Source organism: Noviherbaspirillum galbum (assembly GCF_010974945.1).
GTDB classification, from domain to species: Bacteria; Pseudomonadota; Gammaproteobacteria; order Burkholderiales; family Burkholderiaceae_D; genus Noviherbaspirillum; species Noviherbaspirillum galbum.
This window is the reverse complement of record NZ_JAAIVB010000003.1, coordinates 1-57,179: the sequence shown is the minus strand read 5'-3', so window position 1 is coordinate 57,179 and position 57,179 is coordinate 1. Positions and strand designations below refer to the sequence as shown.

At 64.3% G+C, this 57,179-nt stretch carries 49 protein-coding genes, 1 pseudogene and 1 riboswitch; of the genes and pseudogenes, 26 read left to right on the top strand and 24 right to left on the bottom strand.

Annotation, left to right across the window (positions count from 1 at the left end):
• Window positions 1-213: 213 nt before the first annotated feature.
• Window positions 214-951: a lytic transglycosylase domain-containing protein gene (locus G3574_RS00260; RefSeq protein WP_163959708.1), complete on the top strand. Its 738-nt coding sequence runs from the start codon at window positions 214-216 to the stop codon at window positions 949-951.
• A gap of 30 nt (window positions 952-981) precedes the next feature.
• Here the strand turns inward: G3574_RS00260 and G3574_RS00255 are convergent, their stop codons facing one another.
• On the bottom strand, window positions 982-1,230 hold the full coding sequence (locus tag G3574_RS00255; protein ID WP_205609600.1) for an MbcA/ParS/Xre antitoxin family protein: 249 nt from the start codon (window positions 1,228-1,230) through the stop codon (window positions 982-984).
• Window positions 1,231-1,400: 170 nt separating this feature from the next.
• On the opposite strand from G3574_RS00255, the gene G3574_RS00250 reads away from it, so the two are divergent.
• Together G3574_RS00250 and G3574_RS00245 are read left to right on the top strand one after the other, a co-directional pair.
• A complete protein-coding gene (locus tag G3574_RS00250; protein ID WP_163959614.1) occupies window positions 1,401-1,748 on the top strand; it encodes a DUF5710 domain-containing protein in 348 nt (115 codons plus the stop codon).
• Between the two features lie 483 nt (window positions 1,749-2,231).
• Window positions 2,232-3,578, top strand: a complete 1,347-nt coding sequence (locus G3574_RS00245) for a hypothetical protein (RefSeq protein ID WP_163959706.1) — start codon at window positions 2,232-2,234, stop codon at window positions 3,576-3,578.
• A gap of 37 nt (window positions 3,579-3,615) precedes the next feature.
• On the opposite strand, the gene G3574_RS00240 is transcribed toward G3574_RS00245, so the two are convergent.
• A complete protein-coding gene (locus G3574_RS00240; protein ID WP_163959704.1) occupies window positions 3,616-4,062 on the bottom strand; it encodes an SRPBCC family protein in 447 nt (148 codons plus the stop codon).
• 223 nt (window positions 4,063-4,285) lie between these two features.
• On the opposite strand from G3574_RS00240, the gene G3574_RS00235 reads away from it, so the two are divergent.
• On the top strand, window positions 4,286-4,537 hold the full coding sequence (locus G3574_RS00235; RefSeq protein ID WP_163959703.1) for a hypothetical protein: 252 nt from the start codon (window positions 4,286-4,288) through the stop codon (window positions 4,535-4,537).
• Window positions 4,538-4,622: 85 nt separating this feature from the next.
• Here the strand turns inward: G3574_RS00235 and G3574_RS00230 are convergent, their stop codons facing one another.
• Complete coding sequence (locus G3574_RS00230; protein WP_163959701.1) at window positions 4,623-5,462, bottom strand: alpha/beta fold hydrolase; 840 nt, start codon at window positions 5,460-5,462, stop codon at window positions 4,623-4,625.
• A gap of 318 nt (window positions 5,463-5,780) precedes the next feature.
• The gene (katG, locus tag G3574_RS00225) at window positions 5,781-7,979 is read right to left on the bottom strand and encodes a catalase/peroxidase HPI (RefSeq protein ID WP_163959699.1); all 2,199 of its coding nucleotides are present in this window, start codon (window positions 7,977-7,979) and stop codon (window positions 5,781-5,783) included.
• Window positions 7,980-8,304: 325 nt separating this feature from the next.
• Between katG and G3574_RS00220 the strand changes: the two genes are divergently transcribed.
• Genes G3574_RS00220 through G3574_RS00210 form a run of 3 tightly spaced genes read left to right on the top strand, consistent with a single transcriptional unit; the run spans window position 8,305 to window position 12,539 of the window.
• Window positions 8,305-9,561, top strand: coding sequence for a porin (locus G3574_RS00220; protein ID WP_163959696.1), 1,257 nt, complete (start codon window positions 8,305-8,307; stop codon window positions 9,559-9,561).
• A 10-nt stretch (window positions 9,562-9,571) separates the two neighbouring features.
• On the top strand, window positions 9,572-10,012 hold the full coding sequence (locus G3574_RS00215) for a phosphate ABC transporter substrate-binding protein (RefSeq protein WP_163959694.1): 441 nt from the start codon (window positions 9,572-9,574) through the stop codon (window positions 10,010-10,012).
• A gap of 40 nt (window positions 10,013-10,052) precedes the next feature.
• The gene (locus G3574_RS00210) at window positions 10,053-12,539 is read left to right on the top strand and encodes a bifunctional diguanylate cyclase/phosphodiesterase (RefSeq protein WP_163959692.1); all 2,487 of its coding nucleotides are present in this window, start codon (window positions 10,053-10,055) and stop codon (window positions 12,537-12,539) included.
• Here G3574_RS00210 and G3574_RS00205 read toward each other — a convergent pair.
• From G3574_RS00205 to G3574_RS00175, 7 genes are all read right to left on the bottom strand, one after another.
• Window positions 12,503-12,844 (bottom strand): cupredoxin domain-containing protein, encoded by a 342-nt coding sequence (locus G3574_RS00205; protein WP_235952840.1) that lies wholly within the window; start codon window positions 12,842-12,844, stop codon window positions 12,503-12,505. The genes G3574_RS00210 and G3574_RS00205 overlap by 37 nt on opposite strands.
• Before the next feature lie 44 nt (window positions 12,845-12,888).
• Window positions 12,889-13,410 (bottom strand): DUF4142 domain-containing protein, encoded by a 522-nt coding sequence (locus G3574_RS00200; protein WP_163959682.1) that lies wholly within the window; start codon window positions 13,408-13,410, stop codon window positions 12,889-12,891.
• 85 nt (window positions 13,411-13,495) lie between these two features.
• Window positions 13,496-14,197 (bottom strand): RNA polymerase sigma factor, encoded by a 702-nt coding sequence (locus G3574_RS00195; RefSeq protein WP_163959681.1) that lies wholly within the window; start codon window positions 14,195-14,197, stop codon window positions 13,496-13,498.
• 73 nt (window positions 14,198-14,270) lie between these two features.
• Window positions 14,271-14,846 carry a TMEM165/GDT1 family protein gene (locus tag G3574_RS00190; RefSeq protein WP_163959679.1) on the bottom strand — a complete coding sequence of 192 codons (576 nt, stop codon included), beginning with the start codon at window positions 14,844-14,846 and terminating at the stop codon, window positions 14,271-14,273.
• Window positions 14,847-14,857: 11 nt separating this feature from the next.
• Window positions 14,858-15,029, bottom strand: a riboswitch (yybP-ykoY riboswitch).
• Between the two features lie 43 nt (window positions 15,030-15,072).
• A complete protein-coding gene (locus tag G3574_RS00185; RefSeq protein WP_163959677.1) occupies window positions 15,073-15,510 on the bottom strand; it encodes a hypothetical protein in 438 nt (145 codons plus the stop codon).
• Between the two features lie 294 nt (window positions 15,511-15,804).
• Window positions 15,805-16,176, bottom strand: a complete 372-nt coding sequence (locus tag G3574_RS00180; protein WP_163959675.1) for a helix-turn-helix domain-containing protein — start codon at window positions 16,174-16,176, stop codon at window positions 15,805-15,807.
• A 36-nt stretch (window positions 16,177-16,212) separates the two neighbouring features.
• Entirely contained in the window at window positions 16,213-16,599 is a 387-nt protein-coding gene (locus G3574_RS00175) for a hypothetical protein (protein ID WP_163959673.1), read from the bottom strand.
• A gap of 319 nt (window positions 16,600-16,918) precedes the next feature.
• Here G3574_RS00175 and G3574_RS00170 point away from each other — a divergent pair, with 319 nt between their 5' ends.
• Window positions 16,919-17,068, top strand: a complete 150-nt coding sequence (locus G3574_RS00170; RefSeq protein ID WP_163959671.1) for a hypothetical protein — start codon at window positions 16,919-16,921, stop codon at window positions 17,066-17,068.
• A 105-nt stretch (window positions 17,069-17,173) separates the two neighbouring features.
• Here G3574_RS00170 and G3574_RS00165 read toward each other — a convergent pair whose 3' ends face one another.
• From G3574_RS00165 to G3574_RS00155, 3 genes are all read right to left on the bottom strand, one after another.
• Entirely contained in the window at window positions 17,174-18,508 is a 1,335-nt protein-coding gene (locus G3574_RS00165) for a sigma-54-dependent transcriptional regulator (RefSeq protein ID WP_163959669.1), read from the bottom strand.
• Window positions 18,508-20,367, bottom strand: a complete 1,860-nt coding sequence (locus tag G3574_RS00160) for a sensor histidine kinase (RefSeq protein ID WP_235952839.1) — start codon at window positions 20,365-20,367, stop codon at window positions 18,508-18,510. Before G3574_RS00160 ends, G3574_RS00165 begins: the two co-directional genes overlap by 1 nt.
• 111 nt (window positions 20,368-20,478) lie before the next feature.
• Window positions 20,479-20,937, bottom strand: a complete 459-nt coding sequence (locus tag G3574_RS00155) for a cache domain-containing protein (protein WP_163959667.1) — start codon at window positions 20,935-20,937, stop codon at window positions 20,479-20,481.
• 425 nt (window positions 20,938-21,362) lie between these two features.
• On the opposite strand from G3574_RS00155, the gene G3574_RS00150 reads away from it, so the two are divergent.
• From G3574_RS00150 to G3574_RS00130, 5 genes are all read left to right on the top strand, one after another.
• Window positions 21,363-22,676 (top strand): MFS transporter, encoded by a 1,314-nt coding sequence (locus G3574_RS00150; RefSeq protein ID WP_407941585.1) that lies wholly within the window; start codon window positions 21,363-21,365, stop codon window positions 22,674-22,676.
• Between the two features lie 316 nt (window positions 22,677-22,992).
• On the top strand, window positions 22,993-24,213 hold the full coding sequence (locus tag G3574_RS00145; RefSeq protein WP_163959663.1) for a diguanylate cyclase domain-containing protein: 1,221 nt from the start codon (window positions 22,993-22,995) through the stop codon (window positions 24,211-24,213).
• Between the two features lie 166 nt (window positions 24,214-24,379).
• Window positions 24,380-27,004, top strand: a complete 2,625-nt coding sequence (locus G3574_RS00140; protein WP_163959653.1) for a sensor domain-containing protein — start codon at window positions 24,380-24,382, stop codon at window positions 27,002-27,004.
• 169 nt (window positions 27,005-27,173) lie between these two features.
• Entirely contained in the window at window positions 27,174-28,403 is a 1,230-nt protein-coding gene (locus G3574_RS00135; RefSeq protein WP_163959651.1) for a branched-chain amino acid ABC transporter substrate-binding protein, read from the top strand.
• Between the two features lie 34 nt (window positions 28,404-28,437).
• Complete coding sequence (locus tag G3574_RS00130; RefSeq protein WP_163959650.1) at window positions 28,438-29,586, top strand: acyl-CoA dehydrogenase family protein; 1,149 nt, start codon at window positions 28,438-28,440, stop codon at window positions 29,584-29,586.
• Window positions 29,587-29,722: 136 nt separating this feature from the next.
• Here the strand turns inward: G3574_RS00130 and G3574_RS00125 are convergent, their stop codons facing one another.
• A complete protein-coding gene (locus G3574_RS00125; protein ID WP_163959648.1) occupies window positions 29,723-32,440 on the bottom strand; it encodes a LuxR C-terminal-related transcriptional regulator in 2,718 nt (905 codons plus the stop codon).
• A 298-nt stretch (window positions 32,441-32,738) separates the two neighbouring features.
• On the opposite strand from G3574_RS00125, the gene G3574_RS00120 reads away from it, so the two are divergent.
• From G3574_RS00120 to G3574_RS00100, 5 genes are all read left to right on the top strand, one after another.
• Complete coding sequence (locus G3574_RS00120) at window positions 32,739-33,521, top strand: SDR family NAD(P)-dependent oxidoreductase (protein ID WP_163959646.1); 783 nt, start codon at window positions 32,739-32,741, stop codon at window positions 33,519-33,521.
• A 38-nt stretch (window positions 33,522-33,559) separates the two neighbouring features.
• Window positions 33,560-34,705: a CaiB/BaiF CoA transferase family protein gene (locus G3574_RS00115; RefSeq protein ID WP_163959644.1), complete on the top strand. Its 1,146-nt coding sequence runs from the start codon at window positions 33,560-33,562 to the stop codon at window positions 34,703-34,705.
• A gap of 130 nt (window positions 34,706-34,835) precedes the next feature.
• Entirely contained in the window at window positions 34,836-36,011 is a 1,176-nt protein-coding gene (locus G3574_RS00110; protein ID WP_163959642.1) for an acetyl-CoA C-acetyltransferase, read from the top strand.
• Between the two features lie 150 nt (window positions 36,012-36,161).
• Window positions 36,162-37,799 carry a 3-(methylthio)propionyl-CoA ligase gene (locus G3574_RS00105; RefSeq protein ID WP_163959640.1) on the top strand — a complete coding sequence of 546 codons (1,638 nt, stop codon included), beginning with the start codon at window positions 36,162-36,164 and terminating at the stop codon, window positions 37,797-37,799.
• 19 nt (window positions 37,800-37,818) lie between these two features.
• On the top strand, window positions 37,819-38,625 hold the full coding sequence (locus G3574_RS00100; RefSeq protein ID WP_163959639.1) for an enoyl-CoA hydratase/isomerase family protein: 807 nt from the start codon (window positions 37,819-37,821) through the stop codon (window positions 38,623-38,625).
• 462 nt (window positions 38,626-39,087) lie between these two features.
• Here the strand turns inward: G3574_RS00100 and G3574_RS00095 are convergent, their stop codons facing one another.
• From G3574_RS00095 to G3574_RS00085, 3 genes are all read right to left on the bottom strand, one after another.
• Window positions 39,088-39,471 (bottom strand): cupin domain-containing protein, encoded by a 384-nt coding sequence (locus G3574_RS00095; RefSeq protein WP_163959637.1) that lies wholly within the window; start codon window positions 39,469-39,471, stop codon window positions 39,088-39,090.
• Window positions 39,472-39,689: 218 nt separating this feature from the next.
• On the bottom strand, window positions 39,690-41,624 hold the full coding sequence (locus G3574_RS00090; RefSeq protein ID WP_163959634.1) for a YhgE/Pip domain-containing protein: 1,935 nt from the start codon (window positions 41,622-41,624) through the stop codon (window positions 39,690-39,692).
• A 152-nt stretch (window positions 41,625-41,776) separates the two neighbouring features.
• Window positions 41,777-42,718, bottom strand: a complete 942-nt coding sequence (locus tag G3574_RS00085; RefSeq protein ID WP_163959632.1) for a fatty acid desaturase family protein — start codon at window positions 42,716-42,718, stop codon at window positions 41,777-41,779.
• 139 nt (window positions 42,719-42,857) lie between these two features.
• On the opposite strand from G3574_RS00085, the gene G3574_RS00080 reads away from it, so the two are divergent.
• Window positions 42,858-43,661, top strand: a complete 804-nt coding sequence (locus G3574_RS00080; protein WP_163959631.1) for a PaaX family transcriptional regulator — start codon at window positions 42,858-42,860, stop codon at window positions 43,659-43,661.
• A 37-nt stretch (window positions 43,662-43,698) separates the two neighbouring features.
• Here G3574_RS00080 and G3574_RS00075 read toward each other — a convergent pair whose 3' ends face one another.
• Window positions 43,699-45,852 carry a DEAD/DEAH box helicase gene (locus G3574_RS00075; protein WP_163959629.1) on the bottom strand — a complete coding sequence of 718 codons (2,154 nt, stop codon included), beginning with the start codon at window positions 45,850-45,852 and terminating at the stop codon, window positions 43,699-43,701.
• 156 nt (window positions 45,853-46,008) lie between these two features.
• Window positions 46,009-47,004 carry a cellulase family glycosylhydrolase gene (locus G3574_RS00070; RefSeq protein ID WP_163959627.1) on the bottom strand — a complete coding sequence of 332 codons (996 nt, stop codon included), beginning with the start codon at window positions 47,002-47,004 and terminating at the stop codon, window positions 46,009-46,011.
• Between G3574_RS00070 and G3574_RS00065 the strand changes: the two genes are divergently transcribed.
• The 7 genes from G3574_RS00065 to G3574_RS00035 all read left to right on the top strand — a co-directional run bounded on the left by G3574_RS00065 (window position 47,003) and on the right by G3574_RS00035 (window position 54,219).
• Entirely contained in the window at window positions 47,003-47,785 is a 783-nt protein-coding gene (locus G3574_RS00065) for a hypothetical protein (RefSeq protein ID WP_163959625.1), read from the top strand. The genes G3574_RS00070 and G3574_RS00065 overlap by 2 nt on opposite strands.
• Window positions 47,786-48,096: 311 nt before the next feature.
• Window positions 48,097-48,948: an STAS domain-containing protein gene (locus tag G3574_RS00060; protein WP_163959624.1), complete on the top strand. Its 852-nt coding sequence runs from the start codon at window positions 48,097-48,099 to the stop codon at window positions 48,946-48,948.
• A 19-nt stretch (window positions 48,949-48,967) separates the two neighbouring features.
• Window positions 48,968-49,321 (top strand): STAS domain-containing protein, encoded by a 354-nt coding sequence (locus G3574_RS00055; protein WP_163959846.1) that lies wholly within the window; start codon window positions 48,968-48,970, stop codon window positions 49,319-49,321.
• A gap of 56 nt (window positions 49,322-49,377) precedes the next feature.
• A complete protein-coding gene (locus G3574_RS00050) occupies window positions 49,378-49,779 on the top strand; it encodes an anti-sigma regulatory factor (RefSeq protein ID WP_163959844.1) in 402 nt (133 codons plus the stop codon).
• Window positions 49,764-50,789 (top strand): ATP-binding protein, encoded by a 1,026-nt coding sequence (locus G3574_RS00045; protein WP_163959621.1) that lies wholly within the window; start codon window positions 49,764-49,766, stop codon window positions 50,787-50,789. The genes G3574_RS00050 and G3574_RS00045 overlap by 16 nt, the downstream gene beginning before the upstream one ends.
• Window positions 50,790-50,802: 13 nt before the next feature.
• On the top strand, window positions 50,803-52,614 hold the full coding sequence (locus G3574_RS00040; RefSeq protein WP_163959620.1) for an ATP-binding protein: 1,812 nt from the start codon (window positions 50,803-50,805) through the stop codon (window positions 52,612-52,614).
• A 78-nt stretch (window positions 52,615-52,692) separates the two neighbouring features.
• On the top strand, window positions 52,693-54,219 hold the full coding sequence (locus G3574_RS00035; protein WP_163959618.1) for an ATP-binding response regulator: 1,527 nt from the start codon (window positions 52,693-52,695) through the stop codon (window positions 54,217-54,219).
• 168 nt (window positions 54,220-54,387) lie between these two features.
• On the opposite strand, the gene G3574_RS00030 is transcribed toward G3574_RS00035, so the two are convergent.
• From G3574_RS00030 to G3574_RS00015, 4 genes and pseudogenes are all read right to left on the bottom strand, one after another.
• Window positions 54,388-55,089, bottom strand: coding sequence for an ABC transporter ATP-binding protein (locus G3574_RS00030; protein ID WP_163959842.1), 702 nt, complete (start codon window positions 55,087-55,089; stop codon window positions 54,388-54,390).
• A 25-nt stretch (window positions 55,090-55,114) separates the two neighbouring features.
• Entirely contained in the window at window positions 55,115-55,876 is a 762-nt protein-coding gene (locus tag G3574_RS00025) for an ABC transporter ATP-binding protein (RefSeq protein ID WP_163959616.1), read from the bottom strand.
• A complete protein-coding gene (locus G3574_RS00020) occupies window positions 55,873-56,886 on the bottom strand; it encodes a branched-chain amino acid ABC transporter permease (protein ID WP_163959840.1) in 1,014 nt (337 codons plus the stop codon). The genes G3574_RS00025 and G3574_RS00020 overlap by 4 nt, the downstream gene beginning before the upstream one ends.
• A gap of 57 nt (window positions 56,887-56,943) precedes the next feature.
• Window positions 56,944-57,179 (bottom strand): annotated as a pseudogene (locus tag G3574_RS00015) (branched-chain amino acid ABC transporter permease); the annotation flags it as partial.

Genomic DNA, 57,179 nt, shown 5'->3' with positions numbered 1-57,179 from the left:
GGAACGTTCGCCTCCATGGCACGGACACGGCGGCCAACCTTCATCTTTGTGTAACTTCCGTAAAGATCCCACACGGAAATTCCCGTTCGGCAACCCGGACGCTATCCTGCCCATGTAGTCATTCCATCTTTCAATGTTCCGGCCGCAGTTCCTGCGGAAGGCGGGCATGCGTCGCGTTTTTCCGCGCGTGCCGAAGCGAGAAGAGTCGAAGTCATGGTTGGAATTTCTGCGGGCTGGCAACGATCAGCCTTGGGGCGGCAGGTAGCGGGCGGCGTGTCGGTCGCCGTCATGGCGCTGCTCCTGAATGCATGCGGCGCGCTGCCCGGCGCGCAGCCGGGACAGGCCCCCGATGCCGCCAATGGCGCACAGACCGCGGACAAGCGCGGCCGGAGCGTCGAACGGCCCGGGGCATCCTGGCCCGGCGTGAAAGGGGAGCGCTTCACGGCGCGGCCGAGAAAGGGCGTGCGGCCCTCTCCCCTGGACGATCTGCTGGACGAGCCGGATTATGCCCTGAGCGTGCGGCAGATCATGGCGAATGCCGCCTGCCGCGGCTGCGACGAACTGCCCTATCACGAGATGGTGGTGAACGCCTCGAACCGCCACGGCGTGCCGACAAGCCTGATCCATGCGGTGATCCAGAAGGAGTCGGCCTACAATCCGGCGGCCACCTCGGGCCGGCGTGCCCGCGGACTGATGCAGGTCACGCCCGAGGCCGCCCGCTCCGTCGGCTTCGGCAATGCGCGCCAGCTCTATGACCCGCAGACGAACATCTATGCGGGTACGGCTTACCTGAAATACCTGCTCGGCAGCCACGCCACCGTGGATGAAGCGCTGGCCGCGTACAACTCCGGGCCCGGCAACGTGCGCAAGTATCGCGGCGTCCCGCCGTTCAAGGAGACGCGCAGGTACGTGCGGGACGTCAAGCGCGCGTATTTCGACACTGCCAGGTGAAGCGCGGCTTAGCTAGCAGTCAGCAAAGCATCAGCGAAGCGTATGGATGTGCCCGAGCACTTCGTCCACGCGGCCTTCGGCGATGAGTTGCGCTGGCGTCCTGCCGTCGAACGCGGCCAGCGGATGTTCCATCCAGGCGCTCGCCGCCTCGTCGCTTCCCGAGATGGCGCGCATTTCATGCATGACGCTGTAGTAGGCCTGGGCCTTGCGGGATTGCTGTTCGAAGCGCGCGCGCAGGGCGTCGATTCCCTGGAGCGGCGATGGGCTGTCTTTGGTCATGTTGTGTCCTGCGGGGAAGCGGCGCTGAGCAAGACGCCGGGGCGCCGGAGCGCGGCGAAAGCCGGTAGCTTATCAACTTCGCCAGCCGCGCGCAGTGTTTTTCACTGCCGGGCAGCCATGCACGGCTGCGGCCTGCCATAATGCCGGATGTCGAACGAAGCCGCTGCATCATGGAATTTCCGCCTTTTGATCCGCCTTATTTTTCCGTCGAAAGAACCGAGCTTGGCGTGCAAGTGATCAGCACCCATGCCGATGGCCGCCAGGTGACCCGGATGGCCGCGCCGGGCGATGCCGAAGCGGCGCTCTGCGAGTTTCCCGGGGTCGTGCAAGCCTCCGCCGCTCCGAAGAAACCGCCGCGCGCTTCCGCTGCCATGCCGGCCGGTTCGCGCCTGCTCGCGGTGCCGTTTGCCGAGAAGGACGCCGCGAAGAAGCTTGGCGCACGCTGGAACCCCGATCAGAAATCGTGGTACGTGCCGCCGGGCCTTGATCTTGCGCCGTTTGAACGCTGGATGCGCTGATTTTCCGGCCCGCCAATGAAAAACGCCCTGATCCGAGATCCCGGTCCGCTTTTCAGGCTGTCGACTTGATCTGCTCGATAGGGCGTTTGCCTGATGCCATGCATATCGGTTGCATGTGCCTCAGATGCACGCATCATAATAAAAAAACATGACGAGGTAATGACGCGGAGCAAGAACTTGGTGTTTAATAGCACCTTTTCCAGCTTCCGGATGTGGCTTTGCTTTTGAATTCGGAAGATGAGGCGGATCAAGTTCGATACGCTTTCTTCAAGTCGGTATTCCTGGCGCTCAATTAAGCGCGTTCAGGCGCGGTATAGTCTGCACTCGGCATCAACGGGCGAACGCTGGACAGGATGCATTAACGCATGCCAGCCAGGCCGGTTACGAGAATGCGGGCAAGAAGCCGTGCCGTCGCCACCAGCCCGCGATATCGGTGCATTCAATCATTCAGTTCATCACAGTATTTGTATGGAGACTCCTGTTATGCCTTCCAAGCGTGAGCAAGGCGCGTCCGCGACCGTCATCAAGTGGACCGAAGAGGAATGGCGCCTGATCGCTGCGCGGCTCGTCGAGATGAAAGGCCGCGCGCTGCTGGCATCGCCGCAGCTGGAAGAAGTCAAGGCGCGCGACATCTTCGAGGCGCAAGACGTCCTGCCCGCCGACCGCCATCGCAAGCTTATCTCGATCTCGCAGGGCGTGAAGGCAACCCGGCAGCATGTGCAGAAGATCCTGTCGGGAGAAGGCGCTTCCCAGGCCGAACTGCTCGACGACGATGCCTTGTCCGGAGAGGACGATCTGCCGCAGGAGGCTAACGAAACAGAGGCATCGGCGGCTCCTTCGGCTAGCTCGGCTCCCGTGACTTCCAGGGCGCCGGTCGCAGCAGGCGCGGACGACGAGGCCTCGGCCGGTGAAGAGGAGGAGCAGGACGATGCCGGCGCGCCGGCGATGAATGCGCAGGCCGCGCGCCCCGCGGCGCCTGTCGCGCACGATACGCGCCCGGCAGTCGCCAGCGCCCCGGCCGGCGCGGACGCCAGGCCGCAGCACCGGCAAGCCAGGGCCGCGGAGGCCGCCTCCCGTTCCGCCGCCGCCGAGAGCCTGGTCGAACTCGCCCGGCCGTTCGTCGCGATGGTGTGCGAGGAACTCGCCAGCGCCCTGGTCAAGGCCATGGCAAACAAGGATAACGCCGCGCAGATCGGCGCCTTCCTGCAAGCCGCGAATATCCAGTCCGGCCGGCCGGCAGGCAACCAGCGCGACGAGCAACGCGGATGGACCCGCGAGCCCGCGCAGGCCCCCGCGCCCAAGCCCCAGAAGCGCGCCGAGCCGGATGACATGCCTTTCGCCGCGCATGGCGTCGACGAAGAAGACCCGCACCTGGGCGAGACCGACGTGCAGCCCCTGTTCGATCCCAAGCTGCCGCCATCGGCCAACAGCGCCTACAAGCCGATCATTGCCTTGATCGGGATCAGCGCGGCGGATGCGGACGACCTGCGCCGCCGTTATCCGCAGTTCGAGTTGAAGGTGGTCGGGCTCGAGGACCTCCGCACCGAGCCCTCGCTGCGCAATTGCCAGAGGATGGTCGGACTGCGTGAAACCGTCCCCGCGCCGGCGGACGAATTCCTTCGCAAGACTTTCCGCCACCGGTATGTGCGCGTGACCGGCGGCATCGGCCAGTTGCACCAGCAGCTCAATGGCTGGCTCACCAATCCGGTATCCATGAATACCGGGCCGTCGCGGCCGCCGAAACCCCAGAACGGCAAGGGACAGGGCGGCGGCGGAGGAGGAGGCTACGCCAAGAAGCGCCAGTTCCGCCGTTCCAAGCCCACTCCCTGACCAAGGCCTGCCTTGCCGGCGACCCGCGCCGGCAAGCTCAATCGGGAATCACCGGCTCGACCAGCTGCGCGAGCTGCAGCAAAGATTCCTGCCAGCCGAGATAGCACATCTCCACGGGGATGGCCGCCGGTATTCCCTCCTGCACGATCCGGATATCCGTCCCGCACGAGACCGGGTTCAATGTAATCGTGGTCTTCATCTCGCCCGGCAGGTTGGGATCGTCGAAGCGGTCGGTGTAGCGGATGCGTTCGTTCGGAACGAGGTCGAGGTACTCGCCGCTGAAGCCATGGCCATGTCCGGTCGAAAAGTTCGAGAACGCCATCGCGTGCCGTCCGCCGACGCGGGCGTCGAGCTCCAAGACCTGGCAGGTGAAGCCGAAGGGCGGCAGCCATTTTGCCACGGCGGCCGGTTCCAGGAAGGCGCGGAAGATGCGTTCGGGGCTTGCCCGCAAGACACGATGCAGCGTCACGGTACCGGTATTCATGGCAACTCATCCTTTCGAAAATACGTGTCGTTGAAGGCGAATATTCCGGCCTTTACTGTATGCGCATACAGTATAATGGAGGCCTGATTCACCGCTATCCGGCCCCGCCGGTTGACGTCAACGCCCGGCGACAGCGCGATGTCCAGCATACCGCGTTTTCAATCCCGCACCGTCCGTGCGGTGCCTGGCCTGTTAACCGTCGGCGCCTTCACAAGGAGTTAACATGGAAACAGAAATCAGCGTTGAAGAGCTGCAAGAATTGCATGAAGCACGCGAACTGCAGTTGCCCCTCCGGTCTGAACACGACGTGGAGCACCTGATTGATTTGCTCACCCTCGCCAGCGCCACCTTGCGCCTGAAGAAGTACCACAAGCTTCCCGACAGGGAAGAAATGCTGAGGACGGCCGCGCACGCGCTCGCCGTGCTCATGCTCGAATCGCCACGGCATTGCCTGATGGCCCCCGCTGTGCACTAAGTCCGCGCCGCGTTTTTCCAAGCCTCATCCAGGCAAAGCCAGGCCCTGCCAGATCGATCTTCTGGCGGGGCCTGATTCCAAAAAATCAGCCTGACGCGGACCCGGACTCCAGGAAACCACTTACCATCGCAAGCACCTCGTCGCCGCGTTCCCGGTGAGGCACATGATGGGTCTGGTCCATCACTGCCGCGCGCGCAGGCCCGCCGGCAAGGCTTGCGATCATTTCCGGATGCCGGGTCGAGCCGTATTCGTCGAAAATACCGTGGATCGCCAGCACCGGGCATCTCACGCCGGGCAGCACGCCAGCAAGCGTCCAATCGGCGAATGCGGGATTGAGCCAGGTTTCCGTCCAGGCATCGACCACCCATTGCGCCTTTTCGCCATGGTATTTCCGCAAGCGGCCTATCTGCTGCGGGTCCTTGAACTGTTCCTTCGCCAATGTGATGCCCTGTATCGTCCTGTCTTCGAGGAAGGTCTGTGCCGCTTCCGTGACGAGCGCCTCGCAATCGTCCGGAAAGCGTGCCGCGCAGTGGATCGCCATGCCGCCGCCTACGCTGTGGCCGAAGGCGACGAAGCGCCGCAGGCCAAGCTGTTCGCGCAGCAGCGGAAAGACGGTGACGGCTTCGTCGGCGATGAAGCCAATCCCCGGGATGCCCTTGCGCGGTCCGGACCTGCCGAAGCCAAGCCGGTCATAGGCAAGCACCTCGCGACCCGTCGCCGCGCTCAGCCGTGCCGGAAAATCGCGCCATAGCGAGACGCAGCCAAGGGAATCATGGAAGAGCACGATAGGCGCCGGCCGGGGAGGGTGGCTACCGTCGCCTTGTGTCTGCTCGTCCGGCGTCCAGCGCTGGACGAAGATCCGACCGTCCGGGTGGTCCACCCAGATTTCGGTCGATACGATGTCATTCAAGTCTGTATTGATCATCAAATTCATTGTTTTAGCCCGGCACAATGCCGCGCGATCCGTTCGGGGAAGCCATGTCCGTTCCGCCGCCGCCTTCATCTTCAACGCAAGAGGAACAGCAGAGAAGCAGTGAGAGAAGCAAAGAGGCATGGGTGCAGACCATCCATTGTCCCAATATTCCCGCAAAGGCGCTGGAACCGCATGATCCAGTGGGTCGCGCTGGCCATCCGGACTCCGTCCGGCCAAGACGAACAACGCCCCGGCGATCGTTATCCGATCGCCGGGGCGTTGCCGAATGATGTCAGCCAACCACCCGGCATGCATCGCCGGGCGTTCGCGTCAGGCCAGTTCGAAGCGGTCGAGGTTCATCACCTTGTTCCAGGCGGCGACGAAGTCTTGCACGAACTTCTTCTGGGCGTCGCTGCAGGCATAGACTTCCGCGAGCGCGCGCAGCTGCGAATTGGAGCCGAACACGAGGTCGGCCACCGTGCCCGTCCACTTCAACGCGCCGGTCTTGCGGTCGCGTCCCTCGAGCACGTTCGCGTCCGACTCGGAACGTGCCCAGCGGGTGTCCATGTCGAGCAGATTGACGAAGAAGTCGTTGCTCAGCGTGCCAGGGCGGCTGGTGAACACGCCGTGCCGGCTCTGGCCGACGTTGGTATCGAGGACGCGCAGGCCGCCAACGAGCACCGTCATTTCCGGCGCGGACAGCGTGAGCTTTTGCGCCTTGTCGATCAGCAGTTCCGCTGCGCCTTCGACACCCTTGCGCAAGTAGTTGCGGAAGCCATCGGCTACGGGCTCCAGCGGCGCAAAGGAATGGACGTCGGTCTGTTCCTGCGACGCGTCGGTACGGCCCGGCGTGAATGGAACCTTGATTTCGACGTCGGCGTTGCGCGCAGCCGCTTCGATCGCCGCATTGCCGCCGAGGACGATCAGGTCGGCCAGCGAAACCTGCTTGCCGCCGCGCTGGCCGGCGTTGAATTCCTGCTGGATCGCTTCCAGCGCGGCGATCACCTTGCCGAGCTGCGCCGGCTGGTTGGCTTCCCAATCCTTCTGCGGGGCGAGGCGGATGCGCGCGCCGTTGGCGCCGCCGCGCTTGTCGCCGCCGCGGAAGGTCGAGGCCGAAGCCCAGGCCGCCGATACCAGCTCGGAAGTGCTCAGTCCGGAAGACAGTATCTTCGCCTTGAGCGCGGCGATGTCATCGTCGTCGACCAGCGCATGGTCGACCGCCGGCACCGGGTCCTGCCAGATCAGGACTTCCTGCGGCACGAGGGCGCCGAGGTAGCGGGCGCGCGGTCCCATGTCGCGGTGGGTAAGCTTGAACCAGGCGCGGGCGAAAGCGTCGGCGAACTGGTCGGGGTTTTCGAGGAAGCGGCGGGAAATCTTTTCGTAGGCCGGATCGAAGCGCAGCGCGAGGTCCGCAGTGGACATCATCGGCGCATGGCGTTTGTCCGGATCGTGGGCGTCGACGACGGTGTCGGCGCCAGCGCCATCCTTCGGCGTCCACTGGTGCGCGCCGGCCGGGCTCTTGGTCAGTTCCCACTCGTAGCCGAACAGGGTCTCGAAGTAACCGTTGTCCCAGGTGGTCGGGTTGGGCTTCCAGGCGCCTTCCAGGCCGCTGGTGATGGCGTGCGCGCCCTTGCCGCTGCCGAAGCTGCTGGTCCAGCCGAAGCCTTGCGCCTCGATGCCGGCGCCTTCCGGCTCCGCGCCGACATGGGCCGGATCGCCGGCGCCGTGGGCCTTGCCGAAGGTGTGTCCGCCAGCCACCAGCGCCACGGTTTCCTCGTCATCCATCGCCATGCGGGCGAAGGTCTCGCGGATGTCGCGGGCCGAGGCGACCGGATCGGGATTGCCGTTCGGGCCTTCCGGGTTTACGTAGATCAGGCCCATCTGCACCGCGGCCAGAGGATTGGCGAGGTCGCGCTCGCCGCTGTAGCGCTCGTCGGCCAGCCACTTGCCCTCCGAACCCCAGTAGATGTCGTCTTCCGGCTCATAGGTGTCGGCGCGTCCGCCGGCAAAGCCGAAGGTCTTGAAGCCCATGGATTCGAGCGCGACGTTGCCGGTGAGGATGAACAGGTCGGCCCAGGAGAGCGCGCGGCCATACTTCTGCTTGATCGGCCAGAGCAGGCGACGTGCCTTGTCGAGGTTTCCGTTGTCGGGCCAGCTGTTGAGCGGCGCGAAGCGCTGCGCGCCCATGCCGGCCCCGCCGCGGCCGTCGGCGATGCGGTAGGTCCCCGCAGCGTGCCACGCCATGCGGATGAACAGCGGCCCGTAATGGCCGTAGTCGGCGGGCCACCATTCCTGGGAATCCGTCATCAGCGCGTGCAGGTCCTTGACCACCGCGTCGAGGTCGAGCTGCTTGAATTCGGCGGCGTAATCGAAGTCTTCGCCCATCGGATTCGCACGGGCCGAATGCTGGTGCAGGATGCCGAGATTGAGCTGGTTCGGCCACCAATCCTTGTTGCCCGTGCCCTTGCTGCGGGCAACGGTCGTCTTGCGGTTAGCGCCCGAAAAGGGGCATGCTGCTTCGTTGGTCATGGATATCTCCTTCGGCTTGGGATGATGTTGGTGTTGGCTGACGAATGCAGTGTAAGCCGGCAAGATGCTTAGCCAAAGACAATTGATTCAATGGAATGAATAGAATATTTAAATAAGGAAGAAAGAGCGGGTTTGAACCTTGTTATAACCTTTGCGTTTTCCAACCGTTGGTCAGATGCATCTGACAATAACGCACGTCACATTTCCACAACAACAGGCGGAATCGTTTCTTAATGGAAATAAAATCCGCGATAATCGAGGCCCGACGCAATTTCGTCAAAAAACTTTCCGGTTTTCCCCGGCCGGAACGCATCTGAGAACACCCATGCAGTACAACTCGCGCCTGATCGGCGCCATCGCGCTGATGGCGACTTCCGCCATGGCGGCGGAACCCGGCGCGCCCAACATCTCCGAGCGGCCCGTCTTTACCTTCAGCGGCTTCGGCACGCTCGGCGCGGTGCATTCCAGCGAGCGCGACGCGGACTTCACCACCCATGTGTTCAAGCCGAACGGCGCAGGCGCCAGCCATGACTGGAGTTTCGCGCCGGACAGCCTGCTCGGCGGCCAGGTCAATGCGCGCTTCGGGCCGCGGCTGTCGGCGGTGCTGCAGGTCGTGGCCGAACAGCGCTATGACAAGACGTGGCGGCCGCAGGCGGAGTGGGCCAACCTCAAGTACCAGTTCACCCCCAGCTTCAGCGCCCGCATCGGCCGCATCGCCTTGCCGGGCTTTCTGGCGGCGGATTACCGGAAAGTGGGCTATGCGATTCCCTGGGTGCGCGCGCCGCGCGACGTCTACCTGCTCGGCCCGGTCACGAGCAATGACGGCATCGACGCGAGCCATACCATCGCGGTCGGCGAAGGCAACAATACCCTGCAGGCCTATTACGGCCGGAAAGACATCCGCAGCACCTACCAGGATGGCGACCCCATCCTGGCGCGCGATTCCTTCGGCATCGTCGATACCCTGGAAGTCGGCCCGCTGACCCTGCGCGCCGGCTACCAGACTGGCAGGATGAGCATGGGCAGCTCGAAGGATTTCTTCGACCGGGTAAGGCAATTCGGCAGCGCCGGCGGCCAGCTTGCCGATCGCTACGATCTCTGGGACAAGACCTACCGCTTGATGTCCTTCGGCGGCAACATCGACCAGGGGAGATGGTTCCTGACCACCGAATGGGCGCAGCTCAAGACCAATTCATGGGCCGGCGACGGCCAGGCATGGTACGCGGGCGCGGGATATCGCATCGGCCACGTCACGCCCTTCGCCAGCGTGTCGCGCGTGCGCCTGACCTCGCCCGCCAGCGATCCCGGGTTGCCGGTGGCGTCGCTGCCCGCCTTTCTCAGGCCGGCCACGCAGCAGGCCAACGGCGTGCTCGACTCCCTGCTCGGCGCCATCATTCCCGACCAGCGCACTTTGTCGGCAGGCATGCGCTGGGACGCCGCCAAAAACACCGCAGTCAAGGTCCAGGTCGACCACATGGATCTCAGCACCGGATCGGGGGGCGCGCTCAAGAATTTGCTGCCCGGGTTTTCGCCCGGCGGACAGGTGAACCTGTTCACCGTCAGCGTGGACTTCGTGTTCTGAAGGATGCGCCATGGCTAACGCATCCCGCATCATGATCACCGCAGCCACCCTGGTCGCATTGTCTGGCCTGGCACCGTCACGAGCACAGGCGCAGACGGTGGTGGTGGTGGCTGCCGCCAGCCCGGTCAACGTCCTGAGCGCCGCGCAGGTGGCGAACGTGTTTCTCGGCAAGCGCGTCGCGCTGCCCGGCGGCGTGGAACTGGTGCCGCTGGACCAGCCCGAAGACTCGGCTATCCGCCATGATTTCTACCTGAAGGTCGTCGGCCGTTCGCCGGAATTGATGAAGGCGCACTGGTCCAGGCTGCTTTTCACCGGCAAGGGCGAACCGCCGCGCGAGCTGCCGAACGGCGCAGGCGTCCGGCGCGCGATCGCGGCCGATCCGCGTTATGTCGGCTATCTCGACAAGTCGGCGGTGGATGCCGGCGTGAAGATCGTTTTCGCGGTGGACTGACGGACATGATGAACAATATGGCGACCACCGGGAGACCCTGATGGCAAGCATGCGGCTGCTGCGCGTGCGCCTCGCACGCCTTTTCCTGCGGACCGCCGATCCGCGCCTGCTTTTCCCGGGCATCGGCCTGCTGCTTCTCGCGGCGGTCTGGACCATCGCCTTCTCGATGCTGCACATGGCAAGGGATAGCGCGGAACAGGCGGCCATCGGCTCCAGCGGCGAACTCATCGAAACCTACGAGGCGCAGATGGCGCGCAACGTCGGCGCAATCAACCAGGCGCTCGACATCATCAACTACGGCCTCCAGCTGCGCCAGGGCGGCCGCGGCAGGTCGGGGCAGGGCAGGGACGTGCTCGCCGAGCTGGCGGAGCGGGCATTGCTGCCACCGGCCCTGTTCTTCCAGGCGCGAATCGTCGACCGGGACGGGGTACTCAGGGAAGCCACCCATGCGGGCACCTGGCCCGACATCCCGGCACAGGCTTTCTTCCACAGGCACCGCGACCAGGCGGGCACCGACACCTTCGTCAGTCCGCCATCGCAAGTGGGCGGGAAATGGCAGATGCATTTCAGCAAGCGCCTGGCGACCGCGCAGGGCGCCTTCGCCGGGGTAGCCATCATCTCGGTCGAACCGTCCTACTTCACCAGCGGTTACGATCCGGCGCGTCTGGGCGACCGCGGCGTGCTGGGCCTGTTGAACGGCGAAGGCGTCTTCCTGGTCAGCCGCACGGGGCAGATGGTCGGCTGGGGCCAGCGCTCGGGCATCGTTGCCGACGAGTCTGCCGGCGACCGCGAGGCACCCCCGTCGCTCCTCGCGCTGAACCGCTGGGACGGCGTGCGGCGCTATACCCTCGCGCGCCAGCTGCACGGCGTGCCGCTGGCGGTCGTGATCGGCCTCGCGGAAGACGAACAGCTTGCGAAATACGCCGCCGCGCGGCACGACATCCTGTGGAAGGCGACACTGGCCAGCCTGCTGCTGATCACGGTGGTCGCGGCCATCGGGCGCCTGTCCTGGCAGCTTGGAAACAGCCGGCGGCATGTGCGCAAGGCGCAGGAAACCTATTACGCCGCGTCCAACGCGAGCCATGATGCCTTCTTCATCCTGCGCACCGTCACCGGCAAGGACGGCACGATCCAGGATTTCGTTCTCGACGACACCAACCGGCGCGGTGCAGCCCTTTTCCGCCGCGACAAATCCGCAATGATCGGCCTGACGCTGCGCGGCCTGTTCCCGGAAACCCCCATCAGCGGACTGTTCGACGACTTCGTCAGCGTGGCGCAGCACCGTACCGTCGACGAGAAGGAGTGGATGAACACCAGTCCGCTCGTGAAGGCGGAATGGCTGCAGCGCCAGCTGGTATGGGTGGAAGGAGGCGTGGTCGCGATCGTGCGCGACATCACGCAGCGCAAGCGCGCGGAAGCCTTCCTGCTCGAGCAGTCGCAGGCGCTGGAAATGATCGCCACCGGAATGCCGGTGGCCGACGTCCTGCACAAGCTGATGCAGATGGTGGCCGCGCGGCTGCCGGATGCGGCGGGCGTCATCCGGCTCATGGACGATGACGGCAAGCGCATGGCCGGCGCGGCGAGCCACGGCATGCCGCCGGGCTGGGATGATGCTTCGGATGACCGCGGTGACGAGGCTTCCGGTGGTCCTTGCGGCGAGGCCGTGAGGCGGGGCGAGGAAGTCGTCGTTGCCGACCTCGCCGCGGAAGGCCCGCGGCCGGAGGGCTTCAGTACAGCCTTGGCACATGGATTGCGCGCATGCTGTTCCCTGCCGATCTTCGCCGGGAAAGACCGGGTTGCTGGCAGCGTGACGATGTATTTCCGCGAGGCGCGCGCGCCGACCCGGCACGAGCGCGACGTGGTGCGGGCGGCGACGCGCCTCGCCGGCATCGCAATCGAACGCAAGCAGGCGGAACGGCATATCTGGCACATGGCCCACCATGATCCCTTGACCGGCTTGCCGAATCGCAGCCTGCTCGACGACCGCTTGCGGCAGGCCATCCTGCGCGCGCAGCGCACCCGCAGCGGGGCGATCGTGGCCTTCATCGACCTCGACAACTTCAAGCTGGTCAACGACAGCCTCGGCCACGATGCAGGCGATGACCTGCTGAAGACCGCTGCCAGCCGCATGGTGGCGGCGGTGCGCGCCTCCGATACCGTGATTCGCCTAGGCGGCGACGAATTCGTCATCATCCTCCACGAGCAGGGGGAAGATGCCGACCTGTCGCCGCTGCAGGAGATTCATGCCGCGGTGGCGCGGCCGATGATGCTGGCCGGCCGCGAGGTGCAGGTCACCTGCAGCATGGGCGCGGCCTGCTATCCGAAGGATGGCGCGGATCCGCAGACCTTGCTGATGAATGCCGATGCCGCGATGTACCGCGCGAAGGAACTGGGACGCAACAACGTCCAGGCCTATGGGGCCGAGATGCACCGCCAGATGCGGGAGCGGCTGGCATTACAGCTTGGTCCAGCCTTGCAGGCGCCGCATCCTCATTTCACTTCCAGCGTGCCCTTCATCGTCGGGTGAAAGGCGCAAAAGTAGGCGAAACGGCCAGTCGTGTTCGCGATGAATTTCCAGCTTTTGCCCGCGTCGATACTGCCCGATTCGAATACCTTCCCGGCGGCGCTCGCCGTATGCGGGAAGGGATCCTTGTTTTGCCAGACCACGGTATCGCCTTTCCGGACCTCCAGCGTGGCCGGCGTGTACTGCATGCCCTCGATGACCACGACATGGACGCGCGCCTCCGGCGCGGCGAGCGACTCGCCTGAGGCCAGCGCGCCGGCGCCGAGCAGCGCCGCCATGAAATAGGACAGGGAGAAATGATTCATCATGACGGCCTCCATGCTTCCCGGGTTGAATGGCGTGATGCCCGCTTTTACTTGAGGGCAGCCTGGAGATGCTTGGCATGTTCGAGATGCGCCACGAAGGCGGGCCGCACCTTCACGAGGGTGTCCTTGAGTTCGGCGTTTTTCGCATTCGGCACCAGCGTCTTGTCGAGGGCGTCGATGACGGCCTGGTGATAGACAACCTCGTTGTCGATGTACGCCTTGTCGAATTCCTTGCCCTTGAGTCCCTTGAGCTTGCCGATGTTGGCATCGCCGCCTTCCTTCAGGCTCTTGCTGGTATCGCTGTCTTCCGGCGTGACCTTGAGTTTTTTCACCAGCGCCGTCGCCTGCTTGTTGACGCCGGTGTGGTCGGTGACCATCTGCTTGGCAAAGGCCTTGACTTCCTTGTTGCCCGACATTTTCTCGGCGAGCTTGCCGGCGTCGATGTCGACCGTGTTGGCGGTCACCACGATGCCGGCGATCTGGGCATCGTTCGGGGCGGACTGTGCGAGCACATTGGAAGAGGCGGCGGCGATGAGGCTGGCGGCAACGATGACGTGCAAGGTTTTCATGGCGATTCTCCTTGGCGGTGACGGGACTGGCGATGCAGAACGAGGATAGGCCGCGGCGGGGGACATCTGCGCCGCGGGCCGGGGATCAGGGAACAGGCGCGCCGGCAAGCCGTTCAAGCGTACCCGCGACGATGCGGTCGCAACGTGCGCCATCGAAGTTGAAGGCGTCTTCCAGCACATGATCAAATTCGCGCGACAGGGACTCCCTGAGCATGCTTCTCGCACGGAAATGGCGCGAGCGCACGGTCGCTTCCGGAATGCCGAGGGCCGCGCCGACTTCCTCGACCGACATGTCTTCCACGACGCGCAGGACGAACACCGTGCGGAACGCTTCGGGCAGCTGGTCGATCTTCCGCTCCAGCAGCTGGCGCGCTTCGGCGCGCATGACGCTGGCCTCGGGATTGTCGGGGTAATCGATTTCCATGGCGGTTCCCGGTTCGGCGGACACGTCGTCCACGCTGCCATCGATCGGGATGATCCTGGCGCGCCGCGCAGCCTTGCGCTGCCTGGCCATCGCTTCATTCACGACGATGCGGGTGAGCCAGGTCAGCAGCCGGGCTTCGCCGCGGAAGGCATGCAGCCGACGGTGCGCCAGCAGGTAGGCTTCCTGCAGGACGTCCTCGGCTTCCACGTCGTCTTTCACGATGCTGCGCGCCGCGCGGTACAGCGGACGGTTGAAGCGCCGCATCAGCAGCGCGAAGGCCGATTGATCGCCGGCAACGATGCGTTCGACGAGTTCTTCGTCCGCCGCGCCGGCGGCGTTCTCTTGCAAGGGGAGCGTAGGCATGCCGTGTCCGTTTTTCTGCTGGTTCGAACATTAGATGCCGCGAGTTTACGCGGCGTTCCGGCACGCGGCCATATCAGAAGCCCAGGCTCTTGCCCGCGCCCAGAAGGGTGGCGATTCCCAGCGCGGCAAAGATGGCCGCCGCGATGCCGTGCACGACGCGCACCGGGATGCGGTTGGCGATGCGGTCTCCCAGCAGCACGGCGGGGACGTTGGCCAGCATCATGCCCACGGTAGTGCCGGCAACGACCGCCCATAGGGAATGGTAGCGGGCCGCCAGCGCCACGGTCGCCACCTGTGTCTTGTCGCCCATTTCCGCCAGGAAGAAGGCGATCAGGGTCGTGCCGAAGACGCCAAATCTGGCGAGCCGGGCATCGTCTTCCTCGAACTTGTCGGGGATGAGGCTCCAGACTGCCATGCCGAGGAAGGACAGGCCGAGCACCCAGCGCATCGTTTCTGGCGATGCGAGCGAGGTAAGCCAGGCACCGAGCGCGCCGGCGAAGCCATGGTTGAACAGGGTGGCAACGAGTATGCCGATGATGATGGGAACGGGCTTGCGGAACTTGGCGGCGAGAATGAAGGCGAGCAGCTGGGTCTTGTCGCCGATTTCAGCCAGGGCGACGATGCCGGTCGAAACGAAAAATGCTTCCATGGGTTGCTTTCAGTGTTTCATGCCGGACGGATACCGATGACCATGCGCCCGTCCGGCATGGGAAGGCAACATGGTCAAAGGTCTTGCCAAGCTGATACACCGCTTGCGCCATGGTCTGCGGACCAAGTATGTTGACGCAAGCCCCTCCGGGGTGAAGGGCGGCTACTCCCCAATGACGGCCTGAATTATAGCAAAGTCCGTTGCGGCTTAACCATCGTCCGCGAATTCAATGGACTTCTCGCGTCCAGTGCGACTTTGCCCGCTGGCACACGGCCGCGAATTCGGTCTCGTCGATGATGCCGTCGGTGCGCAGGACTTCGGAAAAGCCCGCCAGGTGGAAGAGCAGGGTGCGCGGCTGGGAAACGAGCGCCAGCGTGAGGCGCAGGCCATTCCAGACTTCGCGCAGGTGGGCGCCGGTGCCCTGCAAGGGATCGGCATCGCTCTCGCGGGTGCTCTTGATCAGGGACGTGGCAGTGGGGGCAAGGTGCTGTTGCAGGGCCTCGAATTGCGCGTCCGTCATGAGTCCGCGCTCGACCAGCGCATGGGTGAAGCCAAGCAGCTGGAAGCGCATCTGCCAGTCGTTCGCCGATGGCGCCGTCTCGACACCTTCACGCAGCGCATGCCATCGCTGCAACAGAAATTCATCCCGGGTGTTTGTTTCCATCGTCGTGCTTCGCAAAACTCGATCAAGACCGCAAAGCTTAGTGCGGCGGGCCGCGCCGCATTGCGCGGAATAGGGGCACTCTCTCGGCTCTGCTTTCTTCATTCAATGCGACGGGATAAAAAAACCCGCTGGCCTTGCGGGCAGCGGGTAAATCCAATTCAAGGAGAGTTGGAGGAGACAACCGAGACTTTAGCCTTGCGTCCGCGGCATGTCTGCTTTCTTGTGGTGATGATAGTTATTCACCATGCACATAAGGGCAACGCGGGACAAGGCGCGCACGACCGGCGTCCCATGTCACTGTGCGCGCCGCAGGTAGTTCAGCAAGGCGACCCGGTGATGGCTTGCCAGCTTGCGATAGTTTTGCAGCAATTCGAGTTCTTCCTCGTTCAATCTGCCCGGACTGTCCGAACTAATCATGGGGCCGGTTCCGAAGCGCAGCCACTCGGGCGAGACGTCGAGCACCGCCGCCAGTGACTGTATCTTTTCCTGGGTCGGCACCGATTCGCCCACCAGCCACTTGCGCACGGCCGCCACCGTCACGCCATCTCCTTTCTGCACGCCGTTGTACAAGCGCATGACGCCGGTGGGAAAGCATTGGTGTCCCCTGAACTTCAGTGCCGCCACAAGGCGCCCGCTGAAGGCCTGGCGCTCGAGTCGATTTGACATGTCTTCTCCTCCCTAAGCCTGACAATGCTGGTGCTTTCAAGGTGCGGATCGATCGTCATCCGCGCAGCTGAACCTGAGGTTGGGCGGCACGGTGATCGTGGACCCGTTGATGGCGATCCGATCCACGGGTGCCACCGTCACCCCGTTGAACCAGTAGCGTTCGCCGTTCCAGTCGATCCACTCGGGAATGGCATAGGGCCCGGCGTTTCCGATCTTCGGTCCCAGTTCGTAGGGGATTCCAAGCAAGGTCTTTTTGGGCAAAGCGTTCCAAACCATGGTGTCGTTGCGTGACAAGGCGCGCCATTGCGTGCGCCGGTAATCGGCGTTGGCGAGCGAGGCTGAAAAAAAGCCCGCGTCGCCACGGGCAAAACTCCCACCCGGGGGTTGGGCTGGAGGAGACACGGCGCGGAAATCGCTACCCAAAGGGGCGGCAACGATCGGAATGTCGGCAGTCGGAGAACGGAAAGGAAAAGCGCAAGATGGGCATTGAAGTCTCCTGGATTATTTTGGCGCCGGATGGTTTCCGGTCGATGCGCATGTGCGGCAGATCCGTCAAGCCAGCCTCTCCGTCCCGATCTATGCCGGGCGGGGAGTTCGGTTGAACACGTTGCGCGCTCAATTGCAATTGAGGCATTTTCAGCCAGCGTGGTCCATGCGCCAATCGCGATAACTACGCATCGCCACCACGTAGTAATACGCAGTCAAATCCGTAAACGGCCTTGCCGGGCGTGGTCGAAATCAAATGAACGCCTGTGCGGAAAATGAAATAGTTGGTTTTGAATACGCCATGAAAATGAACGTTTCCTTGAATTTTCCGGAAGCCGAAGTCAACGTACTGGCACGACGAACCGCGCTGCCGGCAACATTCGACAGCCAGGCAGGTTCAAGATGAAAACCAAATCAAGGAGATGACATGATGAAGTCCTGGGTCCTCAAGCTCATCGCCGCCGCGTTCCTGGCTGCAACCTCGGCAGCCTGAATCGCGTCGCCCCGGGGCTTACTTTTCAGCGCCGATGCCGTATTTCTTGAGCTTGTCGTAGAGTGTCGTCTTCGGAATCTCCAGCGCTTCGGCAGCTGCCGCAACGTTTCCTTTCGTGCGGGCGAGCGCGTCGATGATGACGGCGCGCTCGAACTGTTCCACCTTGCGCGACAGCGATGGAGTGGCGGCCGTCGCAGCGGTGCCCGGCACTGCAGTGGCCACGCCCAGCACCAGCCGGTCAGCGAAATTCCTGAGCTCGCGGACATTGCCCGGCCACGGCATGGCTTGCCATTGCTGCATCTGGAAATCCGACCACGCCGGCGCCGGCCGCTGGAATCGCATGCTGGCGATCTGGACGAAATGCGAGAGCAGGTGCGGAATGTCGTCTGGCCGGTCGGCGAGACGTGGGAGGTCGATGGCGACGACGCTGATGCGGTAATACAGGTCTTCGCGAAAGCCTCCCTCGTCGCTCAGCTTCCGCAGGTCGGCCTTGCTCGCCGCGATCACTCGGCAATCGATGGGAATGGCATCGTTGCTGCCGAGGCGCTCGAGCCGGCGTTCCTGCAGCACGCGCAGCAGCTTGACCTGGAGCGCCAGGGGCATCGATTCGATTTCATCCAGGAACAACGTGCCGCCATTGGCATGCTCCAGCTTTCCGATCCGGCGCTTCTGGGCGCTGGTGAACGCGCCCGCCTCGTGTCCGAAGACTTCGCTTTCGAATACCGATTCCGGAAGGGCGCCGCAATTGATCGCCACGAACGGCCCCTTTCTTCCGCTGGCCACGTGCAGCTGCCTGGCAACGACTTCCTTGCCGGTGCCAGTCTGGCCATTGACCAGGACATCCACGTCCGTGGGACCGATGGAGCGGATGAATGCGCGAACCGCCTCCATGGCCGCCGACTGGCCGATCAGGGCAGGCATGTCGGGATGATTGGCCCATGCCGCCTTGAGCTGCTGGTTTTCGAGGTAAAGGCGGCGCTTCTCGCAGGCCCGGCGAACGGAGTCCAGCAGCCGCTCCGAGGGAAACGGCTTTTCGATGAAGTCGCAGGCGCCGATCCGCATTGCCTCGACCGCCATGCTGACATCGCCGTGTCCGGTGACGAGTATCACCGGCAGGGTGGCGTCGATGCGCATGACCGATTCGAGAAGGGACAGGCCGGAGGCGCCGGGCAGCCGCACGTCCGTGATCAAAAGCGTCGGCGAGGCCTGGTGCAGCCATCGCAGGGCTTCTTCCGCGTCATGGCAGGCGCGGACGCGGTAGCCGTCGAGTTCAAGCATCTGGCAGGTGGCCAGGCGCACGGCCTCTTCGTCCTCCACCAGGAGGATGTCGATGGATGGAGCGGTGGCGGGCATCAATGGCTCTCCTCGGTGCCGGGTTCAATCATGGTTTTCAGGCGTATCGTAAAGCAGGCGCCGCCGGCCGGCAGGTTTTCGGCGGCAAGCTCGCCGTTCATCGCATGGATGATCGACGATGAAATGGCCAGCCCGAGGCCCAGCCCCTTGCCGGATGGCTTGGTTGTGTAGAACGGCTCGAACAGGCGGGACGCGACATTCTCGGGAATCCCGGGTCCGTTGTCCGCCACGGCAAGCAGGACGTCCTCCGTTCCGACCGCCAAGGTGATCGTTATCTCGGGCGCGGCGGCATGCTCGACCGCGTCGATGGCGTTCCTGAGCAGGTTGATGAGGACCTGCTCGATGCGCAGGCGGTCGCCGACCACCCGGCAGCGTGGATCGAGCGATTTCAGCACCGCGACGCGGCCTGCGGAAATGTCGCCTTCGAGCAGCAGCAGCGCGGACTCGACCGCATCGGCAAGCCGGACGGGCTCGAGCTGTTCGCCGCTCTTCCGGGCGAAGCCCTTGAGCTGGCTGATGATCGCGCCCATGCGCGCGCACGCGGAGCTGATATGGGCCAGGTTGGCCCGCACCTGCGCGGTGTTATCCCGGTCAAGGAAGCGCAGGGAATTGTCGGCGAATGCGCGGATCGCGGCGAGCGGCTGGTTGATTTCATGGGTGACGCCGGCGGCCATCTGGCCGAGCAGGGCAAGCTTGGATGCCTGGAGCAATTCATCCTGCGTCGCGCGCAGCAGTGTTTCCGTCTGCTTGAGCGTCGTGTACTTCGTTTCCAGGCGCTGGTTGGCCTGCAGGAGTTCCTCGGTGCGCTGGGCGATACGCTGGTCCAGTTCTTCGGCCGCCTTCGCCAGCGCTTCCCGCGCCGACAAGCGCTCCTCGATGCGCCTGCGGCGCTGCAACCGCGCCCAGGCGGCCAACAGGCCGGAGGCCATGATCACGAAGGCCATCAATGCCGCATAGCCGGCCGTTACCCTCGGCCGGTCCGGGCTAGGGAAAAGCATCAGCTTCCATCCCGAGGGACCGATGGCGCGCTCCACGGCCTGGGAATAATGAACGCGCTCGCGCAATGGCAGCGCCGCAATCGGCTCGATCTGGCGGCCGGCATACTGCAGCGTGCCGGCCAGGCGTTGCTCCGCAGCGGAAGGCAAGGGGGCGAGGCTGCGGTACTTGATATTGTCCCGGTTGCTGAGGAAGACCACGCCCAGCGCGTCGCTCAGCGCGATGGGTTCTTCGCTCGTGCCCCAGGAACGCTCGAAGTCCGTCAGGCTGATCTTGACGACGAGGACGCCGACGAAGTCCATTTTCTCATCGGCGCCGTTCGGGCGGACTACGGCAGGCGCGATCGCGGAAGCCTGGCGGTAGACAGGCTGGGCGATGAAATAGCCAGCCTCCCCGGTGCGGGTGCCGATGCCGTAGAAGCGTCCGGTGCGTCCGTGTTCCGCCTCGATGAAATAAGGACGGAAGCGGAAATTCAGGCCGATGAAGCTTTGCGGATCGTCCCAGTTGCTGGAAGCGACGGTATTGCCGGCACGGTCGATCAGGTAAATGACGCTGACACCGGACTGGCGCTGGATCGCCTGCAGGGCGGCGTTCAGGCGGGAGACCACCGGCGCATCGGCGCTGCTGGCCGCCTCGATCACGTCGGGGTGGAAGGAAAGCGCGAAGGGCAGGGTTTCGAACTTGTCGATGATGGAATCGAGGTCGTGGGCGATGATCTCGAGCTGGCGGTCTGCCTGGTCGCGAAGAATCCTGCTCGCGTGGTGATGGGCGGCGGCATAGGCGAGCCAGGTGATCGCCGCCAGCAAGGCGAGGAGCAGGAGTTTCCAAGCGGCGCGCTTGGGCAGTGCCGTCTGTTCCATCATTCCCTTTTCAGACCGCCCGTGCCGGTGAAACCGGCCACTGCGCCGCCCGGAAGCAGACGCGGACAGCAATGGCCGCTTCCGCTTGCCGGCACAAGGTCTTAGTACATGGTCTTAGTTCTTGTAGATGCCGCAATTGACGATCAGGTCGTCGAACCGCTCGAAGTACATCGCCTTTCTTTCCATCTTGCCGTCGACCGGATTGACGAACTTGTAGTCCTGCCAACCGCTCTTCTGCTTCTTCGCCAGCTCGAGGCGTTCACGCATGAAGTATTTGCCGTCCGGGTCCCTCAGATCAATCAGATTTTTGCCCTGCATCTTCGGGTTGGCGCCATGCGCCAGCGTGTTTGCCTGCATGTCGTTGATGGTGACATACAACTCGCCCTTGCGGAACTGTCCGTTGACGCTGTTGACCTCGGCAATCGTCTTTTCCTTGCCATTCGCCTTCATGTAGTCGATCACCTTGTGTACCAGCTCGACCGCCTGCTCCGCCGGCGGCTTGTCCGCCGCGAAGGCCGTATTGGCAAGGATCGCCAGCATGGCTGCCGCCACCCATTTGTTCAACATCCTCATGTCTCCTCCTCGTTGTCTGCTGATTGTCATTGGCTGAGTCGCCGAGGCCTTCCTGGCAATTCGCATGCCAATGTCGGTGGTCCATGGGCTGTAAGGCAGGACGCGGGAGAGCGGGGCACCGCCTGTTTGCGGTCGTCCGGATCTTCGTACGGGATCGCTCCCGGCTTTCCGGACATCCGGAGAGCCATGCGCCCCGAGGAGCCGCCAAGGGGCATACGGCATTCCGTAGCGCGAGCCGTCAGGCGGACCGGAGATCCGTATCCCGGTGACGACGCGATTGGCGCCGTAAATCCTGGGCTTCCAAATAAAACAGGGACTTAGGAACGGCACATGGGCAGCGCCGAGGCTGGCCTGGATTTTGATTAAGACGTCCGGAAACGCTTTCAACGTCGTTAACCAAGGAGACAAGCATGACACCCGAATCCATCGAAACCGTTCGCCCTTCCTCCGCCCGGGCGGAGCAGGACAAATCCGCCCTGCACCGTCTGCGATCCATCTTTTCAGGCTCGGTCGGCAATCTCATCGAGTGGTATGACTGGTACGTGTACTCTGCATTCGCCATCTATTTCGCGAAGTCGTTCTTCCCCAAGGGCGACGAGACGGCGCAACTGCTGAATGCCGCCGCAGTCTTTGCCGTCGGCTTCCTCGCGCGGCCGATCGGCGGCTGGCTGATGGGCAAGCACGCCGATCGCCACGGCCGCAAGTCGGCGCTGGTGTTTTCCGTCGTGCTGATGTGCCTCGGCTCGCTCATCATTGCCCTCACGCCGGGATATGCAACGATAGGAATCGCCTCGCCGGTCATGCTGGTGCTCGCACGGCTGCTGCAGGGCTTGAGCGTGGGCGGGGAGTATGGCACTTCGGCGACGTATCTCAGCGAAATCGCCACGGCGAAGGACCGCGGCTTCTACTCCAGCTTCCAGTACGTCACGCTCATCATGGGCCAGCTCCTCGCGCTGGGACTGCTGATCCTGTTGCAGCGCGTGGTGCTGACCAGCGCCCAGCTCGAAGACTGGGGCTGGCGCGTTCCCTTCTTCATCGGCGCGCTCTGCGCGATCGCGGCGATGGGCCTGCGCGGGAAGATGGATGAAACCCGCGAGTTCAAGAAGGCAAAGACCGGCGCGCAGGACCGGGGCACGCTTCGCGCGCTGTTCTCCCATCCCAAGGCCGTGCTTGCCGTCATCGGGCTGACCATGGGCGGGACTGTCGCCTTCTACACCTATACCACCTACATGCAGAAATTCCTGGTGAATACCGTCGGGCTCGGCAAGGACCAGGCGACCCTGGTGTCGGCCGCCTCGCTGGCGATCTTTGCCATGCTGCAGCCGCTCGTCGGCGCAATTTCCGACCGGGTCGGCCGCCGGCCGGTGCTCATGGCCTTCGGCGTGCTCGGTACGCTGAGCACGGTTCCGCTGCTGACGGCGATGAGCCAGACGCATGACGCCTGGACTGCCTTCTTCCTCAACGTTGCCGCCCTGGTCATCGTTTCCGGCTACACCTCGATCAACGCCGTCGTGAAGGCAGAACTCTTTCCGGCCGAGATCCGCGCGCTCGGGGTCGGCTTTCCGTATGCCGTCGCGGTCTCGGTCTTTGGCGGCACCGCCGAGTACATCGCCCTGTGGCTCAAGCAGGCTGGCCACGAGGCATGGTTCTACTGGTATGTCGCTGGATGCATCTTCTGTTCCCTGCTGGTGTATGCCACGATGAAAGACACCCGGCAACATTCCCGCATCGCCGACTGAACGGACTGTCCAATTTTTCTCCCGGTTCTGCAATACTCGCGCCCGCCGGCGGCAAGCCGGCGGGCGCTTTCATTATTGCGATCGGGTAAGTTAACGACGCTGTCGCAGCGGACAAATCAGTAACCGCACGGCATTACTCCAATGCATCCGCCGGTTCGTCAAGGAATCATGCAAAGGATTGCGACCATCGCTTCAAGATCGTCTATGCTTGAAATTAAAGGTTGGTCATCATAAGTCTTCTGGTTAATGGGAGCGAAAGCCTTCCCTGATTCCTGAAATTCCTGCAGGCATGACGTTTCCGTAGAGCGAGGGCTGCATGATGGGGAATGAGAAGCTCGAGAAGCAATTGCTATGGTTGATGATCATCGTGCTGACCGCGTTCTTCACCTCGGCCAGCGTCAGCGTATGGGCAAGCCGCAACGTGGCGGAGAGCGAGCACGAACAGGCAATGGGTCATGCCCGCCTGGAAGCGCTGAATTCGCTGATGCTGGCATTCACGGAGGCGGAGACCGGGCAGAGGGGGTATCTCCTGACGGGCAACCCTGCCTACCTGCAGCCGTATTACGCGGCGGTAAGCACTGCGAACGCGCAGTTCATGCGTTTTCGCGACGTTTTCACCGGACCCGATGGACTGTCCGCCTACAACCGGCTTGCGCTGCTCAAGGAAAAAAAGCTGAGCGAGCTCGCACAGACGATCAGCTTGCGGGCAGAGCACGGCCTCGAGTCGGCCATGCTGGTCGTGAACTCCAATACCGGCGAGAGCTACATGGCGGAAATCCGGGAAGAGATCGACTTGCTGGCGCGCAAGGAGCAGGAGCGGCAGGTCGGGCTGGTGAAGGAATCCACGCGCAACGTCGCCATCTTCCAGACCAGCGTGACGCTGTTCCTGCTGTTGCTCGCGCTTGCCGTGCTGTCGCTCGTTACCCTGGTGCGGCACGATACCCAGACCAAGAAGCAGCTGCTGCAGCGCCTGAGCCATGAAGCGTCGCATGACCAGCTCACCAACCTGCCGAACCGGAACCTGTATGTCGAGATGCTCAACTACAGCATTCCCTTCGCCCAGCGCTACCAGCGGCTCCTCGGCATCTTCTTCATCGACCTTGACGGCTTCAAGCAGGTCAACGACCAGTTCGGCCATGATGCCGGCGACATGCTGCTCAAGGAGGCGTCGCGGCGGATGCGTGAAGCCGCGCGGGAATCGGACGTGGTCGCGCGCATCGGCGGCGACGAGTTCCTGGTGCTGGCGACGAATCTTGCGAAGGTAGAGGATATCGAAGCCATAGCGCGCCACATGCTTGCCTGCTTCGAGGAGCCGCTGCTGCGCCACTTGCAGCAGGTCCGGGTGGGGGCGAGCATCGGCATCGCGGTCTATCCCCGCGATGGATTGCGCGCCGCAGAGCTGATCAAGGCCGCCGACATTGCAATGTACGAAGCGAAGATGCAGGGCAAGAATGGCTATGCCTTTCATCGCCGCGATGAAATGAAGGGCGGGGGCGCCCAGCGCCTGGCATCGGACCAGGAGCGTCCGGGAGCCTGATGCGCCCAGGAATCGGACAGCCGGCAAAGGAAGCCCGGGCGCCCGGCCATTGATGCCGGAGGGGCCACATGCCCTCGATTGGTGCTAACCTTCGGAGACGGCGCGTGCTCGCGCTCGTTCTTTCATCATGCCCCAAACCTGCGGCCTCTCGAAGGCCGGTCCGAACATGCATTTATCCACCGACGGTTCGCTGGAAGCGGAAGCCCTCAGGCAACGGCTGGCCATCCTGGAGGTGGAGCTGCAGCAAAAATCCGAGGAGCTCGCCAAGGCACAGCTGGCGCTGTCGCAGACGGCGGAACACCAGCGCAACGTGCAGGCCGAGCTGGACGGTTTTCGCTTCGATTACCGCACGACCTTCGACCTTGCCGCCATCGGCATCGCCCATCTCACCCCCGAAGGAAAATGGCTGCGGGTGAACCAGTTCCTGTGCGACATGCTCGGCTATTCGCAGGATGAACTCGTGCACAAGAATTTCCAGGAGCTGACCCATCCCGACGATCTCTCGGCGGACCTCGACCAGGTGGCGGATCTGCTCGCGGGAAAGATCAACTTTTATGCAATGGAGAAACGCTACCTGCATCGCAGCGGCGCCATCGTCTGGGGCCACCTGACGGTGTCGCTGGTGCGTAATGCTGCGGGAAAGCCGTCCTATTTCATTGCTGTCGTGAAGAATATCGACCTGCGCATCCGCGCGCGCATCGCGATGGAACGCAGCCGCGCCAGGCTGAAGGCCGTCCTGAACAGCTTGTTCGAAGGCGTCATCGTCTTTTCCTCGACAGGAAACGTGCTGGAAATCAACCCGGCGGCGCTCGAGCTGCTGGGTTACTCCGGCATCACTGCGGTCAGCGGCGAACCGCACAAGCTGCATGAGGCCTTCGAAGTCTTCGAGCTGAACGGCGAACAGGTGCCGGTCGAGCAGTGGCCGGTGAGCCGCCTGCTGAAGGGCGAGTCCGTGGCTGCCAGGGAATTCATCATTCGCCGCCGCGGCACCCGCGATGCCTGGGTCGGCAGCTTCTCGGCCACCGTCGTCGACGACATCAAGGGCGAAGGCTGGCTCGGCGTGCTGACGGTGCGCAACATCACCCAGCGCCACCTCGCCGAGACCGGGCTCAGGGTGAGCGAGGAAAGACTCAGGATGGCCTTCGACCACATACCGGACATGGTGGTCATCTACGACACGGCGCTGCGCATCCAATACGTCAACCTGGCGACGCTGCATCACACCGGGATGGATGCGTCCGCCCTGTTGGGGCAGGTGGTCACCGACATCCACCCCGCGCCGAGCATCGCGATGTGGACGCCATTGGTCCATGCCGCCGTGGCCGCGTCATCGACCCAGACCGGGGACATCGACGTTCCCTCCGGCGGAGGAATGCGCAACTTCGGCGTGACCTGCGTGCCGATCTGCGAACCGTCGGGCGGCGTCAGGGAAGTCCTGGCCATCTGCCACGATTACACCGAACGCCGCCAAGCCGAGGAAAAGATACGGCTCGCCGCGCTGCACGACCCGCTGACCGGCTTGCCGAACCGCACGCTGCTGTTCGAATATGCGCGCCACATCTTCGCCGCGGCGAAGCGAAGCCGGCACGGCGTGTGCATGATGTTCATCGACCTCGACCAGTTCAAACCGATCAATGACATTCACGGCCACGAAGCGGGCGACGCGGTGCTGCGACAGGTCGCCGCCAGGATGCAGGAATGCATGCGCGGCGACGACACGATATTCCGGCTGGGCGGCGACGAGTTCCTGGTCCTTCTGCCGAACTGCGCGAATGATGCGGATTGCGAGCATGTCGCGCGGCACCTGATGCAGATCCTCTGCCAGCCCTATGAGGTCGGCTCGCTCGAACTTACCTTGTCCTGCTCGATCGGCCTCAGCATGTATCCGCGCGACGGCAGCGACGTCGATACCCTGATCAATTGCGCCGATGCGGCGATGTACATGGCGAAGGAGACGGGAAGGAACAATTTCAAGTTCTACACGCCCGCGCTCGCTGAACGCGTCGTGACGCAATCCATCATCGCGGAGCGCATCAAGCAGGCGCTGGGCCGCGACGAATTCCACCTGCACTACCAGCCGCTCGTCGACATGCAGACCAACCGCGTCGTGAGCGTGGAAGCGCTGCTGCGCTGGCCGCGGCATGGCACTGGTCCGGACCGGTTCATCCAGGTCGCGGAAGCCACCGGGCTGATCGGCCGCATCGGCGAATGGGTGCTGTCGGCAGCCTGCCGGCAGCAATCCGACTGGCAGGCGCAGGGATTGCCCGTGATCCCCATCGCGGTCAACGTGTCGGCCAGTGAATTCAGGAAGAAGAATTTCGTCGACTACCTGGAAAGCATGATAGAACGCCATCGCATCAATCCATCATCGATCCAGATCGAACTCACCGAGACCGCGGTGATGCAGGATATCGACCATGCGATCTCCATCCTCGACAGCCTGCGCAACAAGGGGCTCAAGGTAGCGCTGGATGATTTCGGCACCGGCTATTCCAGCCTGAATTATCTAAGCCGCCTGCCGCTGGACAAGATCAAGGTGGACAAATCCTTCGTGCACCGCCTCGAGGACGATACCGCCAGCCGGGCGATCACCGAAGCCATCATCGCGCTCGGCAGGACGCTCAACCTCGAGATCGTGGCCGAAGGCATCGAGTCCGCCCCGGTCATGGACTATCTGCGCCGCCACGGCTGCCATCAAGCGCAAGGTTTCTTCGTCTGCCGGCCGATTCTCGGCTCCGACTTCGCGTCCTGGTACCGCGATCATGACAATCCCGGACCGTCCTACCATTAGCCACGCTACCTCTTGATTTCCGGAAAGCCTTCCGCTGCACGGATGCGACCGGCCCAACCCCGCGTCCGTCACAAAATCGTCGCTTCCGACGACGTCGCGCCGGGGATGCCTGCGCAACAATCCATCTGACCCCATGCCGTATCGAAATGATAACCAGATGGAGACCACCATGTTGAAACGACTCGCCTTCGGCGCGTGCGCGACGCTTGCGCTTTCCCTGCCGGCCAGCGCCCAGATCAAGGTTGCCTATATCGACCCGCTTTCCGGCGCGTTCGCCAGCATCGGCGATTTCGGCCTCAAGAGTTTCGTCGCGATCGCGGACGACATCAATGCCAAAGGAGGCGTGCTCGGCGGGCAAAAGCTGGAAATCGTCCCCATGGACAACAAGGCCAGCCCCGAGGAATCGCTGGTGCAGCTGAAGCGGGTGACCGACGGCGGCATCCGCTACATCGTCCAGGGGCAGGGCTCGGGCGCGGCTGGCGCCCTGATCGAGGCGATCAACAAGTGGAACGAGCGCAACCCCGACAAGACGGTGCTTTTCCTGAACTACGCCTCCAACGACCCGGAGCTCACCAATTCCAAGTGCAGCTTCTGGTACTACAGCTTCGATGCGCACAACCTCATGAAGGTGGAGGCATTGACTAACTATATGGCGGGCGACAAGAGCATCAAGAAGGTTTTCATCATCGGCCAGGATTATGCCCATGGCCAGCAGATGTCCAAGGCGGTCGTCGCCATGCTGCCCAAGAAACGACCCGACGTGCAGATCGTCGGCAACGAGCTTCATCCCTTCGGCAAGGTAAAGGACTTCTCGCCCTACGTCGCCAAGATCAAGGCGTCCGGCGCGGACACCGTGATCACCGGCAACTGGGGCAACGACCTCTCCCTGCTGCTGCGCGCCTCCAAGGAAGCCGGCCTGAAGACCAAGTTCTTTACCTATTTCGCCGCGGTGCGCGGGACGCCGACAGCGCTGGGCGACATGCCCGAGGATACGGTGTACCAGATCACGGAATGGCACCGCAACCTCCAGCCGAACAAGCTCGACAAGTTCGCGGATGATTATGCGAAGCGCTATCCAGGACTCGAGTTTTCCTACGTGCGCATCAACACCACGCTGCAGATGCTCGCCCAGGCCATGGAAAATGCAAAAACAACGGACCCCTTGAAAGTGTCGCAAGCCCTGGAAGGCATGGAATATGATGCTGGCAATGGCAAGGTCGTGATGCGCAAGGACGATCACCAGCTGATCCAGCCGCTCGTGCTGTCGGCCTATGCCAAAAAGAACGGCACCACGGTCAGGCATGATACGGAAAACACCGGCTACGGCTTCCGCACGGTTGCCGTGATACCGGCCAAGGACACCGAAGTACCCACCTCCTGCGCAATGAAGCGCATGTGAACAAGAGCCGCACTGGCGGAATGGACGAGACGGCATGAGCCTGCAATTCCATCGTTCCTGGATGAACGAAGAACTGGCGATGTGGCGGGAAACCGCCATTCGCTTCATCGACAACGAGATGCTGCCCTACGATGAAGAGGCGCGGCATAGAGGCCACGTCGGCCATGACTTGTGGCGCAAGGCCGGCGCCGTAGGCTTGCTGTGCTCCGACATTCCCGAGGAGTACGGCGGCGGCGGCGGCGATTTCCGCCACGAGGCCGTGTTCTACGAGGAAATGGCACGCCGCGCGCTGAGCGGCATGAATTCCTCGGTGCACAGCATCGTCGCCCACTACCTGCTCAACCACGGCACCGAGGCGCAGAAGCGCCGCTACCTCCCGCGCATGGCGCGCGGCGAACTCGTCGGCGCCATCGCGATGACCGAGCCGGGCGCGGGGTCGGACCTGCAGGGCGTGCGGACGCGGGCGCAGCGGCATGGCGACCGCTATCTCATCAATGGCTCCAAGACCTTCATCACCAACGGCTTCCTCGCCGGCCTCGTGCTGGTGGTCGCCAAGACCGACCCGGCGCAGAAGGCCAAGGGCATGTCCATCCTGATCGTCGAAACCGAAGGGCGGCCGGGCTACCAGGTGGGGCGGGTGCTGGACAAGATCGGTATGAAGGCGCAGGACACGTCGGAGCTGTTCTTCGATGACGTGGAGGTGGATGCCGATTGCCTGCTGGGCGGCGAGGAGGGCAAGGGCTTCTTCCAGCTCATGAGCGACCTGCCATACGAGCGCACGATCATCGGCGTGTCGGCGGCGGCGGCAATGGAAGGCGCCTATGAAGAGACGGTTCGTTATACGCGGGAACGAACGGCCTTCGGGCAGCCGATCGGGCAGTTCCAGAATACCCGCTTCAAGCTGGCGGAGATCGCGGCGCACGTGACCGCGGCGCGGGCGTACGTCGACAGGTGCATCGAGGATCTTGTCGCCGGGCGGCTCGACACCATCGGCGCGTCGATGGTGAAGATGTGGGCGAGCGACCTGCAGAACAAGGTGATCGACGAGTGCCTGCAGTTGTTTGGGGGATATGGGTATATGAATGAGTATCTGATCGGGCGCATGTATGTGGATGCGCGGATACAGCGCATTTATGGGGGAACGAATGAGATCATGAAGGAAGTGATTTCCAGGGGGATTTGAGGGGGCTGGTGTTGTTCGCGACAGGAGCTGTCATCTCCGCGACTCTCTGTCATTCCCGCGCAGGCGGGAATCCCATTTCCCCCGTCTGGAGAAATGCGCATTCAAATACCCGTCTCACCGAAAATACCGTTAATCCTCATCGAATCACCCCCAGTCTCCGCGCCAGCGCCACGGCCTGCGTCCTGTTATGTGCCTGCAGCTTGCCGTTGATGTTCCGCAGGTGCGTCCTCACCGTGCTGTCGGAAACGAACAGCTTCTCGGCAAGCGCGCTGTTGGAATAACCCTCCGCCAACAGCCCGAGGATGCGGATCTCCTTGGTCGTCAGCGGTTCGACCAGGGCACCGGTTGCCGCTGCCGGCGTGCTTTCCATCACATTGACGGCCGGACCGAAAGCCTGCATCAGCTTGTGCAGGTAATCCTGGAAAATGGGCTCGTTGCCGCCATCCGACTGCTGGGTCTCGGCGACCTGGCGCACCAGCGCGCCGGCCCGTTCGGATTCGTCGACGATCAGCCGCACGAAACCTTCATTGGCGGCAAGCCTCAGCAATTCCTTCATGCGATCGAGCGCGGGCCGCTGGTCGCCGATCTGCTTGAGGGCGATGCATTGCAGGATGCGCAGCTTGAGCACGCGACGCTGCCTGCGCGCGCCTTGGGCCGCCTGGATCTCCGCGTCGACCGCTGCGAGCGCCTCGTTTGCCTGCCCGGCAGACAGTTGCCACCGGAGTTCGGCCAGCGCATGGTATTCCAGGTCGTGGGCGGGGAGCCGCAGCCGGGCGATGCGCTCCCAGGCGCCCGGCGGATTTGCGCGTTCGAGTTCTTCCCTTGCCGCCTGCAGGTTGCCTTGCATGAGCAGCAGCCGCGAACGTTCGAGCTTGGCGCTGTTGACGACCCGGGGGAGTTGCCGGTAGTGGCCGAGATATTCGAGTTCCGCGAGGTTGTGGAAAGCATGGTCGACGTCGCCGCGATGAAAGGCGATGCGGGACAGCATGGTGTAGCCGATGATGGTGTGATCGGCGAGACCGACATCCTTCGCGAGCGGAACGTACACGTGCAGCAGGTGTTCCGCCTGGTCGAGGTCGTTCATCTCGTACAGGCTGGATGCGTACAGCACGCCCGCCCAGGCATTGCCGCCGGTGTGGCGGTAGGAGGCGCTGTGCGTGGCGTTCACAGCCATGCGAAAGCGCGCCGTCGCCTGCCGGAATTGCCCGGCCTCGAGATCGATCAGGCCTTCCACCGATTCGGAATACATCTTGTTGAAGAAACTGCCTTCGCCGCCTTGCCCTTGGCGCGCCGCGTCGAGCAGCCGGTGGGCATGCTGGTAATCGCCCATGACGGCGCAGATGTACGCCATTTCGTTGGACAGCACGCCGCCGATGAAGGCATCGGCCACAGGCATGCGCGCGAGGGCATCCTGTCCGGCTGCGTAGGCCTCTTCCTGTCGGTCCATGATCGCGAGCATCAGCGGCCGCAATGCAATGACGTGTGCCAGGATCTTGGGATCGGACGAGGTGGCGCAGCCGCAACGTTCCAGCAGCGCCATTGCTTCGGCGGGACCGCGCGTGAAGCAGAGCGCCCAGACATGGATCACCTGCAGTAGAGGCGATCGTTGCGTGGTCGCTTCGGGCAGGGCGGCGAACCAGCGGGACAGCAGGCGCATGCGGCCGCTTTCGAGCAAGCTTTCCGCGTGCCGGGAAAGCAGCGCCACCGCATGCTCGTAGTCGTGTCCCTCGATGGCATGGTCGATAGCGGGCACCGGGCGTCCTTGTGCTTCGTACCATTGAGAAGCGGCGCGATGCAGGCCGATGACTTCTTCCGGAAATTCCCGTTCGAGCTGGGCACGCAGGTAGCTCGCGAACAGGCTGTGGTAGCGGTAGGTGCGCTCCTGGGCATCGATCGGCGTCAGGAACAGGTTGGCTTCCTCGAGATGCCGCAGGATGCCGGCGCCGTCGCTGCCGGGGAGCAAGGCGCTGCAGAGCGAAGGGTTGAGGTGGCGCAGGATGCTGGTCTTGAGCAGGAAGTTCCTGATTTCGGGAGGCTGGTGAGCCAGGACATCTTCCGCCAGGTAATCGGCGACGGCCTCGTTCGACCCGGAAAAGCGCGTGATGAACGCCGAAGGAGCATCGCGCCGTTCCAGCGCGACGGACGCCAGCCACAAGGCGGCGATCCAGCCTTCCGTCTTTCGCTGCAGCTGGGCCAGGTCGTCCTCGGGCAAGGCAAGGCGGCGGCGCTGCGTCATGAATTCCACGGTTTCCGCGAGGCTGAAGCGCAGGCGTTCGGCGTCGATCTCGAGCAATTGCCCGCGCGCGCGCAGCCGGCCGAGGCCGAGGTCCGGCAAGCCGCGCGAACCGATAATCAATTGTCCGCCGCGGGGCAGGTTGTCGAGGATTTCCCGGACCAGGCGCAGGACGGTCGGCTCCTGCACGGCTTCGAAGTCATCCAGGAACAGCACGAAAGGCGCGGGATGGGCAGCCAGCCGGGCGATGATTTCCAGGGCGACCTCGCCCGGCGGACGCGCGAGGCCGGTGGCGGTGTCGATCGCGCCGGCGCCGCGCTCCGCCATCATGCCGCCGACTGCGGCCGCCAGGCAGGAGAGAAAGCGCGAGGCATCGTTGTCGGCGCCGTCGAGCGTCAGCCAGGCGGTATCGATGCCGCGCCCGGCCAGCAGTTCCTTGCACTGGGCCATGGCCGTGGTCTTGCCGAAACCGGCCGGGGCACGCACGAGCACCAGCTTGGTCGCACCCGATGCGCCGACGAGCTCGCAGATCGCGCCGCGGGTTACCTGCGCGGCGGTTGCCGTGGGCGGATTGAGTTTGGTCGAAAGGAAGAGGCGGGCCGGAACTGCGGAATCGGTCATTGTCGGGAAAAATGGAAGCAGCGGGAGCGACATGCCGCGGGGCGCCTGCAAGCGCGTCGTTCCCGCCATCGCACCAGCTTATTCTAGCCCACAAGCCGGTCATACACTTCCTGCCTGCTTGAGGCAAATCAAGGGAAATCTTTCCCCGGGAACACGCTTGATGATGCGTGCCGGAATTCGTCGCTTCCGACGATGCCGCGCCTCGCCGGCCTGCCTACACTGGCTCCAGACAAAACATGGCGCGGGTCCGCCGCTGCCGGTAGCGCCGGTACGAACGCCATCCACCGCGAGGAGCAACATGAAGCTAGACAACACCATTTCGGCAGTCATTACCGGCGGCGCGTCGGGCCTGGGCGAAGCCACCGCGCGCCGTCTCGCGGGGCGAGGCGTGAAGGTGGCGATCTTCGATCTCAATGCCGGGCAGGGCGAGGCGCTCGCGGCGGAACTTGGCGGCGTGTTCTGCAAGGTGGACGTCACCTCCGAAGAACAGGTCGACGCGGGATTCGCCCGCGCGCGCGCCGCGATCGGCCAGGAAAGGGTGCTGGTGAATTGCGCCGGAACCGGCAATGCGGTCAAGACGGCCAGCCGCGACAAGACGACCGGGGAGATCAAGCACTACCCGACACATGCCTTCGACCGCATCATCCAGATCAATCTGGTCGGCAACTTTCGATGCATGGCAAAATCCGCCGCCGGCATGCTGGCGCTCGATCCGCTTCCGGGCGGCGAGCGGGGCGCGATCGTGAACACAGCGTCCGTCGCCGCCGAAGACGGCCAGGTCGGGCAGGCTGCCTATGCCGCTTCCAAGGCCGGCATCGTCGGCATGACCTTGCCAGTGGCACGCGACCTGATGAACGACGGCATCCGCGTCAATACCATCATGCCGGGCATTTTCAACACTACGCTGCTGCATTCGCTGCCGGAGAACGTGAAGCAGGCGCTGGCGGCCTCGGTGCCGTTTCCCAAGCGGCTGGGCGAACCGGACGAATATGCCGCCCTCGCCGAATTCATGATCATGACCGAATACTTCAATGGCGAAAGCGTGCGCCTCGACGGCGCGATCCGCATGGCGCCGCGCTGATGGCTGAGCGGCTGGAAAACGAAAGCAGGAGAATCGACATGGCGGGACCCCTTGCGGGATTGAAGGTCATCGAGATGGCGGGCATCGGCCCGGCGCCGTTTTGCGGCATGATGCTCGCGGACATGGGCGCGGATGTCATCCGCGTCGACCGGCCGGAGCAGGCTTCCGCGGCGTCCGGCGAACGGAAGCGGTACGACGTGCTCGGGCGCGGCAGGCGTTCCATCGCGGTCGACCTGAAGAAGGCCGGCAGCGCGGACATGCTTCTGGACCTCGTGGAGAAGGCGGATGTGCTGATCGAGGGCTTCCGTCCCGGCGTGATGGAAAGGCTGGGGCTGGGGCCGGATGCCTGCCTGGGCCGCAATGCCGCGCTGGTCTACGGACGCATGACCGGCTGGGGACAGGACGGGCCGCTGTCGCACGCCGCGGGACATGACATCAATTACATCGCGATTTCCGGCGCGCTGCATGCGATCGGCCGCCCCGGCGAGCCGCCGGTCGTGCCCTTGAACTACATCGGCGATTTCGGCGGCGGCGGCATGCTGCTCGCCTTCGGCGTGATGTGCGCCGTGCACGAGGCGCGCCGCAGCGGCAAGGGACAGGTGGTGGATGCGGCCATGACGGACGGCGCGGCGCTGCTGTCGGCCATGATGTACGGGTTCCACGCAGATGGCTCCATGAGCAGCCAGCGCGGCGAGAGCCTGCTCGACGGCGGCGCCCACTTCTACAACACCTATGCCTGCGCCGACGGCAAGCATGTCGCGGTAGGCGCGATCGAGCCGCAGTTCTATGCCTTGCTGCTGGAGAAATGCGGCATCGACGATCCCGCGTTCCGGGCCCAGCGGGACGTGCACGGCTGGCCCATCCTGAAGAACCGCCTCGCGGATTTGTTCCGCACGCGGACGCGCGCGGAATGGTGTGCGCTGATGGAAGGCAGCGATGCCTGCTTCGCGCCGGTGCTCGACTGGGATGAAGCGCCGGCGCATCCGCACAATCGCAGCCGCGCTACCTTCATGGAAATCGACGGCGTGGTCCAGCCGGCGCCGGCGCCCCGCTTCAGCCGGACGCCGCCGGACGCGCCACCGGCAAGGGGCGATGCCGCGGGGAATGCCGCGGAAACCCTGCTGGCATGGGGCGTGGACCGCCTGGCAATCGACCGGATGAGGGAAAATGGCATGCAGGCCTGACCGATGCCACGCAAATCGTCGTTTCCGACGACGCAGGGCAGGCAAGGCCGGAAAAAAATGCCAAACTTGTCACGACATTTCTCTTTTCACCAAATCATCGAACAACCACACTGAAGGATAAGGAAGCAACATGGCTGAAGCATATATCGTTGCCGCGGTGCGCACCGCGGGCGGCCGTCGCGGCGGGCGGCTTTCCGGATGGCACCCGGTCGACCTCGCGGCGCAGGTGCTCGACGCACTCGTCGACCGCTCGGGCGTCGACCCTGCCCGCGTGGAAGACGTCATCATGGGTTGCGTCAGCCAGGTCGGCGAGCAATCGACCAATGTCGCCAGGAATGCGGTGCTGGCCTCGAAGTTGCCGGAATCCGTGCCCGGCACGTCCGTGGACCGGCAATGCGGCTCGTCGCAGCAGGCCCTGCACTTCGCCGCGCAGGCGGTCATGTCCGGCACCATGGACGTGGTCATTGCCGCCGGGGTGGAAAGCATGACCCGAGTGCCCATGTTCACCTCGAGCGCCTTGCCGCAGAAGAACGGCCTGGGCTACTACATGAGCCCGGAAATCAGGAAACATTATCCCCAGGATTTCAGTCAGTTCGTCGGCGCGGAAATGATAGCCCGCAAGTACGGCCTGTCCCGGGACCAGCTCGACCAGTATGCCCTGCGCAGCCACCAGCAGGCGATCAATGCCACGCGCGAGGGCGTGTTCAAGGAAGAAATCCTGCCGGTGGAAGTGCGCCTGGCGGACGGCACCGCCAGCGGGGAAATGCATGTCGCCGACGAGGGCATCCGCTACGACGCGACGCTGGAAAGCATACAGGGCGTCAAGCTGCTGCAGGAGGGCGGCGTGATCACCGCCGCGAACGCCAGCCAGATCTGCGACGGCGCGACCGGAGTGATGGTCGTCAGCGAGAAGGCGCTCAAAGAACTCGGACTGACGCCGATGGCGCGCATCCATCACCTGTCGCTGCTCGGCCATGATCCGGTCATCATGCTGGAAGCGCCGATTCCAGCCACGCTGCAGGCCCTGAAGAAGGCGGGCATGAAGATCGATGACATCGACCTGTTCGAAGTGAACGAAGCCTTCGCGCCCGTGCCCCTGGCCTGGCTGCAGGCGACCGGTGCCGATCCGGAGAGGCTGAACGTGAACGGCGGCGCGATCGCGCTCGGCCATCCGCTCGGGGCGTCCGGCACCAAGCTGATGACCACGCTGCTGCATGCGCTCAAGCGCCGCAACAAGCGCTACGGCTTGCAGACGATGTGCGAAGGCGGCGGCATGGCCAACGTCACCATCGTGGAACGGTTGTAGCCCACTTCGCCCCGCCCGATGCGGCGGGGCGGCAGCCGGAAACGGGAAGCGCCGCCCGCAAGGGCATCGTTTCCGGCGCAGGCAGGCCGACAAGACGCGGCGCGATTCGACGCCGGCACCGCATACAAGCCAGAGAACGAGGAAGACACCATGTTAGGACTGATGCAAGACAGGCCGCTGCTCATCTCGTCGCTCATCGAGCACGCCGCGCAATACCACCCCCGGCGCGAGATCGTCGCGCGTACCGTGGAGGGCGGCACCCATCGCACCAACTATGCCGAGGTCGAGCGCCGCGCCAGGCGGGTGGCCAATGCGCTGGCATCGCTAGCTGTCGCTTTCTCGGACCGGGTCGGCACCCTGGCCTGGAACACCCACCGGCATCTCGAGCTTTACTTCGGCGTGTCCGGCACTGGCGCCATCCTGCACACCGTCAACCCGAGGCTGTTCCCCGAGCAGATCGAGTACATCATCAACCATGCCGAAGACAAGGTCCTGTTCTTCGACATCACCTTCGCCGCGCTGGTCCAGCAACTGGCGCCTAAGCTGAAGTCGGTCCGGCATTTCGTCGCCATGACCGACCGTGCGCACATGCCCGCCATCGACCTGCCGAACCTGCTGTGCTACGAAGACCTGATCGCCGCGCAAAGCGAAGACTACGCGTGGCCCGAGTTCGACGAGCGGTCGGCATCGTCGCTCTGCTATACCTCGGGCACGACGGGCAACCCCAAGGGCGTGCTGTACTCCCACCGCTCGACGGTGCTGCATTCGCTGATGGAGTGCGCGCCGGATACCTTTGGCGTGAATTCCGCGATGTGCCTGCTGCTCGCCGTGCCGATGTTCCATGCCAATGCTTGGGGCATGCCCTACGCCACGGCGATGGTCGGCGCCAAGCTGGTCATGCCCGGGCCGCATCTCGACGGGCAAAGCCTCTACGAACTGATGCGCGACGAAGGCGTCACGTTCTCGCAAGCCGTGCCCACGGTGTGGCTGATGCTGTTCCAGTACCTCGACCAGCATCCGGAAATCGACATCAAGGATGTCGGCGTGAAGACCATCGGCGTCGGCGGCGCCGCAACCCCGCGCTCGATGATCGAGCGGCTCGAACGCGACTTCGGCGCGGAATACGTGCAGGGCTGGGGCATGACGGAAACCAGTCCCATCGGCGTGATCGGCCGCCTGCTGCCCAAGCACGCGGCACTGTCCGGCGAAGAGCAGACCTCGGTCAAGCTCAAGGCGGGGCGGGCGGTATGGGGCGTCGGACTTAAGATCGTCGGCGAAGACGGCAAGGCCTTGCCGCATGACGGCGTGGCCTATGGTCACCTGCACGTGCGCGGGCCGTGGATTGCAGGCAGCTACTTCAAGGGTGAGGGCGGCCCGGTGCTCGACGAGGACGGCTGGTTCCCGACCGGCGACATCGCCACCATCGACCCTGATGGCTACGTGCAGCTGGTCGATCGCGCCAAGGATGTCATCAAGTCCGGCGGCGAGTGGATTTCTTCCATCGACCTGGAAAATACCGCCGTCGGCCATCCCGCGGTGCAGGAAGCAGCGATCATCGCCGCGCACCATCCCAAGTGGCAGGAACGTCCTCTGCTGCTCGCGGTGAAGCGGCCCGGCCAGAACATCACGCGGGAAGAATTGCTGAGTTATCTCAGCCAGCGCGTGGCGAAATGGTGGGTGCCCGATGACGTCGTCTTCGTCGAGCAGCTGCCGCATACCGCGACTGGCAAGCTGCTCAAGAGCAAGCTGCGCGAGCAGTTCCGCGATTACCGTTTACCGACGGCCTGAGGGCCGTCACGGAGAGAACATGCAAGCCAACGACATCGACCTCGGCGCGGCGGACGCCCCGCTGCGCTACTGGCGCGACGACGGCATCGCGCACATCCGCTTCAACCGGCCGACGGTGCTCAACGCCATCGACATTCCCACCGCGAACGGCTTTCTCGCTGCCTGCCAGGCGGCTTGGCAGGACAAGGACGTGCGCGTGGTCGTCATCAGCGGGGAAGGGCGCGCCTTCATCGCCGGCGGCGACCTCGCGGCGATGCGCGCCGATCCGCTTCCCACCGCGCGCGCGTTGATCGACGCCATGCATGGCGGCATCGCCCTGCTGGCGCAGATGAACGCGCCGGTGCTGGCGAGCCTGCACGGCGCGGTCGCCGGCGGCGGCCTCGGCGTCGCCCTCGCGGCCGACCTCGCCATCGCGGCGGAAGGCACACGATTCAACCTTGCCTACGTCAACATCGGCACGAGTTCCGATTGCTGCACGTCCTGGGCGCTGCCGCGCCTCGTGGGCATGCGCAAGGCCATGGAAATCGCCTTGCTGGGCGACACCTTCGATGCCGCTGAAGCCCTGCGCCTCGGCATCGTCAACCGCGTGGTTCCCGCCGCCAGCCTGCAGGAAGAGACGCAACGGCTCGCCCGCCGCCTGGCCGATGGTCCACCGCTCGCCCTCGCGCGGCTGAAGCGGCTGATCCGCGATTCGCTCGGACGGGATCTGCAAGGGCAGCTCGATGCGGAAGCGGAATCGTTTGCGGCGTGCGCGGCGACGCGGGATTTTGGCGAAGGGGTGAATGCGTTTTTCGAGAAGAGGCCGGCGCGTTACGTGGGGGAGTGAGGAAGGCGAGGCGGAGTCCCCTCCCTTTCAAGGGGAGGGCTAGGGTGGGGATGGGTTTCGGTTGCGCTTAGCGGACAGGGTTTATTTCGCTGGTCATGTCAACGCTGTTCTTTGCTTGCACCGGAAACCCATCCCCACCCCAACCCTCCCCTTGAAAGGGAGGGAGCTTGGTAGTCAGGGCGCGGATGTAGTGGCCGTGGCGGTCGCCGCAGTCATCATCATTTGCCGTCACACGATGCCGAAGGCGAGGCGCCAGTTATCCCTTCTGACGTCCGCCGGGGCAGTCCCGGCAAGCCCCCCACGGAGTGGGAGACGCAACCGGGTCACCGGAGAAAAGACAGAAATGGAATTCCCGCCTTCGCGGGAATGACAGGCGGCAAGCGGCAATGACGGAGGTTGGCGCGAACGACAATGACACCTACCGCCGCAGTCAAAACCACCACCCCTCACCTTCACAACGACTCAATGCGGCTTGGCATACTTCGCCACCCCCGTCACATCCACCAGCACACACCTCTCATCCCCAACCACCCACGCATCATGCCCGGGCGGCATGTAGAAGAAATCCCCAGCCCCGTATTCCATCTGCGAGCCGTCATCCATCTTGACGATCATCCTGCCCTGGATCACGAATCCCGTATGGGCTGCCTGGCACGAATCGGTGCCGGCGATCGGTTTCACATGCTGGCTCCAGCGCCAGCCAGGTTCGAACTCGCCCTTGCCGGCAATGTGGTCACCCAGTTCATAGACGTGCAACCTTCCCTTGTTATCCGCGAAGGGCCTGACCTCGTCCGGGGTATCGGATGACTTGCGGACCAGCTTGGATTTCTCGAGTACGGCGCTCATGATGTTCCCTCCTTGCATGAAGAACTGCCATGTTCCGTTGGCGGGGGCAGGCGCGCGGGCGACGTCGCGGGCTCCCGGCCGGGGCGGCGGCGGGCGCGTATGCGCCAACAGCATAGGTCAGGCAGGCGCAAGATCAAGCCGCGGGGGCGCGGCATTGATCTTTGGTCAATCAGGCGAGGGTTTTGTCCCCGCATGCGCCGGGGGAAGCGGAGACGCTATCAGATGTCCATGGCCGGACGATGCTCCTGCGGCGGCACGAACTTCCACTTGCCGGCAAGCATGGCGACCAGGAAGGCGATGCCGGCGAACAGCAGAACCATGCCGAGCGCCGACAGCCACTCGCTGCCGTAGGCGCCGAACATGCTGGCGCGCACCGCGCGGACCACCCAGGTGAATGGCAGGAAAGGACTGACGTTGCGGTAGAAGGCATTGGTCAGTTCGACCGGCGTGACGCCTCCGGCCGATGACATCTGCAAGATGAGCAGGATCAGGGCGACCGCCTTGCCGGCGTCGCCGAACAGGCGGACGAGGGCCAGGATGAGCAGCATGAAGGTCAGCACGGCGGCCGCCATGGTGAGCGCCAGGCCCGCCATGTGCACGACGTGTATCTGCAGCACGAAGGCGGCCATCATGAAGATCAGCACGGCTTGCGCGAGGTTGATCAGCCACAGGACGCCGAGCTTCCCAAGGAGAAGCGATGCCCGCGGGTAGCCGTCCGCCGACTCCGGCAGGCGCCTCAGGTGGAAGATGAATGCGGTCATGGTCGCGCCCAGCCAGAGGGCTACCGGCAGGAAGTTCGGCGCGAAGCCGGCGCCGTTGGTCTCCACCGGGGCATCGATCTCGATTGCCGGCTCGACCGAATGCGCTAGTCCGCGCGCGGTGCCGGTCAGTCCGGCCACGCCTGCCGGAAGCGAATCCGCCAGAAGGTCGAGGCCGCCGGACAATTGCGACGAGCCCGTCCTGAGCTGGCCCAGGCCGCCGGAAAGTTGCCGCGTCGCCCCGAGCAGTTCGTTCGAGCCGCGTGCCAGCGCATCCATCTTGTCGTCGGCCGGAAAGCTGGAAGCGAGTTTTGATACGCCGCCGGCATAGGCGGCGAAGCCGTCGGCCAGCTTGGTCACGCCGCCGTCCAGCGCGGCCGCGCCGCCGGCGAGCTTGGCCTGTCCTTGCGCCGTGGTCCGCAGGCCGGACTGCAGCTGGGCAGCGCCATCGGCAAGCTGGGCGGCGCCGGCCGACACCTTGCCGCCGACGATGGGAATGCCCTTGGTCTGGTCGCGCATGTCGATCGCGCCGGCCACGAGCTTGTCCGCGCCCGCGTTGAGCTGGCCGAGGCCTTGCTGCATGGCTTTTTCGCCCGCCGCAAGCTGGCTCGCCCCATCCTTGACCGCCTGCAAGTCGGACGCGGGCGGCGCCTTCGCTTCCAGCGTGCGCGCACCCGATGCAAGTTGCTTGACTCCGCCGCTCAAGGCGGTGACGTTCTCGGCGAGCGTGCCCGTGCCCGCCGCAATCTTCGACGATCCTTCGCCCGCCTTGCCGAGGCCCTCGTCTAGCGCGTGCGCGCCATCGCGCAGCTTGAAGATGCCGTCACGAAGCCGGCCAAGCTTTTCGGTCGAGCCGGCTGCTTCGCCCAGCACCAGCGTCCAGCGCTTTTCATTGAGCATCTCGTTGACCTGGTGGCCGAGTTCGGCGGCGAAGCGCTTTGCGAAGCCGGCGCCGGTGTAGTTGTTGCCCTCGGAGGCATAGATCACCGGCTTGCCGGCCCCGGGAGTTTCTCCGCCGATCGCATTGGCGCTGAAATCGGCCGGGATGATCAGGGCGAACAGGCTCTTGCCCAGCCTGACATCGCGCCGGGCCTGTTCCGCATCCTGCGATTCCACGAAACCGAAGGTGTGCTTCTCCTGAAGCGAGCGCGCGAGATCCGCGCCGAGATTCACCTGCTGGCCGCGCGCCTCGGTCCCGCGGTCGAGATTGACGATGCTTGCCTGCAGCGACCCGGTCCGGCTTGCCGGATCCCAGACGGACACCAGGTAGATCAAGGCATACAGGGCGGGAATGACGATGATGCCGGCAACCGACAGCCGCAACTTCGGGAAGCGCTTGAAGAGGGTGAGTTCCATGCGGGTGACTTCAAGCGCTTTGGCGATGGTGTTTTTCATTGCGATGCGGGCGTGGACCGGCGGGTTTTGACGGTGTAATCGTATCACCCTAGGTTTGCCTGGCATGCGTTTGGCGGAGCAGGAGGGCGAGGGTGTTGTTTTGGGGAGGGACGACGGCTGACCAATCTCCGTCCGAAGCAGTCCTTGCCACATCACTGCATGTTGCCGAGCATCCCCTCCGCCCGTCGCTTGCCTGCCAGGCGCTGCGCCGCCGATGTCTTGCTCCAGCATCGCTTCAGCACATCGACGTAAGACGTCCGCACGCAATCGAATCCGGCATAACACCCCTTCGCCACGGCCAGCGCATGGACTTCCTTCAGGCGATAGGAAGGAATCACCGGCGCGAGGTGATGCTCAATATGGAAATTCACGCGGTTGGGCGCGACCAGCAAGCGGGCGAGCGGACCAGCGAGTGTGGTGCCGGTATTGAGCCGCGGGTCCCCGGAAAAATGGTCGGGCACGCCGCCATGCTCGCCCATCACACGCAGGCGCACCAGCAGGGGGAAGAAGAACACCTGTCCCAGCCACCAGCAGCCATAGACCTCGACGTGACCGGCCGCCCACAGGCTGCCCGCAAGCAGGACGTGGCTGCACAGGAAAGGCGCCTGGCCGGGGAGCGTGAACGTCCTCGCCTGGTAGGCGATGTTCTTGATGCCGTTGATACCGGACAGGTCCCGCAGCAGCTTTCGGAGCAAGCTCGCGCCGCTGGCCGGATAGGTGTCGACGAAACCAAGGTCAGGGTCATGCTCGGTGCCGGCATGGCGATGGTGCGCCAGGTGTCCCTCGCGATAACGGTGGTACGCCACGTTGGGCAGGCCGCCGAACAGCCAGCGCCCCGTCCATTCGTTGACGGCGCGCGACGTAAACATGGCGTGGTGGGCGGTATCGTGGACGAGTATCCCCAGGCCCAGCGCGCGCCCCGCGAGGACCAGCGCGCCTGCGGCCCACGCCAGCCAGTGCGTCCACAGGATGGGGATGGCGAAGCCCGCGGCGACGAGGGCGAAGTTGCAGGCGGCGATCCAGGTCGCGCGCGCATCGGACCGGCGGCTCAGGCGCTTGAGTTCGTCCTTGCCGATCAGCTCCAGGACATGCATGTCGGACCCCATTTTCTCAATGACGGAACAGGGCACATGCTAAAAAACATTTCAACATTACACAACTCCGGACACGTTGTGTAATATTGGCGAAAGCGCTTTTCCGATCGACCCGATATCTGCCAAGGCGTCGCCGACCATGACGAACGACATCTTCCTCGATGCCATTCCCGCGCCCGACCTCATGCTCGACCTGCTGACCGCCCATGAACAGCCGCTGTCGGCGCGCGCGCTGTGCCGCAGCGCCGAGGTCATGGGCATCGAACCCGTTGCGGCCCGGGTGGCGCTGACCCGGCTCCTGGGACAGAAAAAGATTTCGCAGCCTAAGCGCGGCTGCTACGCCATCAACCGGGCGGCCGGCGGACTGCGAAGCGACATCGATGACTGGCGCAAGGAGGCGCGCACCGTCTCCTGGAATGGCGCATGGGTCGCGGTGCATGATGCTGCCGTGGCTCGCTCGGACAAACCAGCCTGGCGGCACCACCGGCTCGCCTTGTCCCTGCGCGGGTTCGCCGAGTTCAAGCCTTCCCTGCAGGTGCGTCCCGACAACCTGCGCGGCGGCGTTTCCGGGGTGCGCGAGCAACTCGTAGAACTCGGCCTGTCGCCGTCCGCGATCGTCTTCCGGATGACCGAACTGGACCAGGCCGCGCTGGCAAGTGCCGGCAAGCTCTGGAACACCGAGGCGCTGGCTCGCGAATACCGGACGCTCACGGCGATGCTGGATCGCCGGCACGACGATTCACCCCGGGTGCCGCGAGAACAGCAATTGCGGGAATCGATGCTGCTGGGCAGGCACGTGATCGCCCGGCTGATCCGCGACCCCTTGCTGCCGCCGGAAATCATGCCGCAGCAAGCCCGCCAGGCTCTGGTCCGCGCCATGACGCGCTACGGTGGCACGGCACGCCGGCTCTGGCAGGAGTTCATCGCTGAAACGGGCGGCTGAAGGTCCGGTTGCGCTCGGGCGGCATGGGGCCTCTTCGTCATTCCCGATCCCGATTGACCTTGCCTTTGCCTTTAACTTTATCCTTGCCTTGCGCCGGCCCCTTGGTCCTTGCCGGCGGCGCGCTGCGCTTGTCCATCTTTTCGTGTCCGTCAGCCGCAAGGCTGATGCGAAGCGCCTGGCCGGCCACCACGACCGACTTCAGCTGCTTGAAAAGATCCTTGGGCATCCCGGCCGGCAGGTCGAGGGTGCTGTAGTCGTCGTGGATGTCGATGCGGCCGATGTACTTCGGATCGAGACCGGCCTCGTTGGCAATCGCGCCAACGATGTTGGCAGGCTTCACGCCGTGGGCATGGCCGACCTCGATGCGGTAGGTCTGGATGTCCTGCGCCGTCGGACGGGTTTCCTTTTCCTTCTTGCGAGGCGCAGGCGCCGATGCCGATGCGTGGACCGGGGCCGGCTTCCGGGAGGCGGTCTTGCCGGCATTCGATCCGCCGCCATGCTGGCCTTCTCCGCCAAGGCGCCTGATGCGCAGCTGCTGGCCGGCGACCCACACCTTACCGAGGTGATCGAGGAGGTCGTCCGGCATGTCGTCCGGCATGTCGAGCGTGCTGTAGTCATCGTAGATTTCGATGCGGCCGATGTGCTTGGAGGCGATGCCGCCCTCGTTGGCGATCGCGCCGACGATGTTGCCCGGCTTGACGCCGTGGGCATAACCCACTTCGATGCGGTAGGTCTGCATGCCAGCCTCGGGCGGCCGCTCGACGTGCTCCTTCCTGGTCGCGGCTGGGCCGGTGCGGCCGCTTCGGCCGGCCTGGGCGGCGCCGTGCCCGTCCTCCGCCATGGGGCGTTCGGCGCGCGGTTCGCGCTTGTCCTTGTCCAGCAGCAGGGGCACGTCGCCGCGCGCCAGCTTCGCCAGCGCGGCGGCGATCTCGATGGCCGGCACGTTCTTTTCGCGCTCGTAGTCCTCGATCACCGACATGAATTCTTCCAGGCCGCCCGCCGCCAGCGTCTCGCTGATCTGGTCCTTGAACCGGGTGATGCGTACGTCGTTCACGGTCTGGATGGAGGGCAGCTCGAACAGGGCGACAGGCTGGCGGGTAGCGCGTTCGATGGCCTTGAGCAGGTTGCGCTCGCGCGGCGCGATGAACAGGATCGCTTCGCCGCTGCGCCCCGCGCGCCCGGTACGTCCGATGCGGTGGGTATAGCTTTCCGGGTCGTAGGGCACGTCATAGTTGATCACGTGGCTGATGCGTTCCACGTCCAGTCCGCGCGCCGCAACGTCGGTGGCGACGAGGATGTCGATCCTGCCGTCCTTGAGCAGCTGGATGGTCCGTTCGCGCTGCTGCTGCGCCATGTCGCCATTGATTGCCGCCGCCGCGAAGCCGCGCGCCTGCAGCTTGGTCGCGAGTTCCTCGGTCCCCAGCTTGGTCCGTGCGAAGATGATCATGCCATCGAAGGGTTCGGCTTCCAGGATGCGCGTCAGCGCGTCGAGCTTGTGCATGCCGCTCACCAGCCAGTAGCGCTGGCGGATGTTTTCCGCGGTGCCCGTGCGGGCCGCGATGGTGACCTCGGCCGGCTTGTCGAGGTAGGTTTGGGCGATGCGTCTGATCGCGGGCGGCATGGTCGCGGAAAACAGCGCGGTCTGGCGCGAGGACGGCGTCTGCTGCAGGATGGTTTCCACGTCGTCGATGAAACCCATGCGCAGCATTTCGTCCGCTTCGTCGAGCACCAGGGTCTTGAGTTGCGACAGGTCGAGCGAATTCTTCTCGAGATGATCGATCACGCGGCCGGGCGTGCCCACCACCACGTGCACGCCGCGGCGCAGCGCGCTCAGCTGCGGGCCGTAGCTCTGGCCGCCATAGATAGGCAACACGTGGAAGCCGGGAAGGTGCGTGGCGTAGCGCTGGAATGCCTCGGCGACCTGGATCGCCAGTTCGCGCGTCGGCGCCAGCACGAGGGCCTGCGGCGCGCCCGCCTTGATGTCGATGCGGGACAGGATGGGCAGGGCGAAGGCAGCGGTCTTGCCGGTTCCCGTTTGCGCCTGCCCGATGACATCCCTTCCTTCCAGCAGGATGGGAATGGTGGCGGCCTGGATCGGCGACGGCGATTCGTAGCCGAGTTCCTGCAGCACGCGCAGCAAGGACGGGTTCAGGCGCAGGTCGTTGAATGACTGGAACGGGGTATCGGGCATGGGAGTTTTCACTGGAGGCAGGATGGTATCGATTGATGTGTTGCCGCGCAGTTTACTCTGATGCCGTCCGCGCCGCCTCGTTCATCGCGCCGGACCGGGCTTTTTTCCTCCGGCTTGCCTGCATGCATGGACGGGCTGGCGCCGATCCAGGCGGACTCAGGCTTTCCAGTACTTCGAATACAGCGCCAGCACGTCGCTCTTGACGATGTCGGCGCCGGTCGCCGGATCTTCGATGATTACCGCGTATTCGTCGGGGCTGGCGGTGTTCTGCCGCCATTGCCAGCCGGTGTAGCCGACTCCCGCCGCCGTCAGCCGGCTGAGGCCCGCATCAAGGTAGACGTTGCCGGGATCGTCCCCGGTCCGCACGCCGAACTGCTGGATGAATACCGGCACGTTGCGCGTGTTCCGCATCGCGACCAGGGAAGCGAGCCGGCTGTCGATGTTCGCGATGTTGTCGGCCTGGGTGCCTTTCGTGCGGATGAACAGGTTGCCGGTATAAACAACCCGGTCCTTCCAGCGCGGCGTGGCGATGTAGGCTTCGTCGGCAAGGTTGATGTTGTAGGCGTCGCGCGGTCCGACGAGGAAGGGCGTGCGTAGATCGCCGGCCTCGTCTTCGATCGCAGTCATCAATTCCTGGTAGAACTGCGACACGTCGTCGCCCCACGACGCGTCCCGTCCCGACAAGGGTTCCGGCAGCAGTTCGTAGAAGGCGATGCGCGGCTTCGCCTTGAGGAGGCCGGCGAGATAGACCCAGGCGTCCTTGAACAGCTTGCGCTGCGTGAGGTCGGTCCAGAAGTTGCGGCCTCCCGGATAGGTGCCCGAAGGATCGCAATACCGCGCCATGTTTGCATCCTGCAAGCCGTTCTGCCCGCAGTTCGAATCGATCACCGGAACCACCCAAAGGCCGGCATCGATGCACCACTGGATTTCCCTCATGAACTGGGAGAGGTGGGCCGGGTCGAAGTGGCCCGGCGCCGCGTCGAACCGGCTTTCCACGTCGGAACCGCCATACAGTCCCCACCAGCGGATCAGCACGCGGACGACGTTGCCGCCTTGCGCCGCGATCATGGGCGCATCGGTGGCGCGCATTTCGCCCCAGGTGCCTTCGTTCATGCCGCGCAGCATGACGGGAATACCGTCCGGGCCGATCATGGCGGCGCCGTTCAATGCGAGGCGCGCGACGGGAACTGGCGGCGGCGAAGGGGAGGGCGCAGGGGACGGAGAGGGTGATGGCGATGGTGAAGGAGATGGCGACGGCGTAGGTGCCGGACCGGGCGAGGGGGGTGGCGTCACCGACGAACCGCCCCCGCCGCAGGCCACCGAGGCCGCCGCGCCGAGCAATGAAGCGAGCGCCGCGCGCCGTCCCGGAGAAAATGCCTTGCTGTCGTCCATCTCGCGCCTTCGGAAGTGGGTTTCCGGAGCTAACGTGCCTCCAAATCCGGCGGATGACAAAGTTGCAATTCGTTTCCTTTTCGCGGACTGCCATAGATACCGTCATTACCTTGGTCCGCTTTCCCCGGCGCTGCGGAGACCTGTTGATCGTGCCGCGTTCGTCCCCATATGCAGGAGACGCGAAGCAATCGTCTATCAATTCACCATGCCGGTATGCGGCTCTCAGATCATGTTCAAGAAAAGCAAGGGCGGTTCAGGGTTTAAAAACAGCAAGCTTTCCGGCGACGATGCCAGCCGGAAGGAGATCCTCGAGGGGTTGGGATATGCGTTTGACAGCGCCAGCAAGAAGTCCGGCTGGCACTGGAGCACGGAGGATGCGAGTTCGGATGGCAACCTGCCTACCGAGGGGGAGGCGGTTGCCGATGCGTGGCGCGATGCCGGGGAGCGGACGCAAGCGGCGATGAATATTCCTGCCGAGACATGGGAGCGGATGGGGTTGAAGGAGCAGGCTGAGCTCGTGCAGGAGTCGGGGGCGCGATAGGGGCGTGGTCCTTTCTGCTCTCCGGTGGCAGCACCAGCCTCCGTCATGACTGCCCAGGCGGGAATCCCTTCCAGCAGTCCAAAATACCTGGTAATCGACTGTCCGCTCTCGTGAAAATGCCAAATTCGAGAAAATCCCCTTAGCCATATTAATCAGACTTTGGATTGATTTATATCAACATAGTTGGTATCCGAACAGCAAGATAGGTAGTCACGTTTATAATCCTTCCCCATTTGTGCCGAATCCCATCGCGGGCAAGCGTTGCGCAAAGAAACCATCACTACATTCGGCACACGACAAAAGGAACATGCATGAACAGGGAGACGACAGGCAATCTGGCGAAGGTACTTCGCGAACATCAGGATGCGCTGCTGAACGGATGGCTGGAGGGCATGTTCTCCCGCATCGTCCGGCGGGACCGCGGCGCGGAAGCGGAATTCCGCGACCAGGCGATACGCTTCCTGCCGTTGGTGGCGGAGGCGCTCGAATCGGGCAGCTATGACGTCCAGGCCGGCGCCTGGTCCGAGGTGCGCGGCCTGCTGAGCGAGATTTCGCAGTCGCGCCAGCGCCAGGGCTTCACGCCGGTCGAGACGGCGACCTTCGTGTTTTCGCTGAAAGAGCCCTTGTTCAACTTGCTGCGCACCGAGATTCAGAGCGACGCGGCCGGGCTGGCGAAGGAAATCGTCGATACCGGCATCCTCTTCGACCGCCTCGGCCTGTTTACCATCGACGAACACATGAAGGGCCGCGAGCAGGTGATCCTGCGCCAGCAGCAGGAGCTGATGGAGCTGTCGACGCCTGTGGTGCAGCTATGGCGGGACATCCTGGCTGTGCCGCTGATCGGAACGCTCGACAGCGCGCGCACCCAGATCGTGATGGAAAACCTGCTGCAGAAGATCATCGACACAGGCGCATCGATCGCCATCGTCGACATCACCGGCGTGCCGACCGTGGATACCCTGGTGGCTCAGCACCTGCTCAAGACCGTGGCGGCCGCCCGGCTCATGGGCGCCGACTGCATCATCAGCGGCATCCGTCCGCAGATCGCGCAGACCATCGTGCATCTCGGCGTCAATCTCGAGGATGTCATCACCAAGGCGACCCTGGCGGATGCCTTCCAGGTCGCGCTCAAGCGCACCGGCTCGTCCGTCGGCCACGGCTGACCCACCCGATGGTGCGATGATGGATCGAATTCCAATTCTCAAGATGGGCAACCTCCTCCTGGTGACAATCCAGGTGGACATGCACGACCGGCTGGCGATGACGCTGCAGGACGACCTGACGTCGCGTATCGTGAAGGACCGCGCCAAGGGGGTGCTGATCGACATTTCCGCGCTCGACATCGTCGATTCCTTCATCGGACGCATGATCAGCAATACCGCGGCCATGGCCAAGGTGCTGGATGCGCACACGGTGGTAGTCGGCATGCAGCCGGCGGTGGCGATCACGCTGGTCGAGCTCGGCCTCAAGCTGGATGGCGTGCGGACGGCGCTCAATGTCGAGCGCGGCGTCGCATTGCTGCAGCGCATGGAGTAGCGCTTGGCCTGCCGACGCACGCTTATTGAAAGGCCACGGGTTTGAGCACAAAGGACATGGACGCGGTCGTGGTGCCCCTGCGCACCGACGAGGACGTGGTGCGGCTGCGCCAGGCGGTGCGCAGCTGCCTCGTCTCGGTGGGCTTCAGCCTGATCGACCAGACCAAGCTGATTACCGCAGCCAGCGAACTGGCACGCAATACCGTCAAATACGGCGGCGGCGGCGAGGCGCACCTGATCAGGGTCAGCAACGGACCGCGGCAGGGCGCCACGCTGGTCTTCGTCGACCATGGCCCCGGCATCCCCGACATCGCGAAGGCGCTCACCGACGGTTATACGACCGGGAGCGGCATGGGCCTGGGACTGGGCGGTGCCAAACGCCTGTCGGACGAGTTCGACATCGTCTCCGAGCCGGGCAAGGGCACCACAGTCAAGATCACCAAATGGAAACCATTCTAAGCGCCAACCTCCGCCAGGTCGCCGTGGAAGTCGCCGACGCCAGCGCGGTCGGCGCGGCGCGCCGCCTTGCCGCGGAGGCCGCGCGCCGGGCGGGGCTGACCGAAGCCAGGGCGGGCGACGTCGCCCTGCTCGCGACCGAGGCGGCCACCAACATCCTCAAGCATGCCGGCAAGGGCGAGATCCTGGTGCGCCCGCTCGGCGCCGGCGCCTCGGGGGGCGTCGAGATTCTAGCGATCGACAGCGGCCCCGGCATGGCCGATCCGGCCCGCAGCATGGTGGACGGCAATACCACCGCAGGCAGCTACGGCATCGGGCTTGGCGCCATGCGCCGCGTCGCCAATATCTTCGATATCCACACCGAACCGGGCAAGGGCACCGTGATCGCCATGGCGGTATATGGAGATGGCGGCACCGGACCTGCCGGCGCCGTGCACGTGGGCGCGATCTGCGTGCCGATGCCTGGCGAATCGGCCTGCGGCGACGCTTGGGCTCTCGCCATCGGACCGACGGAGGCGCACATCCTCGTCGCCGACGGCCTCGGCCACGGTCCGCTGGCAGCGGCGGCATCGGAAACCGCGTGCGACGTCCTCGCCGCGAATCCCGGCGTGCCGCCTGCCGCCGCCATCCAGGACATGCACTTGGCCTTGCGCGCCACGCGCGGCGCGGCCATCGGTATCGCCCGCATCGACACCATCGCCGAAGAGGTGACATTCGCTGGTGTCGGCAACATCATGGCCAGCATCTACGACGGCGCGGCGCGCCGCCAGATGGTGTCGCACAACGGCATCGTCGGCAGCAACATGCACAAGGTCCAGGAATTTACGCACCCATGGAACGCCGGCAGCCTGATGCTGCTCTGCTCGGACGGCATCGGCACCCGCTGGGACCTGAACCAGTATGCCGGCCTGGCCCTTTGCCAGCCGAGCGTCATCGCTGGCGTGCTCTACCGCGACTTCGCGCGCGGCCGCGACGACGCCACCGTGCTGGTGGTCCGCGAGCACCAGGCCTAGGGAGGGACACGGCATGCGCATCCTCTCCGTGGTCATCAACAATGAACTCGACGTGGTGGCGTCGCGCCAGCGCGCCCGGCAGATCGCCGAACTGTGCGGCTTCGCCAGCCAGGAGCAGACCCGCATCGCGACCGCGGTTTCCGAGCTGGCCCGCAACGTCTACAACTATGCGAGCAGCGGTCGGGTGGATTTTTCCATCGAAGGCGCGACCGTGCCCCAGCTGCTGGTGATCACCATCGCCGACCAGGGGCCGGGCATCGCCCACCTCGACCTCATCCTGTCCGGCCGCTACCAGTCGACAACCGGCATGGGCTTGGGCATCATCGGCGCCCGGCGGCTGATGGACCAGTTCGACATCCGCACCGGCGCCGGGCAGGGCACCACCATCCTGCTCAAGAAACTGCTGCCCGCCCACGCGCCGCTGCTCGGGTCCAGGCAGGTCGGCGAACTGGGCGCAAGGCTGGCGGTCCCGCCCGGCGCCAACCTGACCCTGGCCGAACTGCAGCAGCAGAACCAGGAGCTGCTGCAGACGCTGTCCGAGTTGCGCGCCAAGCAGGATGAGCTGATGCAGCTTACCCGCGAGCTGGAGGACACCAACCGCGGGGTCGTGGCGCTGTATGCCGAACTGGATGAAAAAGCCGACCACCTGCGCCGGGCGGACGACATGAAGTCACGCTTCCTGTCCAACATGAGCCATGAATTCCGCACGCCGCTGTCTTCCATCCGGGCGCTGTCCAAGCTGCTGCTGGACCGCATCGACGGCGACCTGTCCGCGGAGCAGGAAAAGCAGATCGTCTTCATCCTCAAGCAGACCGAGGCGCTCAGCGAACTGGTCAACGACCTGCTTGACCTGGCCAAGATCGAGGCCGGCAAGACCGAGGTGCGCCCGGCGGAATTCGACGTCGGCGAAATGTTCAGCGCCTTACGCGGCATGCTCAGGCCGCTGCTGGTCAGCGAACGGGTGGACCTGGTGTTCGACGATCCGGCCGCCGGACTTGTCATGGAAACCGATGAAGCTAAGGTCTCGCAGATATTGCGCAATTTCATCTCCAACGCTTTGAAGTTCACCGAAGCGGGCGAGGTGCGGGTGCGCGCGGAACTCGTCGATGGCGACCAGGCGGTGCGCTTTTCGGTGCGCGATACCGGGCTCGGCATCGCGCCGGAAAACCAGCAGATCATCTTCGAGGAATTCGGCCAGGTGGAAAACCGCCTGCAGAAGAAGTTCAAGGGCACCGGCCTCGGCCTGCCGCTGTGCCGTAAGCTCGCCTCGCTGCTCGGCGGGCGCATCCACCTGGAAAGCGCAATCGGCGCCGGCTCGACCTTCTATGTGAGCCTGCCGCTGCGCTACCGGGCGCCGGAAGAGGAAACCGGCGTGCGCGTGCCGGCGCCCGCCGTCCCGGACGACGGCCGTTCACCGGTGCTGGTCGTGGAAGACAGCCAGCAGATGCAGATGCTCTATGAAAAGTATCTCGCCGACACGGCGTTCCGGCCGCTGATCGTGCGCAGCACCTGGGAAGCGGACCGGGTGCTGGAGCAGTCAAGCCCGGCCGCCATCGTGCTGGACATCCACCTCGGCAGCGAGGATAGTTGGAGTTGGCTGAACCGGTTGAAGAGCGACGGCACGCACGGGCGGACGCCGGTCATCGTCATCACCGAGATCGACGACAAGGCCAAGGGCCTCGCGCTCGGCGCCGATGCCTACTTCATCAAGCCGGTTTTCCGGGAGGAATTGCTGGCGATGCTCGAGCGCCTGACGGCGCCGTACGGCCGGGACGCCGCCAGCAAGCCGGGTAAACATGGCATGGCAAAAGGGACTGATCAATGACCTACCCTTACACATGCCGTAAGATTACATAAACGCAATTCCTGAACACCCACGATCCATTACACCCAGCGGGCAAGCATGACGCCACCATCCGACAGCGAACTCATCCTGAACGTGGACGATACCGAAGCCGCCCGCTATGCCAAGTCGCGCATTCTTACCCGGGCCGGATTCCGCGTAATCGAAGCCGGGAACGGCACCGACGCGCTGGAGATGGTCGCCAGCCATAAGCCGGCGCTTGTATTGCTCGACGTCAAGCTTCCCGACATCAACGGCTTCGAGGTTTGCCGTCAGATCAAGACCAACCTTGAAACCCAGATGGTGCTGGTGCTCCAAACCTCGGCTTCCTACATCGGCACCGGCGACAAGATCCGGGCGCTGGAGGGCGGCGCCGACAACTACCTGTTCGAACCGATCGAGCCTGAAGAACTGGTGGCCAACGTCCGCGCGCTGCTGCGCCTGAGCAAGGTGGAGCGGGAGCTGCGGGAGAGCGACCGCAGGAAAAATGAATTCCTCGCCATGCTCGCGCATGAACTCCGCAATCCGCTCGGCCCGATTCGCAGCGCGGTGGAACTGTTGCGCCACCTCGAACCCAACTCATCCAGGTTGCAGGAAAACGCACGTGAAATCATCCTGCGCCAGACCGACCACATGGTGCGGCTGATCGATGACCTGCTGGACGTGGCGCGCGTTTCTCAGGGCAAGATACACCTTCGCCTCGAAGACGTCGACGTCAAGAGCATCATTCAGGCCGCGGTCGAGTCGGCGCGTGCCGTCATCGACCGCTACCAGCACCGCTTGACGGTCGACCTGCCCGGGCAGGACCTGCGCATCCTCGGCGACAGCGTGCGCCTCGCGCAGGTCGTGAGCAATCTCCTGACCAACGCCGCCAAGTTCACGCCCCAGGAGGGCGAGCTGGCAATCAAGGTCAGGCGCGAGGGCGACGAGGTGGCGATCCGCGTGACGGACAACGGCATCGGCCTGTCCTCCGACGATGCCAATTCGATCTTCATGCTGTTCGCCCAGGCTGGCCACCTCCCTGACCGCGTGCAGGAAGGCCTGGGGATCGGCCTTGCCCTGGTCAAGACCCTGGTGGAAATGCACCATGGCCGCGTCAGCGCCAGCAGCGGCGGAGCCGGTTCCGGCAGCGCCTTCGAGATCCGTTTGCCGGCGCTGGCCGAAGCCGCCGCCCCCGCGCCGGAACAGCAGAGCGTGAGCTTCGGCACCGCCCGCCACCGCATCCTCATCGTGGACGACAACATCGACGCGGCGGACACGCTGGGCGCGCTGCTCGAGATCCACGGCCACGTCATCGGCAAGGCCTACAGTGGCAAGGCCGCGCTCGACGCGGCACGCGCATTCCGGCCGCAGATCGTGATCCTCGACATCGGCCTGCCCGACATGACCGGTTTCGACGTCGCGAGGAAGCTCCGCTCCGGCTCCGAAACCACCGGCAGCCTCCTGATCGCCCTCACCGGATACGGGCAGGAAGCGGACAAGAACATGGCGTCGGACGCCGGGTTCGACGGCCACCTGACCAAGCCGGTGTCTTTCGATGCGCTCAGCGAGTTGATGCAGATGCATTTTTCGCAAGCGGCGAATTGAGGGTGTGATTGCCGCGCGGGTAGGAATTCAAATGCGCGGCTCTCCGGACGGCCTAAATGGGATTCCCGCCTTCGCGGGAATGACGGAGGTAGGTGCGGATAACGAAGCGCCGTGCGGATGACGGAGGCGGGCGCAGATGGCGGGGTGGCCGCAACCACTGCATCGCCCCTACACCCCCAGATACCTACCCAACTCCTCCGAAGACCCCAGCAACAACCCCGACTCTCCCTTCACCACAACCTTCCCCTTCTCCAGCACCACCGCCTCATCGGTATTCCCCAGCACCGCCCGATAATTCCGGTCCACGATCAGCGTGCTGATCCCCGTGGCGCGAATCCGGGAAATCACGTTCCAGATCTCCTGCACGATGAGCGGCGCCAGTCCCTCGGTTGCTTCATCGAGGATCAGGAGATCGGGATTGGTCATCAGCGCGCGGCCGATGGACAGCATCTGCTGTTCGCCGCCGGAGAGCTGCTGTCCGCCGTGGTCCAGCCTCTCCTTGAGGCGAGGGAAGGTATCGAGCACCCGTTCATACGTCCATTCCTTGCGTCCGCGCGGACCCGGCCGGGCCGACATGACGAGGTTCTCGCGCACCGAGAGGTTGGGAAAGATGCCGCGGCCTTCCGGCACGTAGCCGATGCCGAGCCGGGACATCCGTTCCGGGGGCTGTCCGGCCACGGCCTTGCCGCGCCAGTTGATGGCGCCGGAAGCGGCCGGCACGTAGCCCATCAGCGTGCGGATCAGGGTGGTCTTGCCCATGCCGTTGCGGCCGAGCAGGCCGACCGCGCGGCCTTCGCCGATGTCCAGGCCGACGTCATGCAGGATGTGGCTGTCGCCGTAATAGGTGTTCAATCCGCTGATGTGCAGCATCGTCATTCCCGTGGCCTGTTCATGATCAGTGGGTGCCGAGGTAGGCGACCTTGACGTCGTCGTTCGACCGGATGGATTCCGGATCGCCGCTGGCGATCACCGTGCCGTTGACCATCACCGTGATGCGGTCGGCCACGCGGAACACGGCATCCATGTCATGCTCGACCAGCAGGATCGCGTGCTCCTTCTTCAGGCTTTCCAGCAGGGACAGCATGCGCTCGGTCTCTTCCGAACCCATGCCGGCGAGCGGCTCGTCCAGCAGCAGCACGCGCGGCCGGGTTGCGAGGCACATCGCGATCTCGAGCTGGCGCTTCTTGCCGTGGCTCATGCTGCCGGCAAGCGAGGAGGCGGCGTCGGACAGGCCGGCGTCGTGGAGCGCTTGGCGGGCGATGGCGAGGCTCTGGTTGCAGCGCCCGGCGGATTCCCACAAGGCCCAGGGCCGCTGCAGCTCCGCCTGCGCGCAGAGCCGGCAGTTTTCCAGGACGGTGAAGCTTGGGAAGATGGTGGTGCGCTGGTAGCTGCGGCCCACGCCATGGCGGGCACGCCTGGGCTGGGCCAGGCGGGTGATGTCGCGGCCGTTCAGTTCTATCCTGCCTGCCGAAACGGGAATTTCGCCGGACAGGAGGTTGATGAGGGTCGACTTGCCGGCGCCATTGGTGCCGATCACGGCATGGATCTGGCCCTGGTGCAAGTCCACCGATACGTCCTTGACGGCGGCGAGGCCGCCGAAGCGGCGGCTGACGGCGTCGGCACGGAGCAAGGGGCGGCTGTCGGTCGTGGGCGTCATGCGGTTTCCTTCGCGGCGGCTTGCCTGCGGAACAGCCTGCCCTTCAGCTTGGCGATGCCGGCCAGCCCCTGCGGAAACAGGGCGACGAGGAAGATCATCGTGATGCCCAGCGTGAGCTGCCAGCGCGCCGCCAGGTCGCCCAGCAAGGCTTCGGAAGAAAAGAATTCCTTGAGCAGCACGAAGGCCGCAGCCCCGAGTACCGCGCCGCGGAGCGACCCGAGGCCGCCGAGGATGATCATCATCAGCACCGCGCCGGATTCATGCCATGAGAGCATTTCCGGATTCACCGTGCCGTTCTTGGCCGCCATCAGGAAGCCCGCGAGGCCGGCGAGCACGCCGGCCAGGATGAAGGCCGCCAGCTTGTACCAGTAGGTCTGGAAACCGGCTGCGCGCATGCGCTGCTCGTTGATGCGGATGCCCTCCAGCGCCTGGCCGAAGCGGGAGCGCTTGACCAGCGACAGCAGGCCGAAGGTTAGTCCGAGCGCGGCCAGCGCGAAGTAATATAGCTGCGGTCCCTTGTCGAGGTCGACCAGGGTAGCATCGCCGATGACGAGCGCGGGCCGCAGGGTGAGGTACATGCCGTCGCTGCCGCCGCCGATGGATGTGTCATGGAAGACATAGAACGCCATCTGCGCGAAGGCCAGGGTCACCATGATGAAATACACGCCCCGCGTGCGCAGGCTGAGCGCGCCGACGAAGGCGGCATAGGCGCCGGCCGCCAGCATGGCAAGCGGCAACAGGCGCAGTACCGATCCGGGTTCGGCCTCGGGCGAGCCGAGCGCCGTGACATAGGCCGCGATGCCGAAGAAGCCGGCATGGCCGAGGCTGACCAGGCCGGTGGTGCCGACCAGCAGTTCCAGGCTGAGCGCGAACACCGAGTACACGATGATCTTCAACACCAGGTCTTGGGTATACGAGGAGGTGAATGCTGGCAACGCGGCGAGCAGGAAAAGCGCCGCCAGGGGAACGATCCAGCCTGGTGAACGGGAAGGGTGGGGCGGATGGGGCATGGTCGGGGCGGTCGTTAACGTCGCCGGCGCGGGGTTGGTGGTGGTCGTGATCATGGTTCAATACCCCCTGTTGCGCAAGCCTTCGGGGCGCCAGATCAGGATGATGGCCATCAGCACGTAGATGCCGATGCCACTGAACTGGGCGAAGAACACCTTGCCGAAGGTATCGACGAAGCCGACCAGCAGGGAAGCGATCAGGGCGCCGGAAATCGAGCCGATGCCGCCGATCACCACCACCACGAAACAGACGATGAGGACATTCCCTCCCATGCCGGGATAGACCGATGCGACCG

Coding starts and splice junctions, on each gene's coding strand:
- G3574_RS00205 (WP_235952840.1), bottom strand. CDS start 12,844: ATGATGAATCATTTCTCCCTGTCCTATTTCATGGCGGCGCTGCTCGGC.
- G3574_RS00065 (WP_163959625.1), top strand. CDS start 47,003: ATGGCGGCGCCGTTCAATGCGAGGCGCGCGACGGGAACTGGCGGCGGC.
- katG (WP_163959699.1), bottom strand. CDS start 7,979: ATGACCAACGAAGCAGCATGCCCCTTTTCGGGCGCTAACCGCAAGACG.
- G3574_RS00235 (WP_163959703.1), top strand. CDS start 4,286: ATGGAAACAGAAATCAGCGTTGAAGAGCTGCAAGAATTGCATGAAGCA.
- G3574_RS00035 (WP_163959618.1), top strand. CDS start 52,693: ATGACGCCACCATCCGACAGCGAACTCATCCTGAACGTGGACGATACC.
- G3574_RS00080 (WP_163959631.1), top strand. CDS start 42,858: ATGACGAACGACATCTTCCTCGATGCCATTCCCGCGCCCGACCTCATG.
- G3574_RS00240 (WP_163959704.1), bottom strand. CDS start 4,062: ATGAATACCGGTACCGTGACGCTGCATCGTGTCTTGCGGGCAAGCCCC.
- G3574_RS00245 (WP_163959706.1), top strand. CDS start 2,232: ATGCCTTCCAAGCGTGAGCAAGGCGCGTCCGCGACCGTCATCAAGTGG.
- G3574_RS00210 (WP_163959692.1), top strand. CDS start 10,053: ATGGCAAGCATGCGGCTGCTGCGCGTGCGCCTCGCACGCCTTTTCCTG.
- G3574_RS00045 (WP_163959621.1), top strand. CDS start 49,764: ATGGAAACCATTCTAAGCGCCAACCTCCGCCAGGTCGCCGTGGAAGTC.
- G3574_RS00090 (WP_163959634.1), bottom strand. CDS start 41,624: ATGAAAAACACCATCGCCAAAGCGCTTGAAGTCACCCGCATGGAACTC.
- G3574_RS00085 (WP_163959632.1), bottom strand. CDS start 42,718: ATGCATGTCCTGGAGCTGATCGGCAAGGACGAACTCAAGCGCCTGAGC.
- G3574_RS00195 (WP_163959681.1), bottom strand. CDS start 14,197: ATGCCTACGCTCCCCTTGCAAGAGAACGCCGCCGGCGCGGCGGACGAA.
- G3574_RS00220 (WP_163959696.1), top strand. CDS start 8,305: ATGCAGTACAACTCGCGCCTGATCGGCGCCATCGCGCTGATGGCGACT.
- G3574_RS00115 (WP_163959644.1), top strand. CDS start 33,560: ATGGCGGGACCCCTTGCGGGATTGAAGGTCATCGAGATGGCGGGCATC.
- G3574_RS00130 (WP_163959650.1), top strand. CDS start 28,438: ATGAGCCTGCAATTCCATCGTTCCTGGATGAACGAAGAACTGGCGATG.
- G3574_RS00075 (WP_163959629.1), bottom strand. CDS start 45,852: ATGCCCGATACCCCGTTCCAGTCATTCAACGACCTGCGCCTGAACCCG.
- G3574_RS00110 (WP_163959642.1), top strand. CDS start 34,836: ATGGCTGAAGCATATATCGTTGCCGCGGTGCGCACCGCGGGCGGCCGT.
- G3574_RS00155 (WP_163959667.1), bottom strand. CDS start 20,937: ATGAGGATGTTGAACAAATGGGTGGCGGCAGCCATGCTGGCGATCCTT.
- G3574_RS00230 (WP_163959701.1), bottom strand. CDS start 5,462: ATGATCAATACAGACTTGAATGACATCGTATCGACCGAAATCTGGGTG.
- G3574_RS00020 (WP_163959840.1), bottom strand. CDS start 56,886: ATGCCCCATCCGCCCCACCCTTCCCGTTCACCAGGCTGGATCGTTCCC.
- G3574_RS00215 (WP_163959694.1), top strand. CDS start 9,572: ATGGCTAACGCATCCCGCATCATGATCACCGCAGCCACCCTGGTCGCA.
- G3574_RS00200 (WP_163959682.1), bottom strand. CDS start 13,410: ATGAAAACCTTGCACGTCATCGTTGCCGCCAGCCTCATCGCCGCCGCC.
- G3574_RS00260 (WP_163959708.1), top strand. CDS start 214: ATGGTTGGAATTTCTGCGGGCTGGCAACGATCAGCCTTGGGGCGGCAG.
- G3574_RS00095 (WP_163959637.1), bottom strand. CDS start 39,471: ATGAGCGCCGTACTCGAGAAATCCAAGCTGGTCCGCAAGTCATCCGAT.
- G3574_RS00050 (WP_163959844.1), top strand. CDS start 49,378: ATGGACGCGGTCGTGGTGCCCCTGCGCACCGACGAGGACGTGGTGCGG.
- G3574_RS00145 (WP_163959663.1), top strand. CDS start 22,993: ATGATGGGGAATGAGAAGCTCGAGAAGCAATTGCTATGGTTGATGATC.
- G3574_RS00135 (WP_163959651.1), top strand. CDS start 27,174: ATGTTGAAACGACTCGCCTTCGGCGCGTGCGCGACGCTTGCGCTTTCC.
- G3574_RS00070 (WP_163959627.1), bottom strand. CDS start 47,004: ATGATCGGCCCGGACGGTATTCCCGTCATGCTGCGCGGCATGAACGAA.
- G3574_RS00185 (WP_163959677.1), bottom strand. CDS start 15,510: ATGGAAACAAACACCCGGGATGAATTTCTGTTGCAGCGATGGCATGCG.
- G3574_RS00055 (WP_163959846.1), top strand. CDS start 48,968: ATGGATCGAATTCCAATTCTCAAGATGGGCAACCTCCTCCTGGTGACA.
- G3574_RS00125 (WP_163959648.1), bottom strand. CDS start 32,440: ATGACCGATTCCGCAGTTCCGGCCCGCCTCTTCCTTTCGACCAAACTC.
- G3574_RS00190 (WP_163959679.1), bottom strand. CDS start 14,846: ATGGAAGCATTTTTCGTTTCGACCGGCATCGTCGCCCTGGCTGAAATC.
- G3574_RS00180 (WP_163959675.1), bottom strand. CDS start 16,176: ATGTCAAATCGACTCGAGCGCCAGGCCTTCAGCGGGCGCCTTGTGGCG.
- G3574_RS00105 (WP_163959640.1), top strand. CDS start 36,162: ATGTTAGGACTGATGCAAGACAGGCCGCTGCTCATCTCGTCGCTCATC.
- G3574_RS00165 (WP_163959669.1), bottom strand. CDS start 18,508: ATGCCCGCCACCGCTCCATCCATCGACATCCTCCTGGTGGAGGACGAA.
- G3574_RS00160 (WP_235952839.1), bottom strand. CDS start 20,367: ATGATGGAACAGACGGCACTGCCCAAGCGCGCCGCTTGGAAACTCCTG.
- G3574_RS00170 (WP_163959671.1), top strand. CDS start 16,919: ATGAACGCCTGTGCGGAAAATGAAATAGTTGGTTTTGAATACGCCATG.
- G3574_RS00025 (WP_163959616.1), bottom strand. CDS start 55,876: ATGACGCCCACGACCGACAGCCGCCCCTTGCTCCGTGCCGACGCCGTC.
- G3574_RS00060 (WP_163959624.1), top strand. CDS start 48,097: ATGAACAGGGAGACGACAGGCAATCTGGCGAAGGTACTTCGCGAACAT.
- G3574_RS00120 (WP_163959646.1), top strand. CDS start 32,739: ATGAAGCTAGACAACACCATTTCGGCAGTCATTACCGGCGGCGCGTCG.
- G3574_RS00140 (WP_163959653.1), top strand. CDS start 24,380: ATGCATTTATCCACCGACGGTTCGCTGGAAGCGGAAGCCCTCAGGCAA.
- G3574_RS00100 (WP_163959639.1), top strand. CDS start 37,819: ATGCAAGCCAACGACATCGACCTCGGCGCGGCGGACGCCCCGCTGCGC.
- G3574_RS00250 (WP_163959614.1), top strand. CDS start 1,401: ATGGAATTTCCGCCTTTTGATCCGCCTTATTTTTCCGTCGAAAGAACC.
- G3574_RS00030 (WP_163959842.1), bottom strand. CDS start 55,089: ATGCTGCACATCAGCGGATTGAACACCTATTACGGCGACAGCCACATC.
- G3574_RS00255 (WP_205609600.1), bottom strand. CDS start 1,230: ATGACCAAAGACAGCCCATCGCCGCTCCAGGGAATCGACGCCCTGCGC.
- G3574_RS00040 (WP_163959620.1), top strand. CDS start 50,803: ATGCGCATCCTCTCCGTGGTCATCAACAATGAACTCGACGTGGTGGCG.